At 42.5% G+C, this 57,671-nt stretch carries 43 protein-coding genes (1 of these 43 running past the window's edge); 7 read left to right on the top strand and 36 right to left on the bottom strand.

The annotated features are described in order from the left end of the window. Nucleotides 1–321 precede the first annotated feature (321 nt). Complete coding sequence (locus ACFPOH_RS10185; protein WP_342581552.1) at nucleotides 322–906, bottom strand: TetR/AcrR family transcriptional regulator; 585 nt, start codon at nucleotides 904–906, stop codon at nucleotides 322–324. Between the two features lie 125 nt (nucleotides 907–1,031). Between ACFPOH_RS10185 and ACFPOH_RS10190 the strand changes: the two genes are divergently transcribed. Beyond that, the gene (locus ACFPOH_RS10190) at nucleotides 1,032–2,186 is read left to right on the top strand and encodes a YhgE/Pip domain-containing protein (RefSeq protein WP_390309545.1); all 1,155 of its coding nucleotides are present in this window, start codon (nucleotides 1,032–1,034) and stop codon (nucleotides 2,184–2,186) included. Nucleotides 2,187–2,319: 133 nt separating this feature from the next. Here ACFPOH_RS10190 and ACFPOH_RS10195 read toward each other — a convergent pair whose 3' ends face one another. From ACFPOH_RS10195 to ACFPOH_RS10245, 11 genes are all read right to left on the bottom strand, one after another. Beyond that, nucleotides 2,320–2,880, bottom strand: a complete 561-nt coding sequence (locus ACFPOH_RS10195) for a GNAT family N-acetyltransferase (protein WP_390309546.1) — start codon at nucleotides 2,878–2,880, stop codon at nucleotides 2,320–2,322. A gap of 258 nt (nucleotides 2,881–3,138) precedes the next feature. Then, the gene (locus ACFPOH_RS10200) at nucleotides 3,139–4,320 is read right to left on the bottom strand and encodes an acetyl-CoA C-acetyltransferase (RefSeq protein WP_390309547.1); all 1,182 of its coding nucleotides are present in this window, start codon (nucleotides 4,318–4,320) and stop codon (nucleotides 3,139–3,141) included. A 14-nt stretch (nucleotides 4,321–4,334) separates the two neighbouring features. Next, nucleotides 4,335–5,825 (bottom strand): class I adenylate-forming enzyme family protein, encoded by a 1,491-nt coding sequence (locus ACFPOH_RS10205; protein WP_342469151.1) that lies wholly within the window; start codon nucleotides 5,823–5,825, stop codon nucleotides 4,335–4,337. Nucleotides 5,826–6,112: 287 nt separating this feature from the next. Then, nucleotides 6,113–7,783, bottom strand: coding sequence for an acyl-CoA dehydrogenase family protein (locus tag ACFPOH_RS10210; RefSeq protein WP_342469150.1), 1,671 nt, complete (start codon nucleotides 7,781–7,783; stop codon nucleotides 6,113–6,115). Continuing rightward, nucleotides 7,780–9,285 (bottom strand): class I adenylate-forming enzyme family protein, encoded by a 1,506-nt coding sequence (locus ACFPOH_RS10215; protein WP_342581556.1) that lies wholly within the window; start codon nucleotides 9,283–9,285, stop codon nucleotides 7,780–7,782. Before ACFPOH_RS10215 ends, ACFPOH_RS10210 begins: the two co-directional genes overlap by 4 nt. After that, nucleotides 9,282–9,668, bottom strand: coding sequence for a MerR family transcriptional regulator (locus tag ACFPOH_RS10220; protein ID WP_342469148.1), 387 nt, complete (start codon nucleotides 9,666–9,668; stop codon nucleotides 9,282–9,284). Before ACFPOH_RS10220 ends, ACFPOH_RS10215 begins: the two co-directional genes overlap by 4 nt. Before the next feature lie 220 nt (nucleotides 9,669–9,888). Continuing rightward, a complete protein-coding gene (arcC, locus tag ACFPOH_RS10225) occupies nucleotides 9,889–10,830 on the bottom strand; it encodes a carbamate kinase (RefSeq protein ID WP_342581557.1) in 942 nt (313 codons plus the stop codon). A 25-nt stretch (nucleotides 10,831–10,855) separates the two neighbouring features. After that, entirely contained in the window at nucleotides 10,856–12,259 is a 1,404-nt protein-coding gene (gene arcD / locus ACFPOH_RS10230) for an arginine-ornithine antiporter (protein WP_390309619.1), read from the bottom strand. Between the two features lie 56 nt (nucleotides 12,260–12,315). Continuing rightward, nucleotides 12,316–13,341, bottom strand: a complete 1,026-nt coding sequence (argF, locus tag ACFPOH_RS10235) for an ornithine carbamoyltransferase (RefSeq protein ID WP_342581558.1) — start codon at nucleotides 13,339–13,341, stop codon at nucleotides 12,316–12,318. Between the two features lie 10 nt (nucleotides 13,342–13,351). Continuing rightward, entirely contained in the window at nucleotides 13,352–14,587 is a 1,236-nt protein-coding gene (arcA, locus tag ACFPOH_RS10240) for an arginine deiminase (RefSeq protein WP_342469145.1), read from the bottom strand. Nucleotides 14,588–14,840: 253 nt separating this feature from the next. Beyond that, nucleotides 14,841–17,522, bottom strand: a complete 2,682-nt coding sequence (locus tag ACFPOH_RS10245; RefSeq protein ID WP_342469144.1) for a cation-translocating P-type ATPase — start codon at nucleotides 17,520–17,522, stop codon at nucleotides 14,841–14,843. Between the two features lie 405 nt (nucleotides 17,523–17,927). Here ACFPOH_RS10245 and ACFPOH_RS10250 point away from each other — a divergent pair, with 405 nt between their 5' ends. Beyond that, nucleotides 17,928–18,290, top strand: a complete 363-nt coding sequence (locus ACFPOH_RS10250; protein ID WP_390309548.1) for a DUF2500 domain-containing protein — start codon at nucleotides 17,928–17,930, stop codon at nucleotides 18,288–18,290. 220 nt (nucleotides 18,291–18,510) lie between these two features. On the opposite strand, the gene ACFPOH_RS10255 is transcribed toward ACFPOH_RS10250, so the two are convergent. The 10 genes from ACFPOH_RS10255 to ACFPOH_RS10300 all read right to left on the bottom strand — a co-directional run bounded on the left by ACFPOH_RS10255 (nucleotide 18,511) and on the right by ACFPOH_RS10300 (nucleotide 29,786). After that, nucleotides 18,511–20,031, bottom strand: a complete 1,521-nt coding sequence (locus ACFPOH_RS10255; protein ID WP_342469142.1) for an HAL/PAL/TAL family ammonia-lyase — start codon at nucleotides 20,029–20,031, stop codon at nucleotides 18,511–18,513. 27 nt (nucleotides 20,032–20,058) lie between these two features. Beyond that, on the bottom strand, nucleotides 20,059–20,694 hold the full coding sequence (locus ACFPOH_RS10260) for an ABC transporter permease (protein WP_342469141.1): 636 nt from the start codon (nucleotides 20,692–20,694) through the stop codon (nucleotides 20,059–20,061). Continuing rightward, on the bottom strand, nucleotides 20,691–21,671 hold the full coding sequence (locus tag ACFPOH_RS10265; RefSeq protein ID WP_342469140.1) for an ABC transporter ATP-binding protein: 981 nt from the start codon (nucleotides 21,669–21,671) through the stop codon (nucleotides 20,691–20,693). The genes ACFPOH_RS10260 and ACFPOH_RS10265 overlap by 4 nt, the downstream gene beginning before the upstream one ends. A gap of 151 nt (nucleotides 21,672–21,822) precedes the next feature. Then, complete coding sequence (locus ACFPOH_RS10270; protein ID WP_342469139.1) at nucleotides 21,823–22,749, bottom strand: glycine betaine ABC transporter substrate-binding protein; 927 nt, start codon at nucleotides 22,747–22,749, stop codon at nucleotides 21,823–21,825. Nucleotides 22,750–22,767: 18 nt separating this feature from the next. Further along, entirely contained in the window at nucleotides 22,768–23,412 is a 645-nt protein-coding gene (locus tag ACFPOH_RS10275) for an ABC transporter permease (RefSeq protein ID WP_342581561.1), read from the bottom strand. A 170-nt stretch (nucleotides 23,413–23,582) separates the two neighbouring features. Further along, nucleotides 23,583–24,833, bottom strand: coding sequence for a Zn-dependent hydrolase (locus tag ACFPOH_RS10280; protein WP_342469137.1), 1,251 nt, complete (start codon nucleotides 24,831–24,833; stop codon nucleotides 23,583–23,585). Nucleotides 24,834–24,864: 31 nt separating this feature from the next. Next, the gene (locus ACFPOH_RS10285) at nucleotides 24,865–26,223 is read right to left on the bottom strand and encodes a dihydroorotase (RefSeq protein ID WP_390309549.1); all 1,359 of its coding nucleotides are present in this window, start codon (nucleotides 26,221–26,223) and stop codon (nucleotides 24,865–24,867) included. Between the two features lie 29 nt (nucleotides 26,224–26,252). Beyond that, nucleotides 26,253–26,996: an IclR family transcriptional regulator gene (locus tag ACFPOH_RS10290; protein ID WP_390309550.1), complete on the bottom strand. Its 744-nt coding sequence runs from the start codon at nucleotides 26,994–26,996 to the stop codon at nucleotides 26,253–26,255. A gap of 22 nt (nucleotides 26,997–27,018) precedes the next feature. Continuing rightward, nucleotides 27,019–28,119 (bottom strand): DUF917 domain-containing protein, encoded by a 1,101-nt coding sequence (locus tag ACFPOH_RS10295; RefSeq protein WP_342469134.1) that lies wholly within the window; start codon nucleotides 28,117–28,119, stop codon nucleotides 27,019–27,021. A 14-nt stretch (nucleotides 28,120–28,133) separates the two neighbouring features. Next, on the bottom strand, nucleotides 28,134–29,786 hold the full coding sequence (locus ACFPOH_RS10300; RefSeq protein WP_390309552.1) for a urocanate hydratase: 1,653 nt from the start codon (nucleotides 29,784–29,786) through the stop codon (nucleotides 28,134–28,136). Nucleotides 29,787–30,152: 366 nt separating this feature from the next. Here ACFPOH_RS10300 and sspO point away from each other — a divergent pair, with 366 nt between their 5' ends. Continuing rightward, nucleotides 30,153–30,308 (top strand): small acid-soluble spore protein O, encoded by a 156-nt coding sequence (gene sspO, locus ACFPOH_RS10305; protein WP_342469132.1) that lies wholly within the window; start codon nucleotides 30,153–30,155, stop codon nucleotides 30,306–30,308. 471 nt (nucleotides 30,309–30,779) lie between these two features. Here the strand turns inward: sspO and ACFPOH_RS10310 are convergent, their stop codons facing one another. Beyond that, entirely contained in the window at nucleotides 30,780–32,516 is a 1,737-nt protein-coding gene (locus ACFPOH_RS10310; protein ID WP_342581564.1) for an ABC transporter ATP-binding protein, read from the bottom strand. A gap of 194 nt (nucleotides 32,517–32,710) precedes the next feature. Next, nucleotides 32,711–33,910 carry an amidohydrolase gene (locus ACFPOH_RS10315; RefSeq protein WP_390309555.1) on the bottom strand — a complete coding sequence of 400 codons (1,200 nt, stop codon included), beginning with the start codon at nucleotides 33,908–33,910 and terminating at the stop codon, nucleotides 32,711–32,713. A 273-nt stretch (nucleotides 33,911–34,183) separates the two neighbouring features. Here ACFPOH_RS10315 and ACFPOH_RS10320 point away from each other — a divergent pair, with 273 nt between their 5' ends. After that, nucleotides 34,184–36,163: an acetoacetate--CoA ligase gene (locus tag ACFPOH_RS10320; RefSeq protein WP_390309556.1), complete on the top strand. Its 1,980-nt coding sequence runs from the start codon at nucleotides 34,184–34,186 to the stop codon at nucleotides 36,161–36,163. 216 nt (nucleotides 36,164–36,379) lie between these two features. Here the strand turns inward: ACFPOH_RS10320 and ACFPOH_RS10325 are convergent, their stop codons facing one another. From ACFPOH_RS10325 to asnB, 9 genes are all read right to left on the bottom strand, one after another. Next, nucleotides 36,380–37,765 carry an ammonium transporter gene (locus tag ACFPOH_RS10325; protein WP_390309558.1) on the bottom strand — a complete coding sequence of 462 codons (1,386 nt, stop codon included), beginning with the start codon at nucleotides 37,763–37,765 and terminating at the stop codon, nucleotides 36,380–36,382. A gap of 21 nt (nucleotides 37,766–37,786) precedes the next feature. Beyond that, nucleotides 37,787–38,128 (bottom strand): P-II family nitrogen regulator, encoded by a 342-nt coding sequence (locus ACFPOH_RS10330; RefSeq protein WP_342581567.1) that lies wholly within the window; start codon nucleotides 38,126–38,128, stop codon nucleotides 37,787–37,789. A 12-nt stretch (nucleotides 38,129–38,140) separates the two neighbouring features. Next, nucleotides 38,141–39,478: a type I glutamate--ammonia ligase gene (gene glnA / locus ACFPOH_RS10335; RefSeq protein ID WP_342469125.1), complete on the bottom strand. Its 1,338-nt coding sequence runs from the start codon at nucleotides 39,476–39,478 to the stop codon at nucleotides 38,141–38,143. A 32-nt stretch (nucleotides 39,479–39,510) separates the two neighbouring features. Next, a complete protein-coding gene (gene dapF / locus ACFPOH_RS10340; RefSeq protein ID WP_342469124.1) occupies nucleotides 39,511–40,398 on the bottom strand; it encodes a diaminopimelate epimerase in 888 nt (295 codons plus the stop codon). Between the two features lie 4 nt (nucleotides 40,399–40,402). Then, a complete protein-coding gene (locus ACFPOH_RS10345; protein ID WP_390309560.1) occupies nucleotides 40,403–41,653 on the bottom strand; it encodes an LL-diaminopimelate aminotransferase in 1,251 nt (416 codons plus the stop codon). Between the two features lie 10 nt (nucleotides 41,654–41,663). Next, nucleotides 41,664–43,139, bottom strand: coding sequence for a glutamate synthase subunit beta (locus tag ACFPOH_RS10350; protein WP_342581570.1), 1,476 nt, complete (start codon nucleotides 43,137–43,139; stop codon nucleotides 41,664–41,666). 16 nt (nucleotides 43,140–43,155) lie between these two features. Beyond that, nucleotides 43,156–47,634, bottom strand: coding sequence for a glutamate synthase large subunit (gene gltB, locus ACFPOH_RS10355; RefSeq protein ID WP_390309562.1), 4,479 nt, complete (start codon nucleotides 47,632–47,634; stop codon nucleotides 43,156–43,158). 483 nt (nucleotides 47,635–48,117) lie between these two features. Further along, nucleotides 48,118–48,978, bottom strand: coding sequence for a helix-turn-helix domain-containing protein (locus tag ACFPOH_RS10360; protein WP_342469120.1), 861 nt, complete (start codon nucleotides 48,976–48,978; stop codon nucleotides 48,118–48,120). Between the two features lie 99 nt (nucleotides 48,979–49,077). Beyond that, the gene (asnB, locus tag ACFPOH_RS10365) at nucleotides 49,078–50,925 is read right to left on the bottom strand and encodes an asparagine synthase (glutamine-hydrolyzing) (RefSeq protein ID WP_390309565.1); all 1,848 of its coding nucleotides are present in this window, start codon (nucleotides 50,923–50,925) and stop codon (nucleotides 49,078–49,080) included. A gap of 436 nt (nucleotides 50,926–51,361) precedes the next feature. On the opposite strand from asnB, the gene ACFPOH_RS10370 reads away from it, so the two are divergent. Both ACFPOH_RS10370 and ACFPOH_RS10375 read left to right on the top strand, forming a co-directional pair. Continuing rightward, nucleotides 51,362–51,790, top strand: coding sequence for a MarR family winged helix-turn-helix transcriptional regulator (locus ACFPOH_RS10370; protein WP_342469118.1), 429 nt, complete (start codon nucleotides 51,362–51,364; stop codon nucleotides 51,788–51,790). Continuing rightward, nucleotides 51,787–52,965, top strand: coding sequence for an MFS transporter (locus tag ACFPOH_RS10375; RefSeq protein WP_342469117.1), 1,179 nt, complete (start codon nucleotides 51,787–51,789; stop codon nucleotides 52,963–52,965). Before ACFPOH_RS10370 ends, ACFPOH_RS10375 begins: the two co-directional genes overlap by 4 nt. Nucleotides 52,966–53,075: 110 nt before the next feature. On the opposite strand, the gene recD2 is transcribed toward ACFPOH_RS10375, so the two are convergent. Then, the gene (recD2, locus tag ACFPOH_RS10380; RefSeq protein ID WP_465270742.1) at nucleotides 53,076–55,556 is read right to left on the bottom strand and encodes an SF1B family DNA helicase RecD2; all 2,481 of its coding nucleotides are present in this window, start codon (nucleotides 55,554–55,556) and stop codon (nucleotides 53,076–53,078) included. A gap of 148 nt (nucleotides 55,557–55,704) precedes the next feature. On the opposite strand from recD2, the gene hisA reads away from it, so the two are divergent. Continuing rightward, nucleotides 55,705–56,451 (top strand): phosphoribosylformimino-5-aminoimidazole carboxamide ribotide isomerase, encoded by a 747-nt coding sequence (hisA, locus tag ACFPOH_RS10385; RefSeq protein ID WP_342471280.1) that lies wholly within the window; start codon nucleotides 55,705–55,707, stop codon nucleotides 56,449–56,451. Nucleotides 56,452–56,647: 196 nt separating this feature from the next. Here the strand turns inward: hisA and ACFPOH_RS10390 are convergent, their stop codons facing one another. Together ACFPOH_RS10390 and mnmA are read right to left on the bottom strand one after the other, a co-directional pair. Next, entirely contained in the window at nucleotides 56,648–57,316 is a 669-nt protein-coding gene (locus ACFPOH_RS10390; RefSeq protein WP_342581575.1) for a tetratricopeptide repeat protein, read from the bottom strand. Nucleotides 57,317–57,360: 44 nt separating this feature from the next. After that, nucleotides 57,361–57,671, bottom strand: the 3' portion of a protein-coding gene (gene mnmA, locus ACFPOH_RS10395) for a tRNA 2-thiouridine(34) synthase MnmA (RefSeq protein ID WP_342469114.1). It continues 811 nt past the right edge of the window; 311 of the gene's 1,122 nt are visible here — the last part of the coding sequence; its start codon lies beyond the right edge, outside the window — the gene reads right to left on this strand; it ends in the stop codon at nucleotides 57,361–57,363.

The following is a 57,671-nucleotide window of genomic DNA, read 5'->3' on the forward strand; positions in this document are numbered from 1 at the left end:
TATTTTTGTGAATGTTAAATTAAAGATTAATTTTCAAATAAACTTCCATTAAATGTAATCTTAAGTTGATGACATTGGGCTCGAGCCTCCTCGGAGCTCAATCCTTCGCTCCTGCGGGGTCTCGAGAGGGCTCGTCGCAGTAAAGCTTTTGCTTTGCGACTAAGCGTGCGCGACAGGAGCACTCGCCCCGTCACTCCAATCAATTTTTTACAAAAATTCTTTTTGCAGCTCGTTCACTTTATTAGTTATGTCCCAGCCTCAAAATTTTATGCATGATTTGAAATAACTTGTTATTGTAGATATCCTCCTCTTTCATGCATTTTATTGACTTTTTATAAATGAAATAATATCAACGTACATGGCGGTCATTTCTTCCGGCGTTCGATCCAAACCATTTTTGATCCATTCCTCAATCAATCCTAAAAAAGCCGCGGTAATAAAAGATAGAAAATAATTGATCGGCACATTCAAAGTGGCATTGAAATGTTCGTTTTTTTCGATGTTGTTGCGCACTTTTTCAATAAAAGCGTCCCGCAGGCGGAAATGAAAACCCGCACTCCCATGATCGCTCAAAAAGATTTTTAAGATTTTGGAATGGCTTTCAAAAAAGCTGAATAACATTGCAGCCAGTCTCTCCTGTTCCTTCTCAAAGGTGATGGTCGATGTATAGCGGGATTGCAACTCATCGATATAATCCCCCAATTTTCCAAACAACTCCTCCTCCATCCGCTCTTGCAAATCGTATTTGTCTTTATAATGCAAATAAAATGTGCCGCGGTTAATCTTCGCTTCTTTCGCGATTTCCCCGACCGTGATGGCTTCAAAAGATGTTCCCTCCAAAATTTTCAAGAAAGCATCCTGGATTTGCTTTTTTGTTCTTCGATTCTTTTCCACATAAATACTCATTCAAATTCCCCTTTTCAAAATTCAACACCGTGTTCAATTTTGTTCATTGCTTTAACCTTAATTAAATTATAAGATGAGAAAGCATCACTGAACAACATGTTGAAAATTGAGAAAGGAAGTAATGCATGAAATTATTTAAAGAAAAACTCGCCTGGGCTGCTCCAATTGCAGTCATCCTGATTATCGCCCTATTTTCAATCAATCTGTTTGCGCAAGGTGATCCGAAAGGGAGAAATTTACCTGTGGCATTGATTGTCAATGATGAAGGGGCCCATGTGGAGGCAGTGGAAAAAGCACTTGAACAAATGAGCAAAGGTTCTGGCGAAGGTGAACCGATGTTTGCCTTTACAGAAGAGAAAGAAGAAGAAATCAAAGACTTATTTAAAGATAAACAATATTATGCCGCATTGGTCATTCCGGAAGGGTATAACGATCAGTTGGATCATGTGCTCATCAACAAATCACCGGCTACACTCAAAATCTATATCAACCAAGGATATAACGTGACTGGCGCAAACATGGCCAAAAATGCATTAAATACCCTTATCAGCCAATTGAACCAACAATATTATTCAAACTTCGCCACGCAATTAGCGGGACAAAAAATCGATTTAAACAGCGCTTCTGTGCTTGTAAACCCTATTGTCACAGAGGAAAAAGTGTTTAATGAAGTGACGGCGGCTACCGCCAATGGCAGTGCGCCAACACTGATGGCCGTACCTGCATGGGTGGGGGCATTAATCGGAGGATTCATTGTATTCCTTGCCTCTTCCAATGTGTTAAAAAGAGAGATGCTTACAAGAAAACAAACATTGCGTTTAATGGGGGAACAAATTTTATTCGGTGTTTTAATCGCCCTCTTCTCAGGGTTTACCGTTGCGACATTAGGATATATTGCCGGCATTAATATGCCAAGCTACTTATTGGTCGCATCCTTCGTATCCTTTGCAGCATTCTGTTTCTTCTTGATCATTTCCGCCATTACAGCCTGGATCGGAAAAACAGCCATCACTTTGTTTATGGTGGTGATGCTTTTGGGAATGGGTGTATTGATGACGCCGAAAGAAATGCTTCCGGATTTCTTTGTATATTTCATCCGCCCATGGGTGCCAATCCGTTTTGCTTCTGAAGGATTGCGGGAAATATTCTACTTTGGCAGCGGCTTCTATACAGGGGCATCCTTCAATACCATCATCGGCATCGGAGTTGCCGGATTGATCATTTATATTCTTTCCATCTTTAAGCCGGTCCGTGTTCCCAAAAAAGTGAATGCGGAATAATATCGCCCAATAAATTGTTTAATTGAAATAGATAGTGGACAATAGAGCATAAGACTTTTAAAAAATTATGAAAAGGATAGATCATCAGGAATTTTACCTGTTTGTATCTATCCTTTTTTTTGTACAACAATAATTACTCCTCTGTGTTCTCCGAATACCATTCCAAAAACGCGCTTTTCTCAATTACATGCAACATAAATGGCGCATTGATTTGCGGCTCCAATTTCTTGTATTCTTCCGGGAATTCTTCCTGGACATCCGTTCTAATATAAGGCAATTTTTCTAAAGCTTTTCGGGAACGGATATTTGACAATTTCACGGCAACAAACACATACTCCAAATCCAGTTCGGTAAAGGCCGTATGAAGGATCTGTGATTTCGCCGATTCGTTGTATCCTTTCCCCCAATACCGATGCCCTATCCAAGTGCCGATATTGCAAGTTTTTTCTTCCATATTTATATCTTTCAGTGTAATGATGCCAATCAAATCCCCATCTTCATTAAAAATGACTCTTGAATATTGTTTCCCCAATTGTTCTTGCTCTTGGACAAATTCGATGAACTCCAGGGTGCCTTCAATTGAAGTTTGGGATTCCGTCAGGCTTAAAGCATTCCTGACCGGGGGTTCTGACGACAAGGATGAAATGGCTTCAGCGAACTTTTTATTATGCGGAACCAGTACTACCTTTTTCATGAAAATTCCTCCAAACACTTATTTCTATTGTTCACATAATAGTGTTCAAGCTTTCGAGTTGCAAAAAACGTTCCATTATATGCCGGCTGCTCCTTAGCTTAAACAACTCCGCAAACATCAATTTTGAAAATTCTTATAATTTTAGATAATAATGATACACTTTGATTCTGTAAAGCTAAAAACTTGAATTCAAATTTGAAATTCCAAAAAAAAATAAAAAAGCAGCGGCATATTTCTCCCGCTGCAAATACCATATGGTTATACCCTCTCAATGACCATCGCGATTCCTTGTCCGCCGCCAATACATAAGCTGACCAGTCCATATTTTCCGCCGCGGCGTTTCAGTTCGTATGCGCATGTCAACGCAAGCCGCGTACCGCTTGCCCCCACCGGATGGCCCAATGCAATCGCGCCACCATTGACATTCACAATTTCCCGATTTAATCCCAACTCTTTTTCAACAGCCAAATATTGGGCGGCAAAAGCCTCGTTGATTTCAATCAAATCGATGTCCTCCAACGTCAGATTCGCCCGTTCCAATGCCTGCTTGATGGCTGGCACCGGGCCGATTCCCATGATGGATGGATCCACCCCCTTGATGCCCCAGGAGACAATTCTTGCAAGCGGGGATAAACCGTTTTTCTCCACCGCTTTTTCACTTGCCACAATGACAGAAGCTGCACCATCATTGATGCCTGATGCATTTCCTGCCGTCACTGTACCATCTTTCTTGAACACAGGTTTTAATCTGCTTAAAGCATCAAGGGTTGTATTTTCTTTAATATGTTCATCCTCTTTAATCGCCAATTCTTCTTTTCTCGTTTGAATGTTCACAGGCACAATTTCTTCTTTGAAAATGCCGTTTTCACGGGCTCTGGCTGCACGCTGTTGGGAAAGCAGGGCAAATTGATCCTGTTCTTCCCTTGAAATCTGATATTGTTCCGCCAGATTTTCCGCCGTAATGCCCATTCCGGTACCCGTATATTCATCGAAAAGGGTTGCTTGCAACATATCCGCAAATTGCAAGTTTCCTGATTTCATCCCTTTAAAACGGACATCAAAGTTCGAGAAAGGGGATTGGGACATATTTTCCGCTCCGCCAGCCAAAATAAAATCCCCTTCACCGAGTAAAATATTCTGGGCCGCCGTAATGATGGATTGCAGTCCGGAACCGCAAAGACGGTTCAAAGTGATGGCCGGCACTTCCTTTGGCACACCTGCATGAAGTCCAATATGGCGCGCCAGGTACGCCGCGTTTGTACTTGTCGCAATGACATTGCCGTAAATGACATGGTCAATCTGTTCAGGCGAAACTTTCGCCCGTTTCATGGCCTCTTTTGCAGTGACCGCTCCCAAAGTGACCGCCCCTGTATTCACAAATGAGCCGCCATAAGCAGTAAAAGCCGTTCTCGCACCATTCACCAAATAGACATTACTCATGTTTCCCCTTCTTTCTATACAATTTCTTTCTTTGGACGCAACGTATGCTTCAACACTTTTCCGGAGGCATTCCGTGGAAGTTGGGCCAGTTCTTCAATTTCTGCCGGCACTTTATATTTGGCGAGTTTGGTCAAACAGTAATTGATGATTTCTTCTGATGTGAGAGATTTTCCTTCTTTAAATACCACGTACGCTTTAGGCACTTCACCGTACACTTCATGAGGAACGCCGACCACAGCCGCTTCCAATATTTCAGGAATTTGATACAACACTTCTTCCACTTCAACCGGGTAAATATTTTCACCACCGCGGATGATCATGTCTTTTTTCCGATCGACGATATATAAAAATCCTTCCTCATCGAATTTCCCCAAATCCCCCGAATACAGCCAGCCATCCTGGATTGTTTTGGCTGTTTCTTCAGGATTTTTCAAATAGCCTTTCATCACCTGCGGCCCCTTCACGCAAATTTCGCCCACTTCCCCTGTCGGCACTTCTTCGCCATTCGGATCAACAAGCTTGATTTGCGTTTTTTTCAACGGCTTTCCGACCGAACCGATTTTTTGCAGAGCATATTCATCTGTCAATGAAGACGCGGCAGGGGTATTTTCCGTTTGTCCGTACAGATTCTGCACTTTCACATTCGGGAAGGTGTCTTTCAATTTTTTTACGAGCTCATATGGCATCGGCGCGGCACCGTAACAGAACAAACGTAAATGTCCGAAATTGAATTCCCCGATTTCCGGTTTATTTAAGATGATGGTGTACATTGCCGGCACACCGAAAAAGATGGTCGCTTCCGTTTCCACAAGATTTTTTAATGTCCGATCAGGTGAGAAAGCTTCTTCTATGACAACGGTTCCACCCTTGTACAAAGTCGGCACGGCAAACACATGAAGGCCCGCACAATGGAAGAGCGGCGTACAAATATAAGTCCGATCCTTTTCCGTCATCTTCATCGAATCGGACCAAATTTCCGCCGTTTCAATCACATTGTTGTGTGTGAGCATTACCCCTTTTGGTTTTCCCGTTGTTCCGGATGTATACATGACAACGGCTGTTTCTTCACCTTCATTTGGAACGCGAATAAAATCGGTATCGTTCCCTTTTAAAATTTCTTTTATTCCGGCAGTGGAAATGACGTGGTCAAAACGGTGGGCCGTTTGCCTGATGGTCTCTTCAATTTTTTCATCAAAAAATAAAGCTTTTGCTTCAGAATGCTGGAAAATGTAATCCACTTCCGGAGGTGCAAGTTTCGTATTCACCGGCATGATCGTCAAACCGGCCAATTTGGCACCTAAATAGACAGGTAAAAACAGATCTGAATTCAGCATAAATTGGGCGACAATATCCCCTTTTTGATAGCCCCTGTTTTGAAGATAGGCGGCTATCTTCTTCGCATTTTCAAATAATTCCCCATAAGTCATTGTTGTGTTTTCAAAAATAACCGCTTTTTTGGAAGGCTGTTTTATTGCATGTTCTTCCACAATATTTGTAATAAACATATCCCCAATCCCCCATTTCAGTGCTGGAACACTTTTATTTTTTGAATCTTCCAACAATTAGATTCAGGATTATTGTATCAATGAAATATATTTGCGTAAACGAGAAAATATGTGTTTATTAGAGAAATATTAAAATTAATAGAAAGAGGGTTTCATTCTCTTAACAACCTGAAATCATGTGCAGGGACTACAAGCTGCTTTTGAAAAAAATGAAATTCAGTGCCAATGATAATAGAGCGGAAGGGAAATTCATCCAATTTCCCCTTCCGCTCATCTTGAATTTGCACTTATATCACATCATGAAAATACAAGACCGTCTTCATTGGATCTCCTAATTTGCGCAACTTCCAAGTATCTTCCAAATAGATGTCTGCCAGCTTTTCATATTTTCCACCGTAACGGCCGGCCCATTCGACAGCTACGACACTCTCATACAGCCATGCCAATCTTTGGGCGATGCCTTTGCCCTCATAAGTTTGTGTCTCTTCATCCAAGGACGCGAATGTTTCCAAATCCTCCGCGACATCTGAAAGCTTTTCCATCACGATTTGCTTCAGCTTCGAATCCTTCACTTTTTGCAAACGCCGGTTCATTTCATCGATGAACAATTTATGGGCATTGTATTTTTTAAATAGGCGGATCACTTCCAATGCCAGGATATTTGCCGTACCTTCCCAAACGGTGAGCACCTGGGCATCCCTCAATAGTCTAGGCGTTACAAAATCTTCAATGTACCCATTGCCGCCATGAAGTTCAATCGCTTCGTGGGCAAAATGGATGGCCTGCTCAGCCGTTTCTTTCTTCATGATCGCGATGTTCAGCCGGTTCAAAATCACATCCCGCTCAGTTCCTTCGCCAATTGTCACCCGATCATACAATTGGATCATGTCAAACAGCGTCGCCACTTCAACGTGGAGCTTGGACGCCATTTTTGCCAAAGTATCCTGTATCATTGGGTAATTCGTCAATCGTTGGCCGAATGCCTCGCGATTGGAAACATAAAATTTGGATTCCAATAATGCTCTTCTCATGATTCCGACTGAGGCGACCGCATTACAGATTCTCGATAAATTCAACGCCTCCAGCATGTAGTAGATGCCTTTTTTCGGATCGCCCACCACATAGGCGATGGATCCGTCAAATTCAACTTCACCGGATGGCACGGCGCGGACGCCCAATTTATCTTTCAAGCGCCGAATGCGCAGATGATTGAGCGAACCGTCTTCCTTTTTCCATGGCACCGCAAACAAAGTGAGCCCTTTAGTGCCTTCCGGAGCCCCCGGCATGCGGGCCAACACCATGGCAACACCGCACATTCCCGCATTGGAGGCAAAATATTTCTCGCCATATAACCGGTAATGGGTGCCGTCAAATCTTGCTTCAAGGATATTTGCCCCGACATCCGAACCCCCTTGCCGCTCGGTCAAGAAAGTGGCTCCTTCATACAGCTCCACTTCACCGGTTGAACAAACATGCGGCAAAAATTTCGCCTTCAGTTCTTCATCCGCATAATGGTCCAGCAAGTATGCCGTGGCCATTGTCAATGTGACGGGGCAATAAAACCCCGGTTCCGCGTGGGACAACAAGTAACCTTGGGCAAAACTGTAAACATAATTCCCTTTTCTCCCCAGCTCCGGTATCTCTTTATGCACGTATCCGACAATCCCGGTATTGTATGTTTGTTCAACCGTCTTTTTGTAGCCTTCATTCACCCAAATTTCCGATACTTCTTCCCCGTATCGATCATAGCGGATGAGACGGGGCTCCCCTTCCCGGTCCGTATGCTTTGCCCGCGCATCAATCTCGCCGCATACCAAAGCCCCGAAGTCTGTCAGTTCTCTAAATGCAAATTCATAAAACTCTTGATCCAGCATTTGCTCCAATATTTTTTGCAATGTATCATCGCTTGAGAAAAAGTTTGTCTCTTTTTCTGCCACCACATTTTGCAGCACTTTCATTCCACAATCGCCTGCACTTTCAATTGTTGTTTTAAAATTTTTCCGGATGCATTTCTCGGAAGCGCTTCCACTTGTTCGTACAGCCGCGGCACTTTATATTTGGCAAGATGCTCGGATAAGTATGCCTTCAACGCTTCCACGTCAATTGGCGTTTTAGCGGCGAACACCGCCTTCACAGTTTCCCCCCACTCCGGATGAGGTACCCCGATGACCGCCACTTCATGAATTCCTCCAAACTGTAAAATCCGGTCTTCGATTTCTTTCGGATAAATATTGACACCGCCAGAAATAATGACGTCTTTTTTCCGATCAACCACCCAAATATAACCGTCTTCATCGAATCGGGCCAAATCGCCTGATTTCAGCCATTCGCCGAGAAACGCTTGTTTCGTTGCTTCTTCATCCCGATAGTAACCAACCATGTTCCCTTCGCCATAAAGCACAATCTCTCCAATCTCGCCGGTCTGGACATCTTCTCCGTTCTCATTCACAATGCGGATTTCCGTTCCGAAGGCCGCCCGCTTTCCGATGCTGCCCGCTTTAATTTCATGTTCATAGCCGAATAGAAGTGTCCCGCTTGGCCCTGCTTCCGTTAAACCATATACGCAAGTTAAATTGTCCGTTTTGAAAGCCTGTTGGATATGGCGCACTTCTTTTTCGGATAACGGCGCCCCTCCATATACCCACCATTTCATGGAAGACAGATCCGCTGTTTGCAATCGGGGATGGGATGCAGTAACCAAATAGGCAACCGGCGCCCCAAAGAAGTGGGTGGTTTTTTCCTTTTCCACCGTGTCAATAAGTAAATCTGGCGTGAAAGTAGGTGTAAGTACGTTGGTTGCCCCAACCAGCACAGCGGACATCAAGAATAAATGCAGTGGAGCCGAGTGTGTCAGCGGCATCATCAGCAACATCCGGCTTTCCGGCTTCACTTCCATTTCGATGGCAATCATATGGGCAACCGCCAAAATATTGCGATAGCTGAATAAAACGCCTTTTGGCTTCCCTGTTGTTCCGGAGGTGTAAAGAATCGTGGAATAATCGTCTTCTTTTAACAGACATCTGATTTCCGCGTTATCCGACTTTTCAATGAGCCCGTCATAGTCTAGCCACCCTTCCTTTTTTGGGCCGGTTTTGATTTTGATCCCGACATTTTGGAGATTTTCTACGGATGCAAAAATCGCTTCATGGGCAATGATGGCTTTTGCCTGTGCATGATCCGCCACATATTCCACTTCCGATAGGGTGAATTTGGCGTTCACCGGCACGACAATGGCGCCAATACGTTGAATGGCAAAATAACTAACGACAAATTCCAATACATTCGGCATAAAGATGATGACTTTATCCCCTTGTTGAATGCCCAGTCCGAGCAAAGCATTGCCCAATCGGGTAACCTGTTCATCCAATTCTTTGTACGTCACCCGCCGTCCTTGGCAAATCACCGCCTCGTTTTTTGGATACTTGCGGGCATTTCTGGCTAATAGCATCGAACTATTCATGTGACATCCTCCCCCTTAATTTTTGCCAGTTTTTCGCTGAATGACGAATGCAATTCCACCAATTCCCTTTTCAATTGGGTCAACTCCTCGATTTTTTCTTCGATTTCTTTGATTTTCTGTTCCCCGTACTCCACGGTTCTTTCCAGTTGTTTAATCCCTGTACGGTCACGATCAAAGAGCAATATCATCTCCTTTATTTCGTCCAGTGAAAAGCCGTATCTTTTGCCGCGCATGATGAGTTTCAATTTGGCAATTTCTTTTTTTGAAAAGGTGCGTAAATTGGATTGGGTACGATTCGGTGAAAGCAATCCAATTTCTTCATAATATCTCAGGGTTCTTGGTGTGATATTGAATTCTTTTGCCACTTCCTGAATCGTTTTCATCCCTTTCACCCCCGAATTTGGCTATATTTTATCATTGACGTTAACGTAAACTTCAAGAGAGTTTGTGAAATTTTTTGAATATTTATAATCTTGCATTTCAATTAATATATTACCTTTTTTTCAGTTTGATAGACAAAAAATAAGCGGCAGCAATGAGCCACCGCCTCTATTTTTTTCCCGCATTTAGATTTCGATTCGCATGGAAGGGTTCAAATCATCATCATTTTTCAACAATGGTTCCGGCTTGTCCCAACAGTGCATCGAGCGCTTTGTCCAAAGAGGTGATGATGGCCACCCGATCCGGTCTGGATTCCACAAATTTGATGGCTGCTTCAACCTTTGGCAGCATGCTTCCTTTTTCGAAATGGCCTTCCTCAATATGCCTTTTCAACTCAGCGGTTGAAACCTTTTTCAAAGGCCGTTCATTTGGCTGATGGAAATGAAGATACACATGATCGACATCCGTCAATATGAGCAGGACATCGGCATTGATCAATTCAGCCAGTTTTTCGGAACCCAAATCTTTATCGATGACCGCATCCACCCCAATATACTTATGGTTTTCCTTATAAACCGGAATTCCCCCTCCACCGGCGCAAATGACGATAAAATCCAAACTCACAAGCTTTTCAATGACACTATGTTCGATAATATTCATTGGTTGAGGAGACGGAACGACTTGACGCCATCCTCTTCCAGGAAACTCTGCATATTTTGCGCCGGTCTGTTGCATGATTTGCGTTGCTTCTTCCCTTGAGTAATAGGGGCCGATCGGTTTTGTCGGATTCTCAAACGCCGGATCATTTAGATCCACTTCCGTTCTTGTGATGATTGATGCCACGTTTTTTTCAATTCCTTGCTCCCTTAATGCATCATCCAGCTCCTTTTCAATCCAGTAGCCGATCATCCCTTGGCTCATGGCGCCGCACGTATCCAGTGACATCGGTGGAATCCCTTGTGTTCCTGCAATCTTTTGCTGCAATAAAATGTTGCCGACTTGTGGGCCATTGCCATGGGTGATCACAATCTGACAACCAAGTTTCACAATTTCAACCAACAGTGCAACCGTTTTTCTGATGGCGTTTTGTTGCGCTTCTTCCGAGCCATCCCCCGTTTGGATGGCATTGCCCCCCAAGGCGATGACAACTTTCTTTTTCTCCATTATCTTCACACCCTATGTCCAAAGATTAAAAATCAATTTTTCCTGTAATGATGCCAACGAATGCAATGACAGCAAGGATAACGAAAATGCCCATTAATGCAATCTCAAATTTCGCATCTTTGCGGGTGATGCCATAATCCTTTTGGGTATACTTGTAAATGATGATCCCTGGGGCATACAACAGCATTGTCAACAGCAGATAGTCCAATCCGGCGGCATACACGAGCCAAACGGTATAAATGCTGGCGATAATCCCGATGATGAATTGCTTTTTATTTTCCCTGAAAGGTATCAGTTTCACTTGATAAAAGGCTGATAGCATGTAAGGAATGAGAATGGCGGATGATGCCAAACTGAACATAAAATTGTAGGCTTTGTCGGTAAATAATAAAGTGATTAAGAAAACTTGCACTAAACCGTTCGTCAACCATAGGGAATTCACTGGCGCTTTATTTTTATTCTCTTTGGCCAACCATTTCGGGAACACTTTATCCTTTGCCGCTTCGTATGGCAACTCTGCTGCAAAGAGCGTCCAACTCAACCAGGCTCCCATTATGGAAATGATTAATCCTATATTGATTAAGACGGCGCCCCATTTCCCGACAACCGCTTCAAATACATAGGCCATTGTCGGAGTCGGCAAAGCTGCCAGTTCCTCCCGGGTCATGACACCCATTGATAACACGGTGATCAACACATAGATCAAAAGAACGCTCACTAATCCAATGACAGTCGCCTTTCCGACATCCGACTTACTTTTTGCCCGTCCAGACATGACGACGGCACCTTCAACGCCAATAAACACCCATAATGTCACAAGCATGGTGCTTTTCACTTGGGAAGCGACTTCCGACCAGGAAAAGCCGCCGCTGCCCCAAAAATCGAAAGTGAATTTATCGATATTAAAGAAGAAAATGGTAATTAAAATAAATAGGAAAATCGGAATCACTTTACAGATGGTTGTGATTGTATTGATGAATGCTGCTGAGTGAACTCCTCGAAGGACAAGGTAATGGACCAGCCACAATAATACGGATGCCCCGATGATCGATGCCACATTTTGTCCGCCTTCAAAAGCCGGAATAAAATAACCGATGGAAGACATGACAAGCGTTGCATAAGCGATATTTCCGAGCCAGGCTGATACCCAGTACCCCCAAGCGCTGCTAAATCCAAAAAACGGACCGAATCCTTCTTTTGCATAGCTATAAATACCGCTGTCCAAATCAGGCTTTTTAATGGATAGATTTTGGAATACAAGCCCAAGGGCGATAATCCCAATCCCTGTGATAACCCAACCGATCAACATGGCACCTGCATTGGCACCGAGAGCCATGTCTCCTGCCATGTTGAATGCGCCGCTGCCAATCATTGAACCTACAACCAGTGCGATCAATGCAAATAACCCTAATTGTTTTGTTTCCTTCATCATTAGCACCTCACCTTAACAGCAAGGGAAGAACCTTCCGCTTACCGTCCATTTTTTTATTGCCGGTGATTCGTCGCTGCCATTACTGCTTTGATTGTGTGTAAACGGTTTTCCGCTTGGTCAAACACAAAGGAATGCTTGCTTTGGAAAACTTCATCGGTCACTTCCATTTCTTTGATGCCGTATTCTTCATACACTTTCCGCCCAATTTCCGTTTCCAAATCGTGAAAACTCGGGAGGCAATGCAGGAACATCACCTGTTCATTTCCCGTTTTTTCAATCATCTTCCTGTTCACCTGATAAGGCAGCAACAGTTCGATTCTTTCTTTAAACTTGTCTTCTTCCCCCATTGAAACCCAGACATCCGTGTAAATGGCATCCGCGCCTTTTACCGTTTCATCAATATTATCTGAAATTACAATGTCGCTTTTTGATTCTTCCGCCAGCTTTTGGGCATAAGCAACCATTTCCTCGGAAGGGAATAATTCTTTCGGGGAACAGATTCGGAAGTTCATGCCCACTTTTGCCGCTCCCACAAGGAGACTGGTTGCGACGTTGTTTCTTCCGTCTCCCACATACACCAAATTCACGCCTTTTAATCTGCCCTTTTGCTCTTTGATCGTCAGAAAGTCAGCCAATACTTGTGTTGGATGGAACTCATCGGTCAATCCATTCCACACCGGGACTCCCGCATATTCTGCAAGGGTCTCCACAACCGATTGTTTGAATCCCCTAAACCCGATTCCATCAAACATGCGGCCAAGAACGATGGCCGTATCACGGGTGGATTCTTTTTTACCAAACTGAACATCCTGCTTTCCCAAATATTCAGGGTGTGCCCCCAAATCCACACAAGCGACCGTAAAGGCGCATCTCGTTCTTGTGGAAGGTTTTTCAAATAAAAGGGCAATATTTTGTCCTTCCAAATAGCGGTGCGGAATTCTTTTCTTTTTCATTGCCTTTAACTCGGCCGCCAAATCAATCAAATAATGGATTTCTTCTTCTGAATGATTTTTTAAAGTGAGAAAACTTTTGCCAACTAAAAGATCGTTCAATAAATGGGGGTTGTCCACAATTACCATCCTCCTTAAGTTAATCCAAAGCTTCCCGGACCAACGGCATGCTCATGCAGCGTGGGCCGCCCCGACCCCGTGATAATTCCGAACTCAACACTTCAATCACTTCAACGCCGTTTGTTCTTAACAGCTCGTTTGTCACGTAGTTCCGATCATAGGTCACCACTTTCCCCGGGGCGATGGCCAATGTATTGGAACCGTCATTCCATTGCTCACGGGGGCCTGCTATCATGTCCCCTCCCCCGCATGGAATCAATAAAATTTCTTTTAATCCCAAAACTTCTTTCAACGTTTCCAACAAATTGGTTTTATGTGTAATGTTTAAAGTTTCGTTGTCCGGACCTTTTTCAAGAACATAAATGTCCATTTTTCCGTCAGCGTCTTGTATCGCGGAATGAATCGTGAATTTGTCGTAATCGATCATGGTGAATACAGTATCCAGGTGCATAAATGCCCGGCTTTTCGGGATTTCAACGGCGAGGACCCGTTTGATGTCACTTTGGGAATGAAAAAGATTCAATGTAAAACGTTCAATGGATTTTGCGGCAGTGCGGGCACTGATTCCGATGGCGATGGTATCTTTGGACAGTACGAGCTCGTCGCCACCTTCCATCGGATATTCGAAATCACGATTGAACCAAATGGGAATATCCTTGTTGGCAAAGCGGGGATGATATTTCACAATATATTGCATGAAAAGAGATTCACGCTGTCTGGCAGGTTCCCGCATTTTATTGATGGTCAAACCATTGCCGACGACAGCTGAGGGGTCTCTGGTGAAGTAAAGATTTGGCATTGGATCCAAATAGAAAGGATAGTGGCTTGTAAGGATTTCATACAGATGTTTTTTCTTCATATGTTCAATTTCGTCTTTGCGCACACCGGCCATGATTTTCTCGACCATTTTTGATGTGTCGAAAGACAATAAATAGTCGGCTATGACGTAAAATGAATCATCCACTGAGATTTTTGATTCCGTCAAAATATCATAGACAAACTGTTTTTTTATTTCTTCCGTATGTAAGGCTTCAGATAACAATGTCGATAAGTATAGCACTTCAATACCGTTGTCGCGCAAAGTTTGCGCAAAATAGTCGTGTTCTTTTTGGACGATGGGCAAATACGGAATATCATCAAAAAGCAGTTTTTGTAAATATTCCGGCGTCAAATTTTCCACCTCTTGACCAGGACGGTGAAGCAATACGGTTCGAAGTTTTCCGATTTCCGAAGTGACATTCAATACATGATTCATAGGGATAACCTCCTAACGTTTCAAAAAAATGATGGTAAACTTTATTAAAGCGCTTACAAAGTGATGGAAAATAAAAGTTGTATAAAACTAGTATATAATGTAAATTATTCAAAAATAGTGAATTATTAGTGAAACTAATGTAATATTTTGTTATACAATTTCTATCAATTTCATGACATTTTTTCAGAAAAACTTGCTTGAAATTCCAAAAAATTGAGCGGATTGGAGATTTTTCCTATCCGCTCTGATTATGTTACCTATTTTTTTTGATGAATGCGTCAATTCCGCCAAGCAGGAATGTAGGAATGGCGGCCATCAACATGATGAGGGCCCAGTCCGCGAATTGAATTGGAACTGTTTTGAATATCGGCTGTAATGGCGGAATGTAGATCACGATTAACATCAATGCGATGGAAGATAAAACCGCCCATACAAGAAATTGATTTTTAAAAGGATTTCTTGAGAAAATGTTCTTTTCGCAACGGCAATCAAACACATGAATGAGCTGGGCCATTACAAGGGTTGTAAAAGCGACCGTTTGGGCATATTCCAGTTCGTTTGGATGATTATGAAGGGTCACCATGAAAGCGGCGAGGGTGACGATACCAATCGCAAGCCCCCGTGAAATGATCTTCCAACCAAGTCCTCTTGCGAAAATCCCCTCTTTTGGATCCCGAGGCTTGCTTTTCATGACGTCGCCTTCCGGTTGGTCAACCCCTAACGCCATGGCAGGCAAACCATCCGTGATCAAGTTCACCCACAAAATATGGATCGGAACCAATGGCAATGGCAACGCAAGGATGATGGCAAAAATCATGACAAGCATTTCACCTACATTGGAAGCGAGCAAATAGCGGATGAATTTGCGGATGTTCTCGTAAATATTCCGCCCTTCTTCAATGGCCGATTCAATCGTGGCAAAATTATCATCCAAAAGAATCAGGGATGAAGACTCTTTTGCCACATCGCTTCCTGTAATCCCCATTGAAATGCCGATATCCGCCGCTTTAATGGCTGGGGCGTCGTTGACTCCATCTCCCGTCATTGCCACAACATGTCCTTTCCCTTGCAGAGCCTGCACAATTTTCAGTTTATGTTCAGGAGAGACGCGGGCAAACACGGCCACTTCATCCACGATTTCTTCCAATTCCTTGACAGACATTTTTGCCAATGTTTTTCCGTCAATAATCTTGCTGTTTTCTTGATGGATGCCAAGCTGGGAAGCGATGGCTTTTGCCGTAATCAAATGGTCTCCGGTAATCATCACCGTTTTTATGCCGGCGTCCTTACATTTTTCCACCGCTGATTTCACTTCCGGTCTTGGCGGATCGATGATGCCTTGCAAACCGATCAATGTGAGTCCGTTTTCCACCTCATGCACATCTGTGACCGTTTTATTTGCCGGAATCTCTTTAAACGCAATGGCCATCGTTCTCAAAGCCTGGGAAGCCAATTCTTCGATGGCTGAATGGAGAGCGTTTTTCAGCTTATCTGTCAGCGCTTCTTCCTTTCCGTCCCAAATCATTTTGCTGCTCACTTGTGTCAGAACATCCGGCGCCCCCTTGGCAATGACAAATTGTTTTCCGGCGGAATCTTCGATGATCATTGACATCATTTTTCTCGTCGAATCAAACGGGTATTCTTTTACAATTTGATATTCTTTCAATAATTCATTCCGATCAAAGCCGGCCTTCATTGCCGCAACGAGCAATGCTCCTTCTGTCGGACTGCCGACAAGCATGTATTCATTGTCTTTTTTCTTTATTTTGGCATGGTTGCAAATCATCCCATACGTTAGCATTTGAAGAAGCATTTTTTCTTTCCGCACTTCAACCGGTGACCCTTCATGATAAAAAGCGCCTTCAGGGGAATAACCTGTCCCGTCAACCGTCCACGTTTTTCCGCCAATCCATAAATGGGTCACCGTCATTTTATTTTGGGTCATCGTTCCGGTTTTATCTGAACAAATGACCGTCGCTGTGCCAAGTGTCTCAACGGCTGGCAGTTTCCGTACAATGGCATTCTTTTTGATCATTCGGGTCACACCAAGGGAAAGTACGACCGTCACAATGGCTGGAAGGCCTTCCGGAATGACCGCAACGGCCAATGAAACGCCAGTCAATAACATCGTATAGAAATCCCGGTCTTGAATAATGCCAATCAGCACTACAAGGATTGTCAATGCGGCGGCCACAACAATCAAGATTTTCCCCAATTGCTGAAGGCGCCGTTGCAATGGGGTTTCAATTTTTTGGGTTCCTTGCATTAGTCCCGAAATTTTTCCCATCTCTGTTTTCATACCGGTTCCAACGACAATGCCCTTCCCGCTGCCTCTTGTAACGAGCGTTCCCATAAAGGCCATATTTTTCATATCGCCAATTCCGGGTTCCGGTTCTTTGAGCGGTTCCGTCGTTTTCTCCACAGGAATGGACTCCCCGGTCAACGGGGATTCTTCTATTTCAAGGCTGATCGATTCAAAAATCCGAACGTCAGCCCCAATCCGGTCGCCACTTGAAAAACGGATCACATCACCGGGTACGAGCTCCCTTGAATCGACCTTGATCCATTCCCCATCCCTTAAAACGTTCGCGTGGGGGGCCGATAATTTTTGCAATGCTTCCAAGGCTTTTTCAGCTTTTCTTTCTTGAAAAAATCCAAGAAACGCATTGAGTATCACAATCGCCAAAATCGTGATGGCATCCGCATATTCACCTAAAAGCAGCGATAAGATGACAGCCACCAGCAATACAATCACGAGGAAATCTTTGAATTGACTGAGAAAAAGCAATAGATCCGATTGTTTTTTATGTTTTTCCAGTTCATTGTAGCCATATTGCTCCAGCCGCTTTTTCGCTTCGCTGTCCGTCAATCCGTCCAGAATACTGGTGTTAAATTCTTTTTCAACTTCGCCCATGTTCATGGCATGGTATTTCATATGTATTTTCACTCCCTATTCCCAGCTGCAGTTACGAAAAGGTAGCATTTCTAAAGTGTTGAGTGGAAAGGATCATCTCTTCCTTTTATTATAGCTTACCATTTAATTGACAAAGAGGATGTATTCATTTTGGAATATTTCTTACGAATCGGCAAATTTTAATAGGATTGTCAAAAAGTTTCTTCATTGCCATGGGATTTGGGTTATAGGAGTTTTGGCTGTCCAATTGAAGTCGAAACAATCATTGGGCATAATCCTTTTTTTCTGTTCACTTGGGCTAAAATTCTGAAACATTTCCTTTTTATATTTCGTATAATAATTGCAAATTCTTATTTTATAACAAAGTTGGGAAATTTTTATAGTTTACATCATTTTTTAAAGACTGGTGGAAAAGGAAGTGGTCTGATGTTTTTTGATTCGGTGCAATTTGATTCGATGTTTTATAATTTGATGTTTTCCCTTTTTCCTTTCATCTTTTTAGTTTTTTTTGCCATTATCATTTTTAGCATATTCTCAAATATTAAAAAGGGCATAAAAAATAATCAATCTCCCCTGTTGACTGTCCCGGCAAAAGTGATTACAAAAAGAATCCAGGTACGGGGTGACCATTCCCATACCACCTATTACGTCACCTTCGAAGTGCAAAGCGGAGACCGGATGGAATTAAAAGTGAATGGCCAAGAGTATGGAATGCTGGTGGAAAATGATGTGGGGTTACTATCATTTCAAGGAACGCGATATGTTTCTTTCGAACGGCAAAAATCATAAAAGATTTCTACATATTAAGAACACCTCAATGCAATCAAGCCAAGAGGTGTTTTTTAATGGCGAACAGGGAATGGAAAAATATAAGCGGCAACTATGGCGGAAAACGAGAGGGCAGAAAAAATGGCCAAGGGAGTTTGACCAAGGTCTGGCAAACGAACCTTTGACGCCGGAAGAAAAATATAATAATGAAAGGTGGCAGTGGGCTCGGCAAAAAGCCTATTTAACTTTCAATCGCTTTTTGAATATGTTTAAGCAGTCTTTTTGACTTTACTAATTGGTAAGCCCACTCTATATCTATGGATAAGTTTCGGTCTTTGTCCAAAAATGGAATTTGCTCACGAATCATTTCATATACCGCACCCGTTCCGACACCCAATTTTGCACCTTTCCTTAAATCAACGGCTTGAGCAGCATGAATCGCCTCAATCCCAACGATGTAATAAAGGTTGTCGAGCATTTTTCTTAACTTTTGAATGACTAAAGCCGAATTTGTGGCGTGATCTTCAATGTCGCCTGCCAATGGGAAATAATCCGAAACAACCGGATTTGATAAATGCCGGATTTCCGCATCCAACGCTGAAAAGGTTTTCTGAATCGTACTGAAAGCAATCACCTGCTCTTCATCTGGTGATAAAAATCTTGTTAAATTTGTAAACGCAGGGTTTGCCAACTTAATGGTTCTAAAACAGCTGTTTCTTGATACATGGGTTAATGCGAGTCCAACCATTTCCAAAGCGAATACAAGTGTGATGACCTCAAAATTTGCAGTATGTACAATACGTTCTTCTTCCACTATTAAACAAGGATTATCATCCGATGAATTTAACTGAATGGTCAATAATCCTTTCACATATTCCAAACTGTCCAATGCAGCACCATGCACGGTAAATCCGCCACGAAAACTGAGTGGATCTTGAATGGAAGTTTTTTCTTTCCGATTCCATAAATAACTGTTCCGCAAAAACTTTCGGACCCGATCGGCACTTTTCATTTGACCATTAAAAGGACGGAATTTTAATACGGATTCATCAAGGGGATCCAAATTTCCATCTAATCCTTCCAACGATAAACTATAAATGGCGTCTGCCATTTCAATGAAATCATCTAAATCTTGCAAAAGAATCGCTGCCATCCCGGCCGAATATGCATTGGAGCTGACAATGGCCAAGCCATCTTTGGGTCCGAGAATCATTGGAGACAGTTTCTCTTCCTTAAACGCCTCCATCACAGGGACCCGATTCCCTTTATAATATACTTCACCTTCCCCAATCATTGCCAAGCCGATATGGGATAGGATTCCGATATCCGCTGCCCCAACGGTTCCACGGCTGGGAATGACCGGGGTGATTCCGCAATTCAGAAAGGTTTCATACATTTGCGCTATTTCCGGCTGTATGCCCGTACAGCCAACAAGTAATGTATTTAATCGGGCAAGCATGGCTGCCCGTACATCTTCAATGGTTGTTTCCGGTCCAACTCCGATCGAATGGGACAACAATAAATTCCGGTTATATTGGGAAAATCTTTCTTTTTCCACCAATCGGTCTTTATTCAAACCGACCCCACGGTTCAATCCATAAACCGGCGCATCATTATCGATCCATTGTTGAACCATTTTCCTGCCCTTTTTTAATTTTTCCAACGCTTCATCGCTGATGGCCACTTTCCTTTCATTCCGGGCAACTTGGACAATCTCTTCAATTGTCAATGATTTTCCATCCAGCACTAATGTTTTGTACATCTTGTCAATCTCCTATCAATGCCAAGGTTATGATTCCCCACGCGCTTTTAAAGCCGCTTTATTTTCAATTTTCAATAACAAATAGTTCATTGCTAATGCAAGTGCAGCCACTAAGACGGTCCCTATAATAATTTTATGTGATGCATTTTGGTAAAGCCCTTCAAACAACAGTACACCTAAACCGCCAGCATTGATCCAGGCAGCGATTGTCGCAATCGCAATAGTGGAAATTGTGGCAATTCGGATTCCAGCGATAATCACCGGGAGGGCTAACGGAAGCTGGATTTTCCAAAAAAGTTGCATCGAATTAAGCCCCATTCCTTTACCTGCTTCAACAATCGATGGATTGATGGACTGAAACCCGACCATCACATTTCGTACCAAAATGATTTGGTTATATGCGACCAAGGCGATGATGGCCGGCTTCATTCCAAGCCCTGCAATTGGAATTAACAAGGCAAACAGTGCCATGCTCGGTATTGCATAAATTATTCCTAAAACAGATAAAATCGGTACGGATAGCCATTTGAATTTTGTTAGAAAAAATCCGACCGGCAAAGCGATGGCTAAAGCGATGCCTAACGAAATGACCATGATTGTCAAATGATCTAAAAATAGTGAAAAAATATGATCGTAATATTTAGTAATATACTCTATTATCATGACGGAACCACCACTTGCTTTATAGATTTATTTAACTTTAATTGTTCAAAAGTAATCGCACCAACCGGCTGATGATTTTCATTCTCCACAATGATACCGTCAATATCGGAATTTAAAAATAACGTCAAGATTCCCTTCAAATCATCATGGCGCTTAACAACTTTGGGATTATTTAATTTCACTTTGTCCAGTGGAACCATGACATTTTCCGCTTGAAGCATGCTGAATAATTGAATAATATCTTCCGACTGAACCAAACGGCTGACAAATTCATTTGCAGGATTCAATAAAATATTTAAAGGTGTATCATACTGTTGAACACGCCCTTGATCCATTACAATGATTTTATCTCCAAGCTTTAAGGCTTCATTAATATCATGGGTAACGAAAAGAACGGTTTTCTTTAATTTTTTTTGGATTGAAATTAATTCATCTTGAAGCTTTGAACGAGTAATGGCATCAATGGCGCCGAACGGTTCATCCATTAATAAGATTTCCGGGTCACTAGCCATTGCCCGTGCGATTCCCACCCGTTGTTGCTGGCCACCTGATAATTGCCGGGGATATCTTTTTCGGTACTCATTTGGCGGCAAGTGAACCAGTTCAAGAAGAAAATCAATCCGCTCACTGATTTTCTTAGGATCCCATTTTAAAATTTTTGGTACCGTCGCAATATTTTCTTCAATGGTCATATGCGGAAACAATCCGATCTGTTGAATGACATAACCGATTTTTCTTCTTAATTCTGTAACTGACACTTTTGAGGTGTTTTCGCCTTGCACAAAAATATTCCCCGTTGAAGGTTCATGAATTCGATTTACCATTTTCAAAAGTGTTGTTTTCCCGGATCCGGAAGTTCCTAAAATCGTTACAAAAGTTCCTTCTTCTATCTTTAGATCTGTTTCATAAACAGCAGGTCTTTTTGCATTTGGAAAGGTTTTGCTGACTTGTTGAAATTCGATAATTGAACCAGACATATACGGAACAACTCCTTTAATAAAAAATAGGCTGTGTTTATCAAATAGCTGTCGGTGTATATTCACTCTATGTATTTTCCTGCTAGGACCAGACACTATGTATGAACACAGCCCAAATGATATTTTTTGAGGGGCGATTTACGATATTTCCTTACTTTTTAATGATTCCTTGTTCAACCAGAAAATCTTTGGCCACTTCAGCGTATTCCCGTTTGTCGATATCAACCTCTGCATTTAATTTTTGAACAACTTCATCATTTAAAAGTTTGGATACTTCATTTAATACATCAGCAACTTTCGAATCTTTTTCCAAGATTTCATTGCGAATGACTGGTGCAACATAATATGGAGGCCAGAAGCTTTTGTCATCTTCGAGCAGAACCAAATCCGGATTCGTTAAATCTCCATCTGTTGTGAAACCAACTGTTACATCCGCTTCATCATTCAAAATCACACGATATTTAATACCGTAATCATATAGTTCAAGGGATTTAAATTCCATGCCGCCATAATGTTTCTGTAAACCGATGAGCCCGTCTTCCCTTTCAGTAAACTCCGGAACAGCCGCCATTCTTAATTTAGGTGCCAATTCCGCAAGTTTGGAGATTGTATAAAGATCATATTTTTCTGCAACTTTCTTTGTTGTCACTAATCCTTGGGAGTCATTTGCATCTGTTGGTTCAAGCCATACCAAATTAAATTTATCTTTATATTCTTTGGAAACAATATCATATACTTCCTGCGGGTCTGATTTTGGTTCCTGTTCCAAAATGTTGATTAAACCCGTTCCTGTGTACTCAGGATACATATCGATATCTCCGTTTTTTAAACTTTCGTGGGCAACCATTGTTCCGCCGAGATTTAATTTTCTTTCCACTTTATATCCGGCATTTTCCAGAGCAAGTGAGTACATTTCACCTAAAATCAGCGATTCCGTAAAGTTTTTCGAGCCGACTTTGATCAAAGGTTTTTCCTCATCTGTCGAAGCATTTGAACCATCTGAAGATTCATCACCGCAAGCTGCCAACATCGCTATTACCAACACTAATAAGCCCAATAATTTTAAATATTTTTTCATTTTTTAACATCCCTTCATTTAATCTCTTAAATAACGTGTAAAGAATTTTTCTGTGGTTGCAAAGGATACTTCGGAAAGAATCGCCAATAATGCAACCGGAATAGCACCTACTAACAGTAATGGGATATTATACATTCCAAGTCCATTGATGATAAATGTACCTAAACCACCTCCTCCAATAAAGGCTGCAAGGGTTGCACTTGCTACTACTTCGACAGCGGCTGTTCTGCAACCGGCTATGATGATCGGCAATGCCAAAGGAAATTCAATTTTCCTTAAAATTTGCTTTTCATTCATCCCCATTCCAGATGCCGCTTCAATAACCGAACGATCAATCTCCCGAAATCCGGTAAAAGTATTGATGATGATCGGTGGACAAGCCAAAACGGTTAAAGCTACCAGCGCCGGATAAAAACCGGTTCCCATGATCGGTAATACAATAATTAAGATGGCCAGACTTGGAATCACCCGCAATGAGTTAAAAATCCCCATGATGATACTTGAGATTTTTTCATTTTTTGCACAGATGATGCCGATTGTAATACCGATAATCATGGCAATCAACAATGCAATGATGCTTAAAATTAAATGCTCTTGAAAAGCTTCCATAAATTTTTCCGGATTTTGTTGAATGTAGTTCCATGCTTTTTGGACTGTTTCCATAAACTGTCACTCATTTCTTAAACTCAAATTAATTAATTTTTCTAATTGGATTACTTATATTTAACATTAAAAAACATTCGCCATGACAAACCCATTATTCCTTTAGATACTCGTCCGTATGGTTCCAGAGAATCACGATAATTCCAAATCAAGAAGCATTTCAATCGTGGTTATAGTGATAAATCGAACTCAATCACTGATCGCAACAGCGCTTGTACGCCTAAAGCGATATCCTGAAAATCGGTCCATTCCTCCGGACAATGGCTTCTGCCATCACGGCTCGGAACAAAAATCATTCCAATGGGCGCAATTGTCGCCAACTGATTAGCATCATGTCCTGCACCACTCGGCAATTTTATTGATGGACCCACCTCTTGGCACGACTCTTCAATGACTTTTTGGATAAAAGGTTCCACTCTTATCGGTTCTGATTTCGATAAACAATCAAATGCAATGTTTACATTTCTTTCATTGGAAACAATATTGGAAAAACTAATTAATTCTGAGATTATTTGTTCTATTAATAGGGTTTCAATGGACCTTACTTCGAATTCAAAAATCACTTTTCCAGGAATCACGTTTGCCGCATTAGGTAGAACGAATAACTTCCCAACTGTGCCTACTACCGCTTCATCGTATGGTTTCTTGCAAAGCTCTTCCAATTTCAATATCAATTCGGAAGAACTTGTGAGAGCATCTTGCCGCATATTCATAGGGGTAGTCCCCGCGTGATTCGGTTTTCCCTCCACCGTTATCCGATAACGATGAATGCCCACAATTCCTGTGACAATCCCGAGCTTATGATCCGTTTCTTCGAGAACGGGTCCCTGTTCAATATGCATTTCCAAATACAGGGCGACCTCACCCTTTTTTCTTGCTTTTTTATCGATTTCTTCTGGATTTCCACCCGCTTTTTCGATGGCTTCCGCTAAAGTACATCCATTTGGATCACGTCTTGCCAGCATTTCCTTTGTGAGATTGCCAACCATTCCCCGGCTTCCGATTGTTGAAATTCCAAATTCACTAGGTTCTTCCGCTGTAAAATCAACAATCTCCAAAGTATGTTGGAGTTCTATCCCCTGTTCTTTCAACAGGCGAACAACTTCCAATCCTCCCAAGACGCCAATGATTCCATCAAATCGTCCGCCTCCAGATACAGTATCCAAATGGGATCCGATCATAATGGGTGGCAAGGATGGATTTTTTCCCTTTAACACTCCAATGACATTGGAAGCTGAGTCAATGGAAACTTCCATGTTTAAGGAACGCATTTGTTCCATCAGCCATTCTCTTGCCTCAAAATACCAAGTCGTGAAAGGTCTTCTTGTCCAACCTGGTTGGGTTTTATCCACAAAAGTAGCGACTGTCAGAATGTCTTGTTCAATTCTTTGTATGCTTTGTTGCAAATCTGAATCTATCAAATTCTCACCCCTTCAGTTCAACAAAAATAGATTAATGTTTTGCAAATATAAATTGCCCATCACCAGGTTTTCCAACTACATCCTCACCGTCATAGACCAAGTTTCCTCTGACAAACGTATGGGTAATTTTTCCTTGCATCCGTTTATGATGATATGGGCTCCATCCTGCACTTGAATGCTGTTTTGTCTCATCCAATATCCAAGATTGATTCGGGTCAAGAACGACAATATCTGCATCCATTCCTTTTTCAAGTTTGCCTTTTTGTGAAGATAAACCAAAAATCTCGGCAGGTTTTTTGCTTAATAGATTCACCAAATCAATGATTGAAATTTTGCCTTTGGCTACCCCTTCTCCATATAAAATGGGCAATAACACTTCCACTCCTGGAGCACCTGATGCATTTTCAAAAATATTCGAACGATTCTTTTTATCAATTGTCCATGGAGCATGATCGGACGTGACAATGTCAATCATTCCGTTTTTAAGTTGCTTCCAGAGACCGTCTGCATCCTCTTTTGAACGGAGAGGCGGATTGATTTTCGCTTTTGCCTTTAAAGTAAGCATATCCTCTTCCGTTAAAGTCAAATAATGGGTGCAAGTTTCCGCCGTTATATTCGTTCCCATACCCTTGAAGTATTCAACCAGTTCAAAAATGCGAGGAAATGTGCAGTGATAAATGTGCAAATGAACACCTGTCCAATACGCCAGTTCCATCGCTGTCAGTACGGCAATCGATTCCGCAAATTTTGGACGGCTCCAAGCATGGGATCGCGGATCTTTCTCTCCCAAAATTTCATATTTTTTTATAAAACCGCGAACAATTTCATCATTTTCCGCATGGACCCCCACCGGTAATCCGGTTTTCGCAACTTCCGAAAATACATCATATAACAATGCATCATTGATTCTTGGAAATCTATTGGGGTCGGTATTGAACATAGACAATTTAAACCCGCAAGCGCCTTGTTTTGCCAAAAGCGGTATTTGATCCAACCCATTTTCCGGTTTTATGGTAGCCAAAAGTGCCATGTCCACAATGGATTGGGATTCGAGTTGTTCCTTTTTCTTTACGAAAAGTTCTTCTGTCCCAATTAAACCCGGTGCATCATAGGGCATTTCAATGATGGTTGTAACCCCTCCTGCCGCCGCAGACTCACTCGCCGTCGTAAAACCTTCGTCAACTGAACTATAACAATGGACATGGGCATCTATTGCACCAGGTAAAACATAACAGTCATTTGCTTGAATCACTTCTTTTGCATTTAAATTCCCGATGCGGTCAAATATATCCACAATTTTTCCATCCCGGATTGCTACAACACCGTTATGGACAACCGTGTCTTCCTGAACGATATTCCCTTGTATAATAAGATCAAAATATTCACTCATATTTATCAACCTACTGACTTTATTAATTTTTAAATCAAATCGATTAACAACTTTGTAATTTCATCTGCACTGTCTACAACCGCTTTAATCACACCGGTCTTTGAATGTTCTTCCCAACGGTCGATCGGTCCGGCAACGGTTAAACTGGCAATCACTTTTCCATTGTTATCGAAGATTGGTGCCCCAACGCCGAATATATCTTTATCTACCTCACTAAAAGTTGTACAATATCCATCCATTCGGATCTTATTTAATTCCTCAAGCAGCGTTATCCTATGATTTTCATCTTCTATGTTCTTCATGACTTCATTTATAATTTGTTCGCTTTCAAAAGCGAGGATGGCTTTGCCTGAGGCTCCTTGGTGGAGTGGCAATAATTTGCCATTCTCCACTACAAAACGAATCAACCGGGTACTTGAGCAACTCTCTATGCATATCACTTCGAATCCGGAACGAATCGTTAATACCGTTGTTTCATTTGTCTCTTCCGTCAATTTTTTCATAATCGGTTTAGCGATTTCGTTTAAACGAAGATCAATTTGCTTCGCTAAACTATTCGCCAAGTAAAGGATTTTCATTCCCAAACCGATCCGTCCTTTTTCTCTTCTTCCAACAACCCCAAGTTTTTCCAATGTTTGTAATAGCCGATATGCTGTACTTTCCGGAATGTTCACTTTTTCAGCAATTTCACTGACAGATAATGTTGTCCCCGCCTCTGCGAGTACAAATAAAATATCTAGTCCGCGTTTTAATGTTTGTGTACTATTACTCATTTTCATCCCCTGTTGCCCATTATTATTTGACTTTATCAAAAACATAATCTACTAAATTAATTCCCAGCGCCTCTTCAACTTCAGGATATACGGTCGGATCTTTCACACTTGCACTTAGCGGGATAAATTGTTTATTGATGCTGAATACAGCTATTTCCATTCCTTCGACTACATTTCCTACACTGATAGGCGCGCCGGTTTCTACAGATAAAGTGGTGATTACATCCGGGAATGTCGCTAAACGTTGACCTGATTTTGTATCCACAGCCATATACTCATTCATTACATGAAGAATCAGTTCCCCATGTTCCTCGGATTCAACGGTGATTGTCCCTATATCAAATGCTCCCGAATATTGAACCGTCTTCTTCAATACTTTTCCACTTCCTAAAATTGTGCCATTTGTTTTATTGCAAATCGCTTCAATGACCGCACCAGCGCCATTTGGTTCGGCTTCCATTATTGCATAGCCCAATTCCAACGCTTTGCTGATACCGCCAATTGCTGCATTCTCCTTAATATACTTGGCTGGTAATGGATGTCTTGCAGCCGCAATAAATCCTCCCGACATATCTGAAGCAGTTCTCAATATTTTGGAAGTCTTTGCAGGAGTGCCTTTCACAACGAGCTCAATATATGAACCAGTTTCCGCTTTGCCTCCAACCACCACTTGAATCGTTTCATAATCTGTTGAATTTCCCAATCCTAATGATCCCATTTTCCCTGTTGGATGTGCACGAATATCGCCCGTTGCATCCACCACCACCATGTCTAATGCAGCAGCAGGCAGCCAACCATTGATGCTGCTTGACATCCCGTTTTGCGGTGTCATTAATCCATAGATTTTTTTCCCGAGTGTTTCTTGAAGAAGTTGGACAGCTTTAATGTAATCTTTTCCAAGCATTTGCCAATCCGTCGTCCCTGCCGGAGCGCCAATTGCTGTCGCCGTAACAATGATTGCGTCATCGGGAATTTCATCTACAGAGACTAATTTCGGTTTTCCAATGGTGATTGCAGCCCTTCCGATTTCTAATCCATGGTCCACCCAGCCCCCACCGCCGGAAGCATAGACCGAACCTCCTTTTACCGCTGCGATTACATCATCATAAGTTAATTCTCTCACAGTATCCACTTCCTTTATTTTTTGTAATGTTCCAGATTAATTCTTCTAATATTCTTTTTCTCCACTTCTTCCAACGCTTCCTCATAACCTGCATCCGCGTAGCGAAGCACTCCCAATCCTGTATCGTTATCCAATGTATATTTCAATCTCATATCCGCCGCTTCCGTTCCATCGGCAACCAGTGTCACTCCGGCACTTGTCATATAGCCGGCATACCCTCCACCGCCGGAATGAATAACGACTAAATCCGCCATAGATGAACAATTCAGCATTGCATTGATTAGGGGCCAATCTGAAATTGCGTCACTGCCGTCTTTCATCCGTTCCGTCATAATGTTCGGATGGGCCATTGCACCTGCATCCAGATGGTCTCTTGAAAATGCGATAGGTCCAGATAGTTTTCCTTCTCTCACCATCTTATTTACTGCCAATGCAAGTTCTGTGCGTTCACCATGGCCAAACCAACCGATTCTGGCGGGGAGCCCTTCAAATGGAACATATTGATTGGCCAGTTTAATCCAGTTTGAAGCGATCTGATTATCTGCAAAATTCTCCAATATGTATTGATCGATTGTTCGAATATCTTCCGGATTTCCCGATAATGCAATCCAACGGAAAGGACCGATGGCTTTCGCAAATAATGGCCGCAAAAACGCTTCTGTGAAAATATCAATCTCAAATGCATCCTCCACTCCCGCTTTAAAAGCTTGTGAGCGAATGTTATTCCCATTATCAAATACAATAGAACCGCGGTTTTTGAATTCCAGCATCGCGCGAACTTCCGTTGCAATGGATGCCAATGAATCTTCCGCCAATTGTTCAGGATTTGTTTTTCTTAACTGTTTAACTTCTTCAACTGTATATCCTTGTGGAATATATCCATAGACGAGGTCATGGGCGGCTGTTTGATCTGAAACAATATCCGGTACAATGCCACGGCTCAAAATTTCAGGATAAATATCCGCTGCATTTCCAAGCAATCCCACGGATATGCTTTCTCCTGATGATTTCGCTTCGTCAATCCACTGTAATGCTTGATCCAAATTATCCGTTTTCTTTTGAAGGTATCCGTGTTCGATTCGTTTATTGATCCGTTCTTCATCCACTTCGACAACTAATATCGCCGCATCAGCCATTACTCCCGCCAGAGGTTGGGCACCTCCCATTCCCCCCAGACCGGCTGTTAAGATGAAACGGCCTTTCAAACTGCCATCAAAGTGTTTTCTGGCAATGGTTTGGAATATTTCGTATGTACCTTGAATCACACCCTGGGAACCGATATATTGCCAAGCCCCTGCCGTTAAACCTCCCCAGCAGATTAACCCTTTGTCTTGCAAATCATAAAAATTCTCACTCGTTGCCCATTTGCCGACTATGTTGCAGTTGGCCATCACAACAATCGGTGCGTATGGATGAGTTTTAAATACACCAATCGGTTTACCGGATTGGATGACTAATGTCTCATCTTCCTCAAGATTTTGTAAGGTATCCACAATGGCATGATAAGATGGCCAATTTCTTGCTGCTTTTCCCAATGAAGCATATACGATCAATTCGTCTTGATTTTCACCATTTTCTAGAACATTTTCCAATAACCGCAGCAGAGCTTCCTGTCTCCAACTTTTACAGCGCAGCTCACTGCCCCGTTTTGCAACTATTTTCCCCAATACATACACCTCCATTTATCAAATAATGATAATAAATTATCACTATTTGATTATTTGATTAATAGATTATCAATTCCCACAAACGTTGTCAATATATTTTTAAAATTAAGAAAATAATAAAAAATGTATTATTTTAACTACCAATGATGGTTGAACGAACAAATCAAAAACAGAGTGTATAAAAGAAAACCAAAGTTCCTTTATACACTCAGTAATGGATTTTTAGAAGGCATTATCAACATCAAAAATCATATATAGGATTTTAACCAAGTAAATGTCGCTAAAAAAAAACATCAAAACAAAGAACCGATAATGATACATATTGAGGGCAACCCGAGGCAAACTAATTTCACGGAGGTGTAAAAAATGAGCAACAGGGAAAAGAAAAATTTAAGCGGAAACTTTAGCGACGAACAAGCGGTAAGAAAAAATTTATCAAGGGAATTTGATCATGAATTGGCCAATGAACCTTTGACGCCGGAAGAAAGATATAACAATAAGAAAACGAAGAAGCGTCAGTGAGCAATAGACTATTGACATGATCCATAACTGAAATGAGCAGATAGGATTATTTTCAATATTCTGCATGAATGACTTTCCCTAAATCAAAGAGGCTGGGACATAACTAATAAAATGAACGAGCTGCAAAAAGGTTTTTTTGTAAAAAATCGATATCACAGAAAATTGATTGAAGTGACGGGGCGAGTGCTCCTGTCGCGCACGCTTAGTCGCAAAGCAAAAGCTTTCCTGCGACGAGCCCTCTCGAGACCCCGCATGAGCGAAGGTGTGAGCTCCGAGGAGGCTCGAGCCGGGCCCGCGGAAAGCGTCCCCGGAACGGAAATCAATTTTCTTCAATTATTAAAAAAACACCATTTTCTCACGGGAGAAAATGGTGTTTTTTATCTTTTGTCCCAGCCTCTTTGATTGCTATAACAATTTGGTTTTACTTCATTTTTTTCAGCCAAGTTCATTAAAATGGCTTGCGATTACAAATCATAGTGAAAACATTTCTTCGACTTTCTTGAATTGCGCGTTGTGCAGGTTGGCAAAGACGCCGTTTAAAGCCAAGAGCTCCTCATACGTTCCCTGTTCTTCAATGCCGTTGTCCGTTACAACGAATATTTTATCCGCATTGCGAATCGTTGCGAGGCGATGGGCAATGACCAATGTGGTACGGTTCTTGGACAGCTCGTTCAACGATTTTTGAATCATCATTTCCGTTTCCGTATCGAGCGCAGAAGTGGCCTCATCCAAAATCAGGATGGGCGGATTTTTCAAAAACATCCGCGCAATGGCAAGACGCTGCTTTTGTCCACCCGACAATTTCAAGCCGCGCTCGCCGATTTGCGTGTCATACCCGTCCGGAAGCGATTCAATGAATTCCTTCAAATGGGCCTTTTCTGCAGCCGCTTTGATCTCCTCAAAGCTTGCCCCCAATCGGCCATATTCGATATTTTCCCGGATTGTTCCGGTAAACAGAAACACATCCTGCTGCACAATGCCGATTTGTTCCCGCAATGATTTTTGCGTCATGTCCCGCACATCGATTCCGTCAATGGTAATCGCCCCTCCATTTACGTCATAGAAGCGGGGAATCAGTGAACAAATCGTAGTCTTCCCTGCTCCCGATGGGCCGACAAAGGCAATGGTCTGCCCTGCCTTAATATCAAAGGAAACATTGCTCAATACGGGTTTTGTCTCATCATATTGGAAGGATACCTTCTTAAATGAAATATTCCCTTCCAAATGAGGGACGGCAATGGCATTTTCCCGGTCCCTGATTTCAGGTTCCTGCATGAGCAATTCCCGGAAACGCTTGAAGCCCGCCATTCCTTTTGGATAAAGTTCCAACAGCGCACTGATTTTATCCACCGGTTTGATTAATACGTTTGTGTATAAGACGAAACTTACCAATTCACCGTAGGATAATGTGCCGTTGTAGCTTAACCAGGCGCCGACCACCAAAATGACCAATGTGAGCAGCCGCGTCATAAAGTAAATGCTGGAGTGGGTTCCGGCCATGACTTTATAGGCATAAAGTTTCGCTGAACGGAAAAAGCTGTTTTGCTTACGGAAGCGCTTCATTTCGAATTCTTCATTTGTAAATGCCTTCACCACACGGATGCCTGAAACGCTGTCTTCCACTCTGGCATTGACATCGGCAATTTTGCTGTACATTTCTTTCCATGCGTTGTTCATTTTCGTGTTGCAGTATGTAACGAGCCAAATCAAAAACGGCATGAAGATCAGCGCGATCAACGCCAACGTCGGATTGATCTGGAACATGATCACAAAGGCGCCGATGAAAGTCATGATGGCAATGAAGAAATCTTCAGGCCCGTGGTGGGCAAATTCCCCGATGTCAAACAAATCGTTCGTGATGCGGCTCATGATGTGGCCGGTTTTTGTATTGTCAAAAAACTTGAAGCTTTGTTTTTGGATATGATTGAACAAATCCCGGCGCATGTCGGTTTCGATATTGATCCCCAGTTTATGCCCCAAATAGTTGACCACAAAGTTCATGAAGGTGCTCAAAAGATATACAAGGAGCAAAAGTGCGCTCACCTGCACGATTTTTCCCCAGTCGCCTTCAGGCAATAAGGTATCGATGAACCACTGCACCGCAATCGGGAAAAACAAATCTAAAACGGCGACCAATACGGCACATGAAAAGTCGATGATAAACAATCGTTTATGGGGTTTATAATAGGAAAAAAATTGCTTTAACATCCGCTTTTCCTTTCTATGTCATAGTCATACCTTGAATTATACAAAAAATCGCCACAAATTGATAATATTTTTCATTTGGAACAAAGATCTCAAATAAAAGCAGAAGAATTGAATCTCATGCCTACCATAAATTGTTCTAAAAAATATGCATTGAATGGATTTCCCCTTTTATATTTGATTCACTTGAAACCGCATCAACCATTTATATCCATTATATATTCACGAGCAATATAAGCGAACGCCTTTTGTATGATCGTCAACGCCCTTTCATCAATATCAAAGTTGCCGTGATGATGGGGAAATTGGGTTTCTTTTCGTTCATTTCTTGCCCCTACTTTAAAGTAAGTCCCCGGTCTTTCCAACAGGAAATAAGCAAAATCCTCGGCACCCATGGAAGCTTTCAGGTCCACAACGGCATCCATCCCAAGTCCGCTTATCAATGAATGTTTCACCTTTTCAGTTTGCTTTTCGTCATTGTAAAGGGCCGGATAGCCATGCAAGTACTCGATTTCATATTGAATTTGATGGGCTAAAGAAATGCCCTTTGTAATTTGTTCAATCCGTTCCTCCACAAAACTGCGCACGGTTGCATCATATGTTCGGACAGTGCCTTCCAAATATGCCCTTTCCGCAATCACATTGAAAGCTGTTCCTGAATGGAATCTGCCCACTGTTACCACGGCGGCTTGCAATGGATCGACATTGCGGCTCACTATTTTTTGCAGACTTCCCACCAATTCCGCACCGGCCACCAATGCATCATTGGCTTCATTTGGAAGTCCTCCATGGCCACCAAGACCTTTCAGATGGATTTTAAATTGATCCACGGCTGCCATTTTGTATCCTGAGCCTATGGCAACCTTGCCGACATCCAATGAAGAATCCAAATGGGCGGCAAATACATAATCAACATCCTCCAATATATTTTGAGCAATCATGTCTTTCGCACCGCCTGGCGGTTTTTCCTCTGCATGTTGGAAAACAAGAAGAATGTTGCCTTTTAAAAGATGTTTGTACTTCAAAATGTTTTTGGCAAAGCCCAAAAGAGCCGCTGTATGCCCGTCATGTCCGCAAGCATGGGAGACCCCTTCAATTTTGGAAGCATAACTTACAGATTTTAAGTCTTGGATCGGCAATGCATCAAAATCTGCCCGGAAGGCAATGGTTTTTCCAGGCTCTGCCCCCTCGATTTTGGCGATTACCCCGGTGCCCCCGACATTTCTATGAACGGTCAAACCGAATTCCTCCAACTTTTCCGCAATAAATTTGCTCGTCTCATATTCTTCAAATGACAACTCCGGATGTTGGTGCAAGTGGCGGCGCCATTCGACTGTTTCACTGTAGGATTCTTCTATATCATGAATTAATTGTTTAAAATCGCTTTTCAATCCCATCACCCCTATTAAACTATTCCTATTAGAAAACTAAAATTTATATATGGAGTATATTCCCTAAATCCGGAAAATACAAACCCTTTTATAGAAATACTTTCTTAAGGATGATTTTCCTTCAAAACTGACTTGAAATCATGCATAAAAATCCTTCGCAAATGAGAATTATTCATTTTCACCTTTCATATTTACTTTAATATATTAAAATCTATCAGTTTGGCCCCATCATGTTTTTCTATAAAATAAATTTATGAGTTTCTTGAAAGGATGGTACGTATGGTCGCAATATTGGAAGGAACACTGCTTTACAAGGCGGATGAAAATACCGTTCAAAACAGTGAAATCAGCCGCTACAAACGGTGGCTGAAAGAAAATTACGGGCTTCAATTTGATTCCCATCAAGCATTATGGGAATGGTCCACAACCGAAACAGAAGCTTTTTGGAAATCCATTTGGGAATATGGGAACATTGTCCACAGCAAACCTTACGATTCCATTTTGACAGGCGATCAAATGCCTTATTACAAATGGTTTCGAAATGCCCATTTGAACTATACGGAACAAGTTTTTCGACATAAGGAACTGCCGGGTCCGGCCATCATTTATAAATCCGAAAACCAACCAGCCCGATCCATCTCCTGGAATCAGCTTTACGAAGATGTGGCAGCTCTGGCGGACTATATGAAAAAAATCGGAATCCAAAAAGGCGATCGGGTCGTTGCCTATTCTCCAAACATCCCTGAAACGGTTGTCAGCTTTTTGGCTTGTGCTAGCATCGGGGCCATCTGGTCGGTGGCATCGCCGGATTTTGGTCTAAACAGCGTCGTTGACCGTTTTAAACAAATTGAACCGAAGCTCCTCATCGCCGTGAATGGTTATCAATATAACGGAAAGGTATATGACAAGCTGGATACCATCCATCATTTATTGGATGAAATCCCATCCATCGAACATTCCATCATCATCCACCATGTCGGGGAACAACCTGAACTCAAGTCCCCAAAAACCGTTCATTGGATGGATGCAGTGAAAGAGAAATCTTCTGAACTGGAATATGAACAAGTGGAATTCAACCATCCTCTTTGGATTTTATATTCTTCCGGGACGACAGGATTGCCGAAACCGATCGTCCATTCCCATGGCGGCATTATAATCGAGCATATCAAAACCCTGCAAATCGAAGCGGATTTAGGGAAAGAGGATCGTTTCTTCTGGTTTACGACAACCGGCTGGATGATGTGGAACATGCTCGTCAGCGGATTGATTGTGGGCAGCACCATTGTTTTATATGATGGCAGCCCAAGCTATCCGGATCTCTCCGCCTTGTGGGCGTTTGCGGAAGAAGCGGGAATCACCGTATTTGGGACAAGCGCTCCATTTATCGATGTTTGCATCAAACATAACTTTAAACCAAACAGCCATTTTAAGTTCCCAAAATTGCGCGCCGTTTTATCAACCGCTTCGCCATTATCAGCTAACAGCTTCAAATGGGTTTATGAATCTGTTAAAGATGGCATCTTGCTTGTTTCCATCAGCGGCGGAACCGACGTTTGCACCGGATTCGTCGGAGGAAATATCACGCTGCCGGTAAGGGCAGGCATCATTCCTTCCCGCTCATTGGGGGCCAAAGTGGAAAGCTACGATGAGGAAGGCAATCCGATCATCGGTTCTGTGGGGGAACTGGTTGTGACAAAGCCGATGCCATCCATGCCGATCTATTTTTGGGGGGATGAGGACTACAGCCGTTATTTGGACAGTTACTTCAGCACCTATCCAAAGGTTTGGAGACATGGGGACTGGATTCAAATCAATGAAGACGGAAGCTGCATCATTTTTGGCCGTTCGGATGCAACTATCAACCGCTCCGGTGTACGGATGGGGACAAGCGAGATTTATAAAATTGTAGAATCCTTCCCGGAAATTTTGGACAGTTTGGTTGTGGATCTGGAGTATAGAGATCGTCCTTCCTGCCTGGCCTTATTTATTGTTTTGCAAGATCCGGCTCAATTCAACGATGCATTTGCACAAAAAATCAAGGATGCCATTCGGCAAAACTTATCACCCCGGTTTGTTCCGGATCAAATCCATGTCGTCGAGGAAGTGCCAAAGACTTTGAATGGAAAGAAATTAGAAGTGCCAATCCGCAAAATTCTGCTTGGCATGCCGGTCGGAAAAGCCATTAATCCGGGTGCAATGGCCAACCCGAAATCGTTGGATTATTTCATTGAATTAAGCAAATCGTTTAACGCCATTTAAGCAAATTCAGGCACTATCCATTGGTGGTAGTGCCTAAATACTTTATCTGCAAAACTTTACAAATGTAAAAAAACTTATTGCTGTATTCGACCATGTGATCGTTATTCAATCAAACTGTCTTGACATTTTCACCCCAAAAAACAAAATGATAAATTAAAAAAACTTCCAATAAGATGGTTTGCCATCTTATTTGGAAGTTTTTTACTACACTATTTCTTACGAAGTTTTACTTTTCACCGTTCCATGAGTCAAGTTGTTCAATCGATCAGCCAATCCTAAACCGTGTTCAGGTTTTTCTTCACTGCCATTGATCACTCTTTCCAACAATGTTTGGCTCCATTCGTATGCATAAGAGCCGTGTTCGGAATAATCGAGACCTGCGATTTCATCTTGGCTTGATACACGGATTGGGAGAATGAAGTTGATTACGACCGTCACTACACTGACAATTAACATTGTATAGATAATGACTGCTAAAACACCAATTGCCTGAATGCCCAATTGAGAAGCGCCTGCTCCGTAGAAAAGTCCGCTGGAAGTCGAGAATAAACCGATTGCAAGTGTTCCCCAAATACCGCAAATACCATGGACCGCAATTGCACCTACCGGATCATCCACTCGAACTTTTGTATCCAAGAAACGGACACCTTCTACCAATAAAATCCCTGAGACGAATCCGACAATAATGGATCCAAGTATGGAGATATCCGCCGCACCTGCCGTGATCCCAACCAAACCGCCCAAAACACCGTTTAATGAAATGGAAGGATCAATTTTTCCGAATCGGATTTTTGTATAAAGGGCAGATGTAACAAAAGCGGCTGAAGTCGAAAGTAATGTTGTTGCAATCACGTGTGGAACCAAAGTTGTATCTGCCGCAAGGGTGCTGGCACCGTTAAAACCGAACCAACCTAACCAAAGTACGAATACACCCAGTGCTCCCAATGGAATGTTGTGGCCTGGAATCACATTGACTTTTTTGCCTGTATATTTTCCGATACGTGGCCCAAGGAAAATGACAACGGTCAATGCCGCAATCGCACCAGTCAAATGCACTACTGTTGAACCGGCGAAATCTGTAAAGCCAAGTTGAGCAAGCCATCCATCACCTGTCCAGATCCAATGGCCGATGACCGGGTAAACGATGACGCTCATTGCAACAGCAATCAAGATATAGCTTGAGATTCTGATCCGTTCAGCAACCGCTCCCGAAATGATTGTGATGGAAGTTGCTGCAAACATTGCCTGGAAGACGAAAAAGTCGATATCTTCCCTTCCGGATAATAAAAATCCATTTGTTCCAATGATGCCGTTCGCCGAATCGCCAAACATGAAACCAAATCCGACAAAATAGTATAAAATGGAAACAATACTGATTGTTATGAAGTTTTTCATGATGATGTTCAATGAGTTTTTCGCTCTCGTAAAGCCGGTTTCAACCAACGTAAAACCTGCATGCATGAAGAATACCAACACTGCACCTAACATGACCCAAACGAGATTGATGGACAATTCCAATGATTCGACAGTTGGCGCTTGCGCATAAGCTGGCAATGCAGCGAACAATAATAACGGCGAAATAGATAATACTTTTTTCTTCATCTCAACTCGACTCCTCTCATCTTATATAATGGCTTCTTTTCCATGTTCACCTGTACGGATGCGGATCGCTTCTTCAACAGGGATAATAAAGATTTTTCCATCACCTACCGATCCGGTATTGCAAGTTCTTTGAATCACTTCCACAACTTCTTCCACTTTCTCATCGTCGATGACCATTTCAATTTTCAACTTTGGAAGAACTCTTATTTCAAAGGTAGTACCCCGGAATAAGCCTTCCACTCCCTTTTGTTTGCCGGAACCGGCAGCTTCCGTTACGGTCATGCCGCCGATTCCAATGGAAAATAAGTTATCCCTTAATTCTTTGAACACTTCTGGACGGGTAATCACTTCAACTTTTTTCATAAATCGTCCCCCTTAATATAGAGTGATATAACGTTCACGTTCCCATGGATGCACATTGATTCTGAATTCATCCCACTCGATCCGTTTTGCTTCAATGAAGTGGGTTGTAATATGTTCGCCAAGTGCCGCTTTGATGACTTCGTTTTGTTCCAATGCATTGATCGCTTCTTCCAAGTTGGATGGAAGGCTTTTGATGTTCAAGTCATCCAATTGTTGTTCATCCATTGTGTAAATGTTGGAGTTTACCGGATCGCAAAGAGTCAATTTGTTTTTGATGCCATCCAAACCTGCTGCGAGCATTACAGCTAATGCAAGATATGGGTTTGCGGATGGATCCGGGTTTCTCAATTCAATACGGGTACTTAATCCACGGCTTGCCGGAACACGTACAAGAGGGCTTCGGTTTTTGCCGGACCATGCAATATAACATGGTGCTTCATAACCTGGAACTAGACGTTTGTATGAGTTTACTGTTGGATTCGTAATCGCTGCGAAACTGTAAGCATGTTTCAAAATTCCTGCCAAATATTGTTTCGCTGTTTCACTTAAACCAAGTTCATCGTTTTCATCGTAGAAGGCATTTTCTTTTCCGCGGAATAGAGATTGGTGGCAGTGCATTCCTGAACCGTTTACTCCGTAGAGAGGTTTTGGCATGAATGTGGCATGTAATCCATGTTTTCTCGCGATGTTTTTCACGACTAATTTGAATGTTTGAATTTGGTCAGCCGCTTCTACTGCATTGGCATATTTGAAATCAATTTCATGCTGACCAGGGGCAACTTCGTGATGGGAGGCTTCGATTTCAAATCCCATTTCTTCCAATGTTAGCACGATGTCACGTCGGCAGTTTTCACCAAGATCCGTTGGCGCCAAATCGAAATAACCGCCTTGGTCGTTCAATTCCATTGTCGGATTGCCGTTCGCATCTGTTTTAAATAGGAAGAATTCCGGTTCCGGACCTACGTTCATTGCTGTAAATCCAAGTTCGTTCGCTTCTTTTAGCACTTTTTTCAGAACGCTTCGAGGATCGCCAGGGAATGGATTGCCGTCCGGTAAATATACGTCACAAATCAAACGGGCAACTTTCCCATGTTCAGTTTCCCAAGGGAAAATGAGCCATGTGTTTAAATCAGGATACAGATACATATCGGATTCTTCGATTCTTACAAATCCTTCGATGGAAGAACCGTCAAACATGATTTTGTTATCCAAAGCTTTTGGCAATTGGCTTAAAGGAACTTCAACGTTTTTAATGATTCCGAATAAATCCGTGAATTGTAAACGGATATAGCGTACGTTTTCCTGTTCTGCCATTTTTAAAATGTCTTCTTTTGTATAATTTTTGCTCATGAATAATTCCTCCTCATATTTAAAATCCAAATTTATTGACCAGACGCTTTTGGCATCTTTTCTTTGATGAAATCTTCCAATTTGATTTCACCATGGCAAATGTACTCTGCTCTACCTTTCATCCAAACATGGTTATTTTCGTCCCAACGAATCTCTAAATCACCTCCCGGCAGGTGGACAGTAATAATTTGGTTCTTCTCAATTTTTTTATTTAATGTGGCCGCGACTACCGCTGCACAAGCACCTGTACCGCAAGCCATTGTAATGCCTGATCCTCTTTCCCAAACCCGATAGTCGAGTTCATTCGGTTTCTTCACTGTTACAATTCCTACATTCACCCTCTCCGGGAAGATGTCGGAATGTTCGATGATTGGACCTATTTTTTCAAGGGGCACATCATGGACATTATCCACAAACATGATGGCGTGGGGGTTGCCCATTGAAACGCAAGTCAGGTGATAGAGTTCTCCGCCGATGGTGAACGGTTCATCGATGGTCACCGTCATGGGTTCACCAATCATTGGAACCATTCCTTTCAGCAATTTCGGTTCACCCATATCAACCGTGACAAATTCCACTTCTTTTTTCTTTTCGGATATATGAACTTCTACAATTCCGCCGAGGGTTTCAATTGTAAAACTCTCGGAATCCACAAATTGATGATCATATAAATATTTCGCTACACATCTTAATCCGTTGCCGCAATTTTTCCCTTCCGATCCGTCCGCGTTGAAAATTCGCATCCGGAAGTCGGCCACTTTGGAATCGCAGATAAGGATCATTCCATCAGAACCAATGCCAAATCTCACATTGGAAAGATTTCTTGCCAATGTTGGAAGGAATTCTTCTTGTAATGAGTGTTCCAAAAGATTGATAAAAATATAGTTGTTTCCTAACCCATGCATTTTTGTAAATAGCATTACATCACCTTCTTTTAAAAATGAACTTTTCCCCTTTCAGGCGCCTTTCAATTTCCTTCATCACTTGCAACTCTTCTTCTTCTGAATCAGCTTCAAAGGTGACGGAAAATCTGATGAAACCTCCCGCATCATCCCACGGAACGGTTGAAATGAGATGTTCCCGGATAAGGTATTGTGAAAAATCCTCCGCTGTTTGGAATGTTGGCCCTCCTGCCACCCCGATTGGAGCTTCGGCATATAAGTAAAAGGAGCCTTTCGGTTTTTCCACTTCAAAACCGCATCCTTGAAGGATTTGCACCAGCAATTCATGGCGGCGGGAATATTTTTTCGCCGTTTCCTCCGTTATTTCCGGATGGGATAACGCAAAACTTGCGGCCTTTTGAATAGGGATGAATTGACCGGAATCGCTGTTATCTTTTACCGTTTGGAATGCTTTGATCAATTTCGGATTTCCGGCAATAAACCCTATTCTCCAACCGGTCATATTGAAAGACTTGGATAATGAATGAAGCTCTACGCCGACTTCTTTTGCTCCAGGTACGGATAAAAAGCTAAGCGGTTTTTCGCCGTCAAACATCAATGCGGCATAAGCTGCGTCGTGGACAACAATGATTTGATGGGTTCTGGCAAATTCGACAACTTCTTCGAAAAACTCTTTGGTTGCCACTGCGCCAGTAGGGTTGTTTGGATAATTTAAATAGAGCAGTTTGGCTTTTTTCAGCACTTCCGGATCGATTTGATCCAGTTGGGGTAAAAATCCATTTTCTTTTAATAGCGGAAGATGGACAACTTCTCCACCGAAATATTTCGTATAAGTGGCGAGCACCGGATAACAAGGTGATGGCATCAATGTAATATCTCCGGGATTGATGAAAGCAGCGGGCAGCAAGCTCAAGCCTGATTTTGAACCGATGACGTGGTTGATTTCCGTCTCCGGATCCAGGTCCGGAACACCAAACACTTCCTCCATATAGCGGGCAGCCGCTTCTTTAAATTCCTGGATTCCGTTATCTGAATAAAACCGGTTTTCAGGTTTTGCCGCCTCCTCATACAACTTGTCAACGACCCTCTTGTCTGCCATTGCATCCGGCTCGCCAACGCCCAAATCAATCAATGGCACGTCAGGCTTTTCTTTCACCGCCAATCTTTTGGCTCTTTTAATTTTTTCGAATTTGAATATTTCTTCCTTTAGACCGAAAGAGGGACCTCCAATTCGATCTGCAAATAACTGTTGGATATAATCAACTGCTTGCACCGTATCCCTCCTAAATTGATAAGTTTACTTTACTTGTTACATATTCATGGCAGCTTTTTGCGGCTTCTTTGCCTTCCTGGATCGCCCAAACGATTAAACTTTGGCCGCGTCTTGCATCACCCGCCACAAAGACGTTTTCCACTTTTGTCTGATAAGAACGGCTGTTTTTTATCTCTTTCCAATCGATGTTTAATTGATCAAAGAGTTCCCGTTCAGGCCCTTCAAATCCAATGGCCAGTAGAACCAGTTGGGCCGGAATGATTTTTTCGGTATTTGGGATCGGTTCCCGGATCTTTTCACCATTTTCATTGAATATGGTTCTGATCCCCACGCATTTGACTGCAGTGAGTTGACCTTCCTCATTCCCGATGAATTCCAAAGCGGTAGTGGCAAATAATCTTGGATCATCGCCAAATTTTGCTTTGGCTTCTTCCTGGCCGTAATCCAGCTTATAAACCATTGGATATTGCGGCCATGGATTATCTGCCTCTCTTTCCGTTGGACGTTTCGGATAAATATCGAATTGAATCACACTTTTGCAATTTTGTCTGAGTGATGTAGCGATACAATCGACTGCCGTGTCACCACCGCCGATGACCACTACATCTTTTCCTTCGGCAGAAATATATTGGCCATTTTTAAAATTGGAATCCAACATGCTTTTTGTATTGGCGTGCAGGAAATCCATCGCAAAATGGATACCGCCCAAGTTTCTTCCATTTACTTGCAGATCCCGCGGTTTTGTGGCACCCGTGCAAAGAATCACTGCATCAAATTCTTTTTGCAGTTTTTCCAAGGAATAATCTTTTCCCACTTCCACATTCGTCAAGAAGGTGATGCCCGATTCTTCCATGACACGGATTCTGCGGTCTACGGCATGCTGTTCAATTTTCATTTTCGGAATCCCGTAAGTAAGGAGGCCTCCAATCCGGTCGCTTCTTTCAAAAACTGTTACCGAATGTCCGTAATTGTTCAATTCATGCGCGCAAGCCAGACCGGCTGGACCGGAGCCGACCACCGCAATTTTGACTCCTGTTCTCTCCTTAGGTATTTGCGGTTTTACCCATCCTTCTTCAAAAGCTTTTTCGATGATGGCCAATTCAATATTTTTAATGGTTACCGAACTTTCATAGAGGGAAGCGACACATCCAGCCTCACAAGGAGCTGGACATGCCCTTCCTGTAAACTCTGGGAAAGGGTTCGTAATGCTCAATCGATCATAAGCTTCTTTCCAATTCCCTCTATAAACAAGTTCATTCCATTCAGGGATCAAGTTGAATATTGGACATCCCGTTGACATGCCTCCAACAAGAGAGCCGTTTTGACAAAATGGAACACCGCAATCCATGCATCGAGCTGCCTGTTTGACCAAGTCGCTTTCCTGTGGAAGGTTTGAAATTTCCTTCCAGTCTTGAATTCTCTCCAACGGATCCCGATACTGGGCATTTTGTCGTTTATATTCTAAAAATCCAGTAGGTTTTCCCATTTTCTTCACCGCCCTCTTACGCTAAATAACTTTTTGCCAAGTACTGTTCTTCTTTTTCCAAAATTTCTTTGTATTTGTATGGAATGACGCGAATAAAATTCGCTGCTTCAAACTCCCAATTTTGAAGGATTCGTTTCGCCACAGTACTTTTTGTTTGTTGGTAATGTTCTTTGATCAGAGCATTGACAAAGCTCAATTCTTGTTGGTCATTAATCTCTTCCAGCATGACAAGTTCATCGTTGTAAACTTCAGTGAAATGTTCATTGGCTGGAGAATAAATATATGCGATACCCCCGGACATGCCGGCTGCAAAGTTCTTTCCGACTTCTCCCAAAATCACTACCCGGCCGCCTGTCATGTATTCACAACCGTGATCTCCTGTTCCTTCCACTACAACATGCGCTCCGCTGTTTCTGACACAGAACCTTTCTCCCGCTTTGCCGCGGATAAATGCTTTACCGCTTGTTGCACCGTAGAAAGCGGCGTTGCCGATAATCACATTTTCTTCCGCCAACCGCTTTGTATCCGTTGGAGGAGCAACGATGATTTTTCCGCCGGATAATCCTTTTCCGACATAGTCGTTGGCTTCTCCTTCAAGCTTTAATGTGATGCCTTTTGGAATGAATGCACCAAAGCTTTGGCCGGCTGAACCTTGGAAATGGACTTGGATCGTATCTTCTTTTAACCCTTCGCTTCCGTACTTTTTCGAAACTTCATATCCGAGCATTGTACCGACTGAACGGTTTGTATTCCGGATTGGAAGCGAAATTTGAACAGGCTGTTTGCTTGTTATAGCCCTTTGACTTAATGGAATCAATTTTTGATAATCCAACGTTTCTTCCAATTGATGATTTTGGCTTTCGGTTGCTGTTCGATCTCCTTCGTATCTGACGAATAGAGGAGAAAAGTCCAGTTTCCGTTCTTTCCAATCCACATCATCTTTGACCTGAATGATGTCTGTTCTTCCAATCAACTCATCCAATGTTCTAAAGCCCAGCTCTGCCATTAATTCGCGAACTTCCTGTGCGATGAAGTGCATCAAATGCACCACGTGATCGGCAGTACCGGTCATTTTCTTTCTGAGTTCCGGATTTTGAGTCGCAACTCCTACAGGGCATGTATCCAAATGGCAAACCCTCATCATTACACAACCAAGTGAGACAAGCGGCAACGTGGAGAAACCGAACTCTTCCGCACCCAATAATGCACCGATGATGACATCTTTTCCGTTCATCAATTTTCCGTCTGTTTCAAGAACCACTTTGTTTCTCAATCCGTTCAGCATCAACGTTTGATGGGCTTCCGCCAGCCCCAATTCCCATGGAAGACCGGCATGCTTGATGCTCGTTCTGGCTGCTGCGCCTGTTCCGCCGTCATAACCGCTGATGAGAATCACGTCTGCTTTCGCTTTCGCCACACCCGCTGCGATAGTTCCTACACCGCTTTCGGAAACGAGTTTGACGTTGATCCGTGCTTCCGGATTGGCATTTTTCAAGTCGTAAATCAATTGTTCCAAATCTTCAATCGAGTAAATATCGTGGTGAGGAGGTGGTGAAATCAGCTCGATTCCAGGAGTTGAACCTCTCGTTTTTGCAACTTCCACCGTCACCTTATGGCCGGCAAGCTGGCCACCTTCACCAGGCTTTGCCCCTTGTGCCATTTTGATTTGGATTTCGTCGCAGTTCACTAAATAATGACTTGTGACGCCAAATCGTCCGGAAGCCACTTGTTTAATGCGGCTTAATTTTGAATCGCCGTTTGGCAGTGGAATATAGCGGTTTGGATCTTCCCCGCCCTCACCAGAGTTGCTTTTTGCGCCGATCCGGTTCATGGCAATGGCAATGGCTTCATGGGCTTCTTTGCTGATGGATCCGAAAGACATCGCACCCGTTTTGAATCGTTTAAAAATCGATTCGATTGGTTCCACTTCGTCAATCGGGATCGGTGTCCGGTCGCTTTTCAATTCAAACAATGCCCTTAAAGTCGTATTGCTTTCTTTTGACAGCATCTCGCTGTATTTTTTATAAAGCTCATATTTTCCTGTGCGGCAGGCAAGCTGCAACGTATGAATTGTTTCCGGACGATAGAGGTGTTCTTCCCCGTTTTTGCGCCATTGGAAATCGGAGCCTTCTTCCAATAAAGGTTTTTCATCTTCCCAGGCCTTGTTGTGGCGGGCAACGGTTTCCTTGGCAATGTCCGCTATGTCAAGACCGCCGATTTGTGAAATCGTCCGCGGGAAATAACGATCTATGACTTCTTTGCTGATGCCGACCGCTTCGAATATTTGAGCGCCGATATAGCTTTGGACCGTAGAAATTCCCATTTTGGACATGACTTTCAATATGCCTTTTGTAATCCCTTTTACGTATTTTCCAATGAAATCGTATTCCGCGCTTTCTTCCAATTGGGAAAGGGATGCGCATACCAGGTAAGGGTATATCGCATTTGCTCCATAGCCGAGCAGTGCCGCAAAATGATGAACTTCTCTCGGTTCTCCCGATTCAACAATAATGCTCACTTTGTTGCGGAGACCTTGCTTGATTAAATGATGATGGATGCTGGATACGGCGAGCAATGATGGAATGGCCGCATTTTCTTTGTTTGTGCCGCGGTCGCTTACGACAAGCAACTGGTATCCGTCCTTTGCCGCTTTTTCAGCTTTTTTAAGTAATTTCTCCAAATATTCTTCCATCAGTTCCGGCTGTTTTGCAGGGAATAAGGATGACAGTTTTTTTACTCTCCATCCGTTCAAATGCAAACCGATCAGTTTCACCCAATCGTTATTAGTTAAGATTGGCGTTTTCAGTTTAATTTTTTGATATTCTTCCCTTTTCGGATTTAATAGATTGCCTTCTCCCCCCAAATACACTTCCATGGATGTCACGTACTCTTCCCGGATGGCATCAATCGGAGGATTGGTTACTTGCGCAAACCGTTGTTTAAAGTAGTTGAACAACAATTGCGGTCTTTTTGATAAAACGGCAAGTGGACCATCGTAGCCCATGGAACCGACCGGATCGTCCCCGCGGGTTGCCAGGGGTTTGATATATTTCTCCCACTCTTCAAATGTATAACCAAACGCTTTTTGAAGGCGGACCAATTGTTTTTTATTAATCTTTCTCGATTTTTCCAGATTCAGAGAAGGAATATTCTCCAAAGGAATGATTATTTCAGCTGCCCATTGATCATATGGGTGTTCGTTGATGAGTTGATGTTTCAATTCTTCATCGAACAATAGCGCTTTTTTCTCAAAATCAACTAATAACATTTGGCCAGGTTTCAGGCGGCCTTTTTGGATGATTTTTTCCTCTGGAATATCGACAACGCCCACTTCCGAAGATAAATAGAAAAAGTCGTCGTCTGTCAAAACAAATCTCGCTGGCCGCAAACCGTTGCGGTCTAGGCAAGCACCCGCCTGTTTTCCGTTAGAGAATCCCATTGCGGCAGGACCGTCCCAAGGCTCCATCAACAAGCTATGGTATTGGTAGAAAGCCTTTTGTTTCTTTGAAAGCAATGTATTATTTTGCCAAGGTTCCGGAATCATCATCATCATCGCCTGTGGCAAAGACCATCCGGACAACACCAAATGTTCCAGCACATTGTCAAACATTGCCGAGTCGCTGCCATCCAAGTTCACAATTGGATGAAGTTCTTTTTGATCCACACCGAATGCATCTGAATGCATGGATGCTTCCCTGGCGAAAATCCAATTCACATTGCCGTTGATTGTATTGATTTCCCCATTATGCATGATCATACGGTTCGGCTGGGCTCTGCTCCAGCTTGGGAAAGTGTTCGTACTGAAACGGTTATGAACCATCGCCATTTTCGATTTGAAATTTTCATTGAGCAAATCCAAATAGAAACTGCTTAATTGTTTCGGTAATAGCAGCCCTTTATATACAATCGTTCTCGATGAGAAACTGGAGATATAACATGCATCTTTATTCTTTTCAAACTCGCTGAATGTCTTTTCGATTCTGCGACGAGTTACATATAAACGTCTTTCAAAATCGTCTTGTTCAAGCTCAGTTGCAGGTAACACAAATAATTGGTGAATTGAAGGGGCTGACTCGATTGCTTCCTTTTGCAGAGCTTCTTCGTTCGTTGGCACCGTACGCCATCCAAACAGCTCCAAACTGTTCTTTTCAACGATTTCTTCGATTCTTGCTTTATATTCAAGCAATTTTGATTCTTCATTAGGAAGAAAAATCATCATAACCCCGTAACGTCCGGATGGAGGAAGTTGTTTTCCTTGCTTTTCCCACTCTTTGGAAAATAACTCATGAGGGATATCCGTCAAAATGCCGGATCCATCACCCAACGTTTCCTTATCATCCCGTCCCCCGCGATGCGTCAACCTCTCAAGGGCAATTAGCGCTTGGGATACAAGAGAATGTGATTTTTCTCCTTTTATATTTGCTAATAAGGCGATTCCACACGAGTCATGTTCCAGTTGTGGATTGTATAAGCCTTGGTTGAGTAGTTCTTTCATTTTCTGCACCCCTTAATTCTTCCTGTTTTCTTATATATACATCCTACCAAGAGGAGAAATAAAAATATTTAGACTATTGAGTCGAATATTTGCACTATTTTGCACTACTTTTTGAAAGAAAAACCGAACATTGTCCATAAAAAGGACAAACATTATTCTTAAATTGGCATTTATCTCCCTTAAACCAATCCATGACAAACCGCCTATCTTCCTTTCCATCAGAAAAGGACCATCGTATTGCGCTGCCGGCAAAACCGGACGTTTTTAAGAATGCAGTAATAGACATGTTTTCACCGCCCATTTTGAATCAGAATTTTCCCCGGCTTCCAAAGAACGACAGGCAGCCACGGAAGAAGGAATATCTCCGGAACAAAACCGGCCATTATGGCGGAAATCTTCAAATGTTTGAAAAGAAATAAAAAAAACCGACATTTTCATTTCGGAAAATGTCGGCTTTCCTATATAAAACCATTGGTGTTAAACTTACGCATTTTTTTTCCTTTTTGATGGCATTTTCGTTATACTGGGTTTTCGGATCCCTGAAATCATACGAATTTCCGACGGGCTTTTACCCGTATAAGCTTTGAATTGGCGGCTGAAAAAGTGAATATTGTTATACCCCAGGGCATCGGCCACTTCCGTTACTGACATCCCTGTATAATGCAATAAATGCTCTGCTCTTTTGATGCGGGTTTCCACAATATACGATTGGATGGTTTGTCCCATGATTTCTTTGAATTTTTTTGAGAAATAACGAGGTGAAAAGTTTGCGCGCGCAGCCAAACTTTCGACTGTATGATTTTCTCCGGGATGCTGCTGCACATAATTGGCCACTTCCCTGATCGTATAAAGAATTTGGCTTTGCAATTCTTCGCCTTCTTCTTTTTGTTGAGTCTCTTCCTGTTGGTCTGCCCGCAACAAATGAATCATCAATTGTTTTAGAATCAGTTTTCCTTCCATTTCGGCGCCATAAGTATCCACCAGGAATAATCGGACATATTGGCTCAATAATGATTCAAAATGGATACGGTCTTGCAAAATGCGATGATGATTTGGAATGATCTCGGGTTCACCAGTGACATCAAAGTGAATATACGTAATCACCAGCGGATTAGCCGGATCTTGGGTAGCTGTCGTCCAATCGCCTGGTCTGAACAGAAAACAAGTGCCTCTTTGCAATGGATAATCTTTTCCGTTCAATCTTAAATTGCCTTTGCCGCTCCAAATATATAACAAATCAAAATTCGGTATTGGCGCTTTTCTTTTCCATTGCCAATTCGGTTCACAATTGATTGTCGCCAATGCCGGTTTAATGACGAATTGTTCAGGGCTTAAATTTAACATTTGAATCGCCTTCCTTTCCATGATTGGTCAAGCTTTTGGGATTCTCCCGCCCCTTGCCAAAGGTCGGCACTTTGGTGACGGGAGAAATTTAAAACGGAACTATGCGTCAACGAGATTTACATTGTATTTGTCAAACCACATATTCACTTGCACTAAATGTGCGAGAAGTTGAGGGCCTGTCATCAATTGCCCGAACCACGGCAATTTCGTCGCCCCATCGAGAGCCAGTATTTCTTTTATTTTTTCCTTTGAAAGCAGCTGAAAAATTGGAGGATTTTTCTTATCAATGATTTGCTGCAACAACTCTTTTACCAGCTTTGTATATTTTGGATGATGTGTTTTTGGATAAGGGCTTTTTTTACGGTAAATGATTTCATTTGGAAGGATTCCCTCCAATGCTTTCCGTAATAATCCTTTCTCCCTTCCGTCCAACATTTTCATTTCCCAAGGTATATTCCATGCATATTCAACGATCCGATGGTCTGCAAAAGGGACACGCACCTCAAGACTGGCTGCCATGCTCATTCGATCTTTCCGATCCAGCAGGGTCGACATAAACCATACCATGTTCATATAAAACATTTCCCTGCGTCTTGCTTCGACAGGATCTTCGCCTTCAAGCTTCGGCACTTCCTGAATGGTTTCCTTATATCTTTGGTGAACGTAGTCCGTCAATTTCAATTTTTCCTTCCAATAGGGCAATAAAAGATTTTGCCTTAACGTTTGCGATTGCATCCAAGGGAAGCTGTCGCCTTGTAACAATTCTTCTTTATAAAACCATGGATATCCGCCGAAAATTTCATCGGCACATTCACCGGAAAGCGCGACGGTAAACTGCTTTTTGATCTCCTTTGAAAATAAAAGCAAAGAAGAATCAATATCCGCCATGCCTGGCAAATCTTTGGCAATCACCGCCTCCTCCAATGTGTCAGCAAGCTGTTCGTGGGTCAGGATAATCGAGTGGTGTTTCACGCCCAAATGCTGAACGACTTTTTCAATCCATGGACGATCTTCATCCGGTTGAAACAAACTTTTTTGAAAGTAGGCACTGTTTTCTTCATAATCTATCGAATAGGTGCTAAGGGGTCCTCTGCCATTCTTATTGAAGTAATTTGAAGCAATGGTTGTTATGGCGCTGGAATCCAACCCTCCTGACAAAAAGGTGCAAACAGGAACATCCGCAACCAGTTGTCTTTCCACTGCATCTTTGATGAGAAATCGGACATGTTCGATGGTTTCATCCAACGAATGTTCATGGGTTTCACTCTTTACATTCCAATATCGTTGAATGCGGAGACCGTGACGATCGAATGTCAAAAAGTGGGCGGGTCTTAATTCATTGATTCCTTTGAATATACCGTGACCAGGAGTTCTGGATGGGCCTAAACCAAAGATTTCCCGCAACCCTTCCCGGTCAATTTCCGCTTTTACTTGGGGATGAGCCAAAATCGCCTTCAACTCCGAACCAAAAAGCAACCTGTTTCCGTCATGTTTATAAAATAAAGGTTTCACACCCAGCCTGTCGCGGGCCATGTACAGTTTTTCACAAGAAGCGTCCCAAACAGCGAAAGCATATATTCCATTGAGAAAGTTGACACAATCCTCTTTCCATTCCATATATGCCGTTAACAACACTTCCGTATCCGAGTGGGACTGAAATTGGTATCCCCGTTTTATCAGTGCTTCCCGCAGTTCTTCAGTATTGTATAACTCACCATTATAAACGATGGTATAGGAATTCGCACCTTTTGTTTTGGTCATCGGCTGTACGCCTCCGACAGGATCTACTACGATTAGTCTTGTATGACCTAGAGCTGCATGTGTGTCACAAAAATTGCTTGATGTATCTGGCCCTCTTTTCGATAATGTTTGGGCCATTTTTTTGACCGTGACTTCGTGATGCTTCAAATCTTGATCCCATTGAATCCAGCCAGTTATTCCACACATCATCCATCACTCTTTCGTAGTATAATTTTTTCTTGTAATTCATTTTATGATTTTTTGTATATAAAGAACAATTTCATTTTTATATAAAACCTATCTAATATCCAGATGAAAAACCTCGAAAAGCTATAAAAATCAGCATTTTATCCCCAATACATATCAAACAAAAACAAAAAATTTTCACAAAATCTATATTTTTATATCATTTAAACCCTTTTCCGTTCTCAAATCGCTAATAAATATTCTCGATTTGATATATAACATTGCACATAGGTGATGATCCGGCATAGATACATCGCAATTCAGATAATGGGAAAGAACAGCGGCCATTAAGTCGGAAAGGTGAAAAATGGATGATTGGAATGGAACATTTTATTGACATATAATAGTTTAATGATATAGTTACCTAGGGTAACTATTTTATCGGAGGTGAAATCCTTTGGAAGGATTTTTTCAACATTATTTACGCTTGTATCGGCCACTGATCAATGCATTGAATGAACTTTTAGGCGAATACAATCTGTCCTATTCTTTATGGCAAGTCATCTATTTCATAAAGCATAACGGTCCGTCAACACTCGTGGAAATCGCCAAACGATACAATGTGGAAAAGCCGTCCATCACTCGCAGGGTGAACGCTTTGGAAGAACTTCGATTAATCGAAAAAAGGGAAAGCCGGGATCGGAGAGAAAAGGTGATTCATTTGACACCGTTGGGAGAAGAAATTTATGCATCCTGCCGTAAAAAAATATCGGGCTTCGAAAGAAAAATGTTGGAACACCTTACAGATGATGAACTGCAAAACTTTTTCCATACACTTTCGAAAATTCAGCAGCAATTTGACAGAAAAGAAGGGAAACATCAATGAATGAAACAAAACTATGGACGAAAGATTTTATTATCACGTCAACCATTAATTTTTTATTAACATCTGTCTTTTATCTATTAGTTGTCATAGTAGCCGTTTATGCTAAAACGGAATTTCACGCAACCACGAGTCAAGCTGGTCTTGCAACAGGCATTTTCATCATCGCCACATTAATCGGAAGACTGTTTATTGGCCGGGGCATCAATTCGATCGGTTATAAAAGGACATTGCTGATTGGCACTTGCCTTTTTGCATTATCAAGCTTCTTATATTTTATTCAATTAAATATCTGGTTCTTTTTAGTTGTGCGATTTTTGCACGGTTTGACTCTCGGTATTGCGGGGACGGCAACCGGAACCATTGTCGCCCAAGTCATTCCCAACAGCCGCAAAGGCGAAGGGATCGGGTATTACAGTATGAGTTCCACTTTGGCGACAGCCATCGGTCCATTTATCGGGTTGCTTTTGAGCCAGCATGTAAGCTTCTTGATCGTATTTGGATTATGTACTTTATTAGGAATCATCGCATTCATCACCTCATTCTTTATCCAAGTAACTGAGCCTGAAGAGGTGAAAAAGGCGGAAAAAGACGTTAAAGGATTCAAACTTTCGAATTTTATTGAACCGAAAGCCATCCCGATTTCTTTCATCATGCTCATTGCCGCATTATGCTATTCCGGGGTTTTATCTTTCATGAATTTTTATGCGCAGGAAATTGGCTTGGTGGAAGCCTCCAGTTTCTTCTTCTTTGTTTACTCCATCGCTATTTTGTGTTCACGTCCTTTCTCCGGGCGTCTGTTGGATGTGAAAGGCCCAAACTACGTGATGTATCCTGCGTTTATTCTTTTTTCCATCGGACTGATTGTTTTAAGTGCGGCACATAACAGTTTTGTACTGCTGTTTTCAGGGGTTTTGATCGGTCTGGGTTATGGCAACATGCAATCCTGCATTCAAGCCGTTGCAGTGAAAGTGACGACCATCCATCGAATGGGACTTGCCACATCCACATTCTTCATTTTCCTTGATGCGGGTCTGGGCTTTGGCCCATATCTGTTGGGATTTATTGAGCCGTATACGACTTACAGCCAATTGTATTTCAGTTTAAGTTTTGTCGTTTTGGCAACCGTGATCCTTTACTTTTTCCTTCATGGCCGTAAAGTGAAGAATTTTCAATAACAAACGGAAACCGGAATTGGCCATTTAATATCGATATAAATAGAAAAACCGAACGTTGCTGACTCTCAAAATCAGAGATTCAAACAATCGTTCGGTTTTTTTATCACCTTTTATTCATCCAAAAAATCATAAGGGGTGATACCATCCATCCCTATCATCGGATGGATTTTGGGCGCTGTTTCCGCATTCAGGACAGGAGGAAGGGAAGTAGTATCGCCTGCCGTCTGCTGTTCATTGCCATCATCCGGTGAAAGAGGCACGATTTGTTCATCCTGCTTCTCCCCTTCCATTTTCGTTACCTGATTTCGATCATCATTCTTCTTTGCGGGATTCAATCGGGCCCTCAAAGTGGTAAAACGTTTCAAATCGTCCGTGCGCTGGATCCCTTTGACGAATTCTTCCGGCTCCCCGCATAAAATCAAAAAGTTTTTTGCTCGGGTGATTCCCGTATAAAGCAGGTTTCTTCGGAGCATTTTTGAATAGCTGCGGACAATCGGCATGATCACCGTCTGGAATTCGCTACCCTGCGCTTTATGAATGGAACAGCAATAGGCGAGGGTTATCTGATTCAAGTCGCCTCTGTCATACACCACTTCATTGCCGTCATAAGAAACAACGACCTTATCCTGTTTTTCCACCGTTTCTTTCGCTTGAAAAATCGACACGATTTCCCCAATATCGCCATTAAACACATTGCTCTCCGGCTGATTCACCAGCTGCAACACTTTATCGCCGATGCGGAAAACCGTGTCGCCAAATTTCACTTCTTTTCGAGTACCATCCACGTTTGGATTCACCAGTTCCTGGATTTCTTTATTCAATCGATCAATGCCTGCCGGGCCTTTATACATCGGCGCCAATACCTGAATATCACGGATGGATTGGCCCTTTGCAATGGCACTTCTCACCACTTGTGTGACGACGCTTGCAATTTGATCGGCCGACGCTTTAATAAACGAGCGATCGCCAGTTTTTCCCGTGATATTATCGGGGATTTGCCCTTTTTTGATTTGGTGGGCCATCTCGATAATCGTTGAGCCTTCCGCTTGCCGGTACACTTCCGTCAGCTCGATGGTCGGCACGATTTCTGACGCCAATAAATCCTTCAACACTTGTCCAGGACCCACAGGTGGCAATTGATCCTGGTCCCCCACGAGCACCACTTGGGCATCAGGCGAAATGCTTTTTAATAATTGGTGGCTTAACCATGTATCCACCATCGACATTTCATCAATGATGATGAGGCGGCCCTGTATTTCACGCTCCGACTCTTCTTCCTTCTCCTGGCCGTTAAACCCCAACAAACGGTGAATGGTCATGGCAGGCAGACCCGTCGATTCGGACAAGCGTTTTGCGGCTCTTCCGGTTGGTGCTGCCAACACAATCGGAAAAGGCTCTTCCTTCTTCGCATATTCCATTGGATTTAATGAAAGGCCATGAAGCTCCGCAAAGACTTCCACAATTCCCCGAATGACCGTCGTTTTCCCTGTTCCCGGCCCTCCAGTCAAAATCATGATGGAAGAATTTAATGCTTGTTCAATGGCCTTTGCCTGAGTTTCCGCATAAGTCACTTCCAAGCGTTCCTCTGCTTCCCCGATCGCTTTCCGAATCTCGTCCTTTGAAAACTTTTCAGCGTGATCATTGTTTTTGGCAAATTGGAGAATTTTTGTTGCGATGCCCACTTCACTGTAATAGAGGGAAGGCAAATAAATCCGCGTTTCTTCCCCGCAAATTTTCCCTTCTTCCTCCAACTCAATAACCGCTTTCGATAAAGATTCATACGGAATTTCCTCCGGTTGGCTCTGTTCCAAAATCCCTTTGACTTCCGGCAACAGGAGTTCCGCCTCCAAATAAACGTGCCCTTCCGATAAAGCCGCTTGATTCAACACATGCAATACCGCCGCTTTCATGCGGTCAGGGTGAGCCCCTGTAATGCCCAGTCTTCTTCCCAATTCATCGGCTTTCGCAAAACCGACCCCTTCCACTTCTTCAATCAGCCGATAAGGATTTTGAGTTAACAGCTCAATCGTTTCTTCCCTATAGGTTTGATAGATTTTCATTCCCAATTGAGGCCCGAATCCCCATTCGTTCAATTGAATCATAATCCGGTCCAAACCCAAATTTTTCTCCAGGGTGCTTCGGATCGTCATTTTTTTATCTTCGGAAAGCCTTGGCACTTCATCCAGAACAAACGGATTTTCCATGATTTTTTTCAATGCATCGGTCCCCAATGTTTTTACAATGAGCTCAGCCGTTTTGGGGCCGACCCCAGGAAACAAATCGCTTGATAAATAGTGGATGATCCCTTGTTCTGTCTCAGGAACTTCCCTTTCAAAGGTTTCCACTTGAAATTGCAACCCGTATCTTGGATGATTCGTCAAATTGCCGATAAAACGATAGTGAAGCTCTTCATCCAAGGCCGGAAAATAACCGACTACAATAATTTCCTTTTCCTGATATTGCAAATTTGTTTCTTTAATTTTCACTTTCACAATGGAATACATGTTGGAGGCGTTATGAAAAATGGAAACGATGGGACGGCCTAAAACAAAGGTTTTCTCTGAATATTGATGAGCATGGTAATCCTCCATTTTCATACGCTCCTCTCCGGTAAAATCTCTTAATATCATATCATTTTTAAGGACTTTGATAAAATAGAAACTTCCCCTTCTCGATAAAATGAGAGACCAATGTTATCATTGTAATAAAAAAGAACAGTTGAAGGGATTCGTGAATGGAATGGAATTTAGACCTTGCATTGATTTACACGAAGGAAAAGTGAAGCAAATTGTCGGAAGCACTTTGGGTCAAAAGGACGTGGTTGAAAACTTCATTTCGGAAAAAGATGCTTCCTATTATGCCGAGCTTTTTAAACGAGATGGCTTGAAGGGCGGACATGTCATCATGTTGGGTCCTGGTAATGAAGAGCAGGCGAAACTTGCTTTAACTGCCTACCCTGGCGGCCTTCAAATCGGCGGGGGCATCCATGCGGACAATGCAAAGAAATGGATTGACATGGGGGCCAGCCATGTCATCGTGACCTCTTACATATTCCACGATGGAAAACTGGATATGGAACGATTGGAGCGTCTTGTTGAAGCGATTGGAAAGGAACATATCGTCCTTGACTTAAGCTGCCGGAAACGCGACGGGAAATGGTTTGTCGTGACAGATAAATGGACAAAATTCAGCGATTTTGAAGTGAATCAGGCAAACATCTCCTTCCTGGAACAATATTGCGATGAATTTTTGATCCACGCTGTCGATGTGGAAGGGAAAAAAAGCGGCATGCAGGAAGAATTGGTTCAAGATTTGGCGAAATGGACAAACATTCCGACCACTTATGCCGGAGGAGTCCGTTCCTTGGAGGATTTGGAACGATTTAAAGAATTATCCGGAGGGAAACTGCACGTTACGATCGGCAGTGCGTTGGATATTTTTGGAGGAAGCCTGCCATATCGGGATGTTGTGGAATATTGCAAATAAATGGGATTGCAAAAATGGCGAATGGAAATGCGGGAAATTTCCATTCGCTTTTTTATATGTATCTTCCTTCCCATGCAAATGGAATAATCCATAATGGCCAAAGCGGACAATTTATTGGCCGATCGTTATTTTTGCATGATCAAAAAAGCCGTATAGAAAGTCCCCGCTTTCTATACAGCTTTTTTTCATTCTCATCCTATTTTTCATTATTTAAACGCAGACTTATCATATCATATATATACCTTGCCTGATCATGCTCCGGCTGGATGGTGAAGGCCTGCTCCAAATGATGGAGGGCCTTTTCCGCATCGTCTGTCGAAAGGGCGTAAAGCACCCCCAAATTATAATGGGCATCCGCGTTCTTTTCATCTTGCGCCAATACATATTCCAACTCTGTTTTTGCCAAATCAAACATTTCCAACTTGCATAAAATAATGCCGTAGCTTAAACGGATTTGCAGATCGTCCGGCGCAAGTTCCGCCGCCCGCTGCATATATGGAAGGGCCAATTTCACCTGGTTTTCCTTCTCAAAACATTTTCCCAGCATGTAGTAGCTGTCGGCACCTTCAATTCCATACTCGATCGACTTCTGATAAAGTTTGGCCGCCTCCAAAAAGCGTTCCGAATTATAATACAAATTGGCGAGACCATAATAAGCCGTTGCCGCTTTTTCATCAAGGGTGATGGCTTTTTGGAAAAACCGTTCCGCCCGTTCAATCTCATTCATGGCAGCCAATACATTTCCAAAGTTGATGTAGCCGACCGGATCTTCCGGATTTTGTTCGATGGCTTCTGTAAAGGCTTTTACGGCATCTTCATAGCGTTTTTCTTGCAGCGCTTTGATTCCTTCTTCATTATAGTTCATCGTCTTCACCTCTCATGAAAAGAGGCGACCAAATCAGTCGCCCGTTATCCTACATACGTCAATTTTTCTCCGTTTTTAAACACTTCGTCGATTGTTCCGCCGCCTAAACATACCTCTCCATCATATAGAACGACGGCTTGTCCAGGCGTAATGGCCCGCTGTGGCACCTGGAACGTAATGACTGCGCGATGATCATCCAACAACTCCACTTCCACCGGCGAATCTTCCTGACGGTAACGGAATTTTGCCGTGCAAGCGAATTTCTTCGGTTTCGGTTTATTGGATGTAAAGCTCATATTGATCGCCTTTAAAGAAGTGGAGTACAGGGCTTCATTGTGGAAACCTTGTCCGACAT

The organism is Ureibacillus suwonensis (assembly GCF_042655065.1).
GTDB lineage: Bacteria > Bacillota > Bacilli > Bacillales_A > Planococcaceae > Ureibacillus > Ureibacillus suwonensis.

What these genes read in the sequence shown, in the direction of transcription:
- ACFPOH_RS10185 (WP_342581552.1), bottom strand. Translation starts at nt 906, where the DNA reads ATGAGTATTTATGTGGAAAAGAATCGAAGAACAAAAAAGCAAATCCAG.
- ACFPOH_RS10190 (WP_390309545.1), top strand. Translation starts at nt 1,032, where the DNA reads ATGAAATTATTTAAAGAAAAACTCGCCTGGGCTGCTCCAATTGCAGTC.
- ACFPOH_RS10195 (WP_390309546.1), bottom strand. Translation starts at nt 2,880, where the DNA reads ATGAAAAAGGTAGTACTGGTTCCGCATAATAAAAAGTTCGCTGAAGCC.
- ACFPOH_RS10200 (WP_390309547.1), bottom strand. Translation starts at nt 4,320, where the DNA reads ATGAGTAATGTCTATTTGGTGAATGGTGCGAGAACGGCTTTTACTGCT.
- ACFPOH_RS10205 (WP_342469151.1), bottom strand. Translation starts at nt 5,825, where the DNA reads ATGTTTATTACAAATATTGTGGAAGAACATGCAATAAAACAGCCTTCC.
- ACFPOH_RS10210 (WP_342469150.1), bottom strand. Translation starts at nt 7,783, where the DNA reads ATGAAAGTGCTGCAAAATGTGGTGGCAGAAAAAGAGACAAACTTTTTC.
- ACFPOH_RS10215 (WP_342581556.1), bottom strand. Translation starts at nt 9,285, where the DNA reads ATGAATAGTTCGATGCTATTAGCCAGAAATGCCCGCAAGTATCCAAAA.
- ACFPOH_RS10220 (WP_342469148.1), bottom strand. Translation starts at nt 9,668, where the DNA reads ATGAAAACGATTCAGGAAGTGGCAAAAGAATTCAATATCACACCAAGA.
- arcC (WP_342581557.1), bottom strand. Translation starts at nt 10,830, where the DNA reads ATGGAGAAAAAGAAAGTTGTCATCGCCTTGGGGGGCAATGCCATCCAA.
- arcD (WP_390309619.1), bottom strand. Translation starts at nt 12,259, where the DNA reads ATGAAGGAAACAAAACAATTAGGGTTATTTGCATTGATCGCACTGGTT.
- argF (WP_342581558.1), bottom strand. Translation starts at nt 13,341, where the DNA reads ATGGTAATTGTGGACAACCCCCATTTATTGAACGATCTTTTAGTTGGC.
- arcA (WP_342469145.1), bottom strand. Translation starts at nt 14,587, where the DNA reads ATGAATCATGTATTGAATGTCACTTCGGAAATCGGAAAACTTCGAACC.
- ACFPOH_RS10245 (WP_342469144.1), bottom strand. Translation starts at nt 17,522, where the DNA reads ATGAAATACCATGCCATGAACATGGGCGAAGTTGAAAAAGAATTTAAC.
- ACFPOH_RS10250 (WP_390309548.1), top strand. Translation starts at nt 17,928, where the DNA reads ATGTTTTTTGATTCGGTGCAATTTGATTCGATGTTTTATAATTTGATG.
- ACFPOH_RS10255 (WP_342469142.1), bottom strand. Translation starts at nt 20,031, where the DNA reads ATGTACAAAACATTAGTGCTGGATGGAAAATCATTGACAATTGAAGAG.
- ACFPOH_RS10260 (WP_342469141.1), bottom strand. Translation starts at nt 20,694, where the DNA reads ATGATAATAGAGTATATTACTAAATATTACGATCATATTTTTTCACTA.
- ACFPOH_RS10265 (WP_342469140.1), bottom strand. Translation starts at nt 21,671, where the DNA reads ATGTCTGGTTCAATTATCGAATTTCAACAAGTCAGCAAAACCTTTCCA.
- ACFPOH_RS10270 (WP_342469139.1), bottom strand. Translation starts at nt 22,749, where the DNA reads ATGAAAAAATATTTAAAATTATTGGGCTTATTAGTGTTGGTAATAGCG.
- ACFPOH_RS10275 (WP_342581561.1), bottom strand. Translation starts at nt 23,412, where the DNA reads ATGGAAACAGTCCAAAAAGCATGGAACTACATTCAACAAAATCCGGAA.
- ACFPOH_RS10285 (WP_390309549.1), bottom strand. Translation starts at nt 26,223, where the DNA reads ATGAGTGAATATTTTGATCTTATTATACAAGGGAATATCGTTCAGGAA.
- ACFPOH_RS10290 (WP_390309550.1), bottom strand. Translation starts at nt 26,996, where the DNA reads ATGAGTAATAGTACACAAACATTAAAACGCGGACTAGATATTTTATTT.
- sspO (WP_342469132.1), top strand. Translation starts at nt 30,153, where the DNA reads ATGAGCAACAGGGAAAAGAAAAATTTAAGCGGAAACTTTAGCGACGAA.
- ACFPOH_RS10310 (WP_342581564.1), bottom strand. Translation starts at nt 32,516, where the DNA reads ATGTTAAAGCAATTTTTTTCCTATTATAAACCCCATAAACGATTGTTT.
- ACFPOH_RS10315 (WP_390309555.1), bottom strand. Translation starts at nt 33,910, where the DNA reads ATGGGATTGAAAAGCGATTTTAAACAATTAATTCATGATATAGAAGAA.
- ACFPOH_RS10320 (WP_390309556.1), top strand. Translation starts at nt 34,184, where the DNA reads ATGGTCGCAATATTGGAAGGAACACTGCTTTACAAGGCGGATGAAAAT.
- ACFPOH_RS10325 (WP_390309558.1), bottom strand. Translation starts at nt 37,765, where the DNA reads ATGAAGAAAAAAGTATTATCTATTTCGCCGTTATTATTGTTCGCTGCA.
- ACFPOH_RS10330 (WP_342581567.1), bottom strand. Translation starts at nt 38,128, where the DNA reads ATGAAAAAAGTTGAAGTGATTACCCGTCCAGAAGTGTTCAAAGAATTA.
- glnA (WP_342469125.1), bottom strand. Translation starts at nt 39,478, where the DNA reads ATGAGCAAAAATTATACAAAAGAAGACATTTTAAAAATGGCAGAACAG.
- dapF (WP_342469124.1), bottom strand. Translation starts at nt 40,398, where the DNA reads ATGCTATTTACAAAAATGCATGGGTTAGGAAACAACTATATTTTTATC.
- ACFPOH_RS10350 (WP_342581570.1), bottom strand. Translation starts at nt 43,139, where the DNA reads ATGGGAAAACCTACTGGATTTTTAGAATATAAACGACAAAATGCCCAG.
- gltB (WP_390309562.1), bottom strand. Translation starts at nt 47,634, where the DNA reads ATGAAAGAACTACTCAACCAAGGCTTATACAATCCACAACTGGAACAT.
- ACFPOH_RS10360 (WP_342469120.1), bottom strand. Translation starts at nt 48,978, where the DNA reads ATGTTAAATTTAAGCCCTGAACAATTCGTCATTAAACCGGCATTGGCG.
- asnB (WP_390309565.1), bottom strand. Translation starts at nt 50,925, where the DNA reads ATGTGTGGAATAACTGGCTGGATTCAATGGGATCAAGATTTGAAGCAT.
- ACFPOH_RS10375 (WP_342469117.1), top strand. Translation starts at nt 51,787, where the DNA reads ATGAATGAAACAAAACTATGGACGAAAGATTTTATTATCACGTCAACC.
- recD2 (WP_465270742.1), bottom strand. Translation starts at nt 55,556, where the DNA reads ATGGAGGATTACCATGCTCATCAATATTCAGAGAAAACCTTTGTTTTA.
- hisA (WP_342471280.1), top strand. Translation starts at nt 55,705, where the DNA reads ATGGAATTTAGACCTTGCATTGATTTACACGAAGGAAAAGTGAAGCAA.
- ACFPOH_RS10390 (WP_342581575.1), bottom strand. Translation starts at nt 57,316, where the DNA reads ATGAACTATAATGAAGAAGGAATCAAAGCGCTGCAAGAAAAACGCTAT.